The sequence below is a fragment of the Pseudomonas sp. 1912-s genome (assembly GCF_029269205.1).
Taxonomy (GTDB): domain Bacteria; phylum Pseudomonadota; class Gammaproteobacteria; order Pseudomonadales; family Pseudomonadaceae; genus Aquipseudomonas.
Genome location: NZ_JARIXR010000001.1, coordinates 57,672 through 115,342, shown reverse-complemented (window position 1 = coordinate 115,342; position 57,671 = coordinate 57,672). Strand labels below are relative to the sequence as shown.

Genomic DNA, 57,671 nt, shown 5'->3' with positions numbered 1-57,671 from the left:
GACTGGCCGGTGACCGTGGAAGTGATGAGCCGCTTCAAGTCGGCCAAGGAAGTGAACGCGGCGATTGCCGACCTGGCAGAAGGCAAGATCGACATCGTGATCGGCACCCACAAGCTGCTGTCGGACGATGTGAAGATCAAGAACCTTGGCCTGGTGATCATCGACGAAGAGCACCGCTTCGGTGTCCGTCAGAAGGAACAACTCAAGGCCCTGCGCAGTGAAGTCGACATCCTGACCCTCACCGCCACGCCGATTCCGCGCACGCTGAACATGGCGGTGTCGGGCATGCGCGACCTGTCGATCATCGCCACGCCACCGGCGCGCCGGTTGTCGGTGCGCACCTTCGTGATGGAGCAGAACAAAAGCACGGTCAAGGAAGCCCTGCTGCGTGAGTTGCTGCGCGGCGGCCAGGTTTACTACCTGCACAACGATGTAAAAACCATCGAGAAATGCGCCGCCGACCTGGCCGAACTGGTGCCGGAAGCCCGGATCGCCATCGGCCACGGGCAGATGCGCGAGCGCGAACTCGAACAGGTGATGAGCGACTTCTACCACAAGCGCTTCAACGTGCTGATCGCCTCGACCATCATCGAGACCGGCATCGACGTGCCAAGCGCCAACACCATCATCATCGAGCGGGCCGACAAGTTCGGCCTGGCGCAGTTGCACCAGTTGCGCGGCCGGGTCGGGCGCAGTCACCACCAGGCGTACGCCTATTTGCTGACGCCGCCGCGCCAGCAGATCACGTCCGACGCCGAGAAGCGCCTGGAAGCCATCGCCAATACCCAGGACCTCGGTGCCGGCTTTGTGCTGGCCACCAACGACCTGGAAATCCGTGGCGCCGGCGAACTGCTGGGCGACGGCCAAAGCGGGCAGATCCAGGCCGTGGGGTTCACCCTGTATATGGAGATGCTCGAGCGCGCGGTGAAAGCCATCCGCAAGGGCGAACAACCGAACCTCGACCAACCGCTGGGTGGCGGCCCGGAAATCAACCTGCGTTTGCCCGCGCTGATTCCCGAAGACTACCTGCCGGACGTGCACGCGCGGCTGATCCTGTACAAACGCATCGCCTCGGCCACAGACGAAGACGGCCTCAAGGACCTGCAAGTGGAGATGATCGACCGCTTCGGCCTGTTGCCGGAACCGACCAAGAACCTGGTGCGCCTGACCCTGCTCAAATTGCAGGCCGAGCAACTGGGTATCAAGAAGGTCGACGCCGGGCCGCAAGGCGGGCGTATCGAGTTCGAAGCGCAAACGCCGGTGGACCCGCTGGTGCTGATCAAGCTGATTCAGGGCCAGCCCAATCGCTACAAGTTCGAAGGGGCTACGCTGTTCAAATTCATGGTGCCGATGGAACGCGCCGAAGAACGCTTTAATACACTGGAGGCGCTGTTTGAGCGCCTCATCCCGAAATCTGCTTGAAGGACGCCCCAATGCGCCTGTTCCGCATTTTGAGCTTGTTGTTGGTGGTCGTTGCTCCTTCGGCGTTTGCCGACAGCCCGTACCTGGTGGAGATGATCCTGGTGCGCCAGAACGCCGAGCCGGTGATCAATAGCCGCGCGGCGCCGGAAAACTGGGACGCCGGCGCGCCACGCCTGCCGGCCGACAAAATGAGCCCGCCGCGGCTGGGCAACATCGTCGACAAACTCAGCGCCGACAGTAATTACACTGTGCTACTGCACCGCGCCTGGGACCAGAACCTCGGTGACCAACCCGTGAAACTGGCCATCAGCGACGGTCAGGAACAGTTCGGCCAGTTTCCCATCGAGGGCACACTGAGCCTGCAATTGGGGCGCTTTACCGATATCGACGCAGACTTCTGGATCAACCAGTTCGACGCCAACGGCAGCGTCATCGCCAGCGAGCACCTCAGCCAGCAAGACGTGCGCACCAAGAATAACCAGCTCAACTACCTGGACGGCGGCCACCTCGCCCTGCTGATCAAGATCACTTCGCTGACCGCCAAGCCGCCCAGCGCTCCACCGCCCGACGTCCAGGACTGATCCAGCACCATGCCCCTGACGTCGTCGTTGACCAAACCCCTGGCCCCTTCGTGGGCCAATCGCTTTAAAGAGCAAAGCCTTGAGCGCGGCCGGCGCTACGCCCTGGAAAACCGCGTGCGCATCGTCGAGTCCGGCGACAGCACCATCATTGCCAGCTGTGAAGGCTCGGGCGGCAATGTCTATCGCCAGACCATCTCCCTGCGCGAATCCGCCAAGGGCACGCTGATCCTGGTAGACAGCCGTTGCACCTGCCCCGTGCACACCAACTGCAAACACATCGCCGCGGTGCTGCTCAAGGTCCAGGAAACCCTGGCCTACCCGGCGGCGGCCCAGGATGCCGAGTTGCTGGAGAAGCTCCAGGCGGTGCTGGATAACCGCGTGGTGCTGCCGCAAGTGGTGATGGAGGACGTACAGCCGGTGCCACGCTTGTGGCTGGCCAGTATCGAGTTCAGCGCCTTCGAACCGCGCAACGGCAAGATGCAGCGTTACATCCAGCATCGCGCGGCGTTGTCCTTCAACTATCTGGGCAACTACGTCAGCGGCCAGAAAAACGCCGACATCATCGTGCGCCAGGAACAGCAGAGCCTGCGGATCAAGCGCCACCCCGAGGTGGAGCAGCAGTTTCGCGAACAGCTGCGCCTGCTGGGCTTCAAGATCGCCACACGCCAGAGCAAGGCCCTGCCGGAAAGTGCCGGCGAACTGTTCGAAATGGTCAATGACAGCGCCTGGCTGAACTTCACCCTGAACGCGTCACCGACCCTGCGTGCCCAGGGCTGGGAATTGCAGATCGATGAGGATTTCGGTTTCGACCTGAGCGCCGTCGACGACTGGTACGCCAGCGTCGACGAAATGCCGGAGCGCGACTGGTTCGACCTGGAGCTGGGGATCATCGTCAACGGCGAACGCCTGAGTTTGCTGCCGATCCTGCTGAACCTGATGCGCTCCCACACCGAGATCCTCAACCCGGAAAAACTCGCCCGGCGCCGTGATGACGAACTGATTCTGGTGAACATCCCCGGCCTGCCCAATGGCCACGGCCCGCTGCAAGTGGCGCTGCCTTATGGCCGGCTGAAACCGGTGCTGGCAACCCTTGGCGAGTTCTACCTGCAAGAACCCGGCACCACCGCGCTGCGCCTGGCCAAGGCAGACGCCATTCGCCTGAACCCGCTGGAAGACCTGCCGCTGCAATGGGAAGGCGGCGAAAAGATCCGCAACTTCGCCCAGCGCCTGCGGGACATCAAGGATTTCAGCTGCGAAGCGCCCGAAGGGCTGAATGCGACGTTGCGCCCTTACCAGCTGGAAGGCTTGAGCTGGATGCAGTCGCTGCGCCAGCTCGACGTCGGCGGGATTCTTGCGGATGACATGGGCCTGGGCAAAACCCTGCAAACCCTGGCGCATATTCTCAGCGAGAAAATCGCCGGGCGCCTGGACCGGCCGTGCATGGTGGTGATGCCCACCAGCCTGATCCCGAACTGGCTCGACGAAGCCGCGCACTTCACGCCGCAGCTCAAAGTATTGGCGCTGTATGGCGCCGGGCGTAAGAAACATTTCCCGCAGTTGCAGGACTACGACCTGCTGCTGACCACCTACGCCCTGCTGCCCAAGGACATCGAGCAACTGGCCGCCCTGCCCTTGCACGTGCTGATCCTGGACGAAGCGCAGTACATCAAGAACCCCAACAGCAAGGCCGCCCAGGCGGCCCGTGAACTGAATGCCCGCCAGCGCCTGTGCCTTTCAGGTACGCCGCTGGAAAACCACCTGGGCGAGCTGTGGTCGCTGTTCCACTTCCTGCTGCCGGGTTGGCTGGGGGATGTAAAAAGCTTCAACCGCGATTACCGCGTGCCGATTGAAAAGCGCGGCAGCGACGTGCGATTGCAGCACCTCAATGGTCGGATCAAACCGTTCCTGCTGCGCCGTACCAAGGAGCAGGTGGCGACCGAACTGCCGCCCAAGACCGAGATCATCCACTGGGTCGACCTCAACGAAGCCCAGCGCGACGTATACGAAACCATGCGCCTGGCGATGGACAAGAAAGTCCGCGACGAGATCACCCGCAAAGGCGTGGCCCGCAGCCAGATCATCATCCTGGAAGCGCTGCTCAAGTTGCGGCAGGTGTGCTGTGATCTACGCCTGGTCAATGATGCAACCCTGCCGGCAAAGGGCAGCAGCTCGGGCAAGCTCGACAGCTTGATGGAGATGCTCGAAGAGTTGTTTGCCGAAGGGCGCAGGATCCTGCTGTTTTCCCAGTTCACCTCGATGCTGAGCCTGATCGAAGCCGAGCTGAAGAAGCGTGGCGTGGCCTACGCGCTGCTGACCGGGCAAACCCGGGATCGGCGCACGCCGGTGAAAGACTTCCAGAGCGGCAAGCTGCAGATCTTTCTGATCAGCCTGAAAGCAGGCGGCGTGGGGCTTAACCTGACGGAAGCGGACACGGTGATTCACTACGACCCTTGGTGGAACCCGGCGACGGAAAACCAGGCGACCGACCGCGCGTATCGCATCGGCCAGGAGAAGCCGGTGTTCGTCTACAAGATGATTGCCCGGGGCACGGTGGAAGAGAAAATCCAGCATTTGCAGAAGGAAAAGTCTGATCTGGCGGCGGGTGTTCTGGATGGGCGGACGACGGGGGATTGGAAGCTGGGGAATGAGGACATCGAGGCGTTGTTTGCGCCGTTGCCTCACAAGCAAGAGAAGCGCTGACTTTAAGACCGCTATCGCGGGCAAGCCCGCTCCCACATTTGGAATACATTTCCCTGTGGGAGCTGGCTTGCCTGCGATGGACGCGACACGGTCTTAATCAATCAATTGAGCATCCCGCAGCGCACTCAATGCCGCCAGCCAACGCGGATCCTGCTTGTACTCGGTCGACGCCACCGCCTGCCCACGCATCCGCGCGATACGCGCCGACGGCGTGACTTTCATGCGCTGGGCCGCGCTCAGGGCCAACTCGGCGGCGGCGCGGTCGTTGCACACCAGGCCCATGTCGCAGCCGGCCGTCAGCGCGGCTTCGATACGGCTGGCGGCATCACCGACCACATGCGCACCGGCCATGGACAGGTCGTCACTGAAGATCACCCCGTCGAACTGCAACTCGCCCCGCAGGATGTCCTGCAACCAGCGCCGGGAGAAACCGGCCGGTTGCGCATCCACCTGTGGATAAATCACGTGGGCCGGCATAACGGCCGCCAGTTGCTTGCTCAGCCGTGCGAAAGGCACCAGGTCATTGGCGCGAATCTGTTCCAGGCTGCGTTCATCATTGGGAATCGCGACGTGGGAATCGGCTTCGGCCCAGCCGTGGCCGGGAAAGTGCTTGCCGGTGGCCGCCATGCCGGCGCTGTTCATACCTCGGATAAAGGCACCCGCCAACACGGCGGCGCGCTCCGGGTCGCCTTCGAACGCGCGCGTGCCCACGACGGCGCTGCGCTGGTAATCGAGGTCCAGCACCGGGGCGAAACTCAGGTCCAGGCCAACCGCCAGCACCTCTGTCGCCATGATCCAGCCACACTGCTCGGCCAACTGTTCAGCATTCGGATTGTCAGCCAGGGCGCGCATCGCCGGCAGCCGCACAAACCCCTGGCGCAAACGCTGCACCCGGCCGCCTTCCTGGTCGACCGCCAGCAGCAGGTCCGGGCGCACCGCACGAATCGCGGCACTCAACTCACGCACCTGGCGCGGGTGCTCGATATTGCGCGCAAAAATGATCAGGCCGCCCACCTCGGGCTGACGCAACAAGTGACGATCTTCAGCCGTCAGCCAGGTACCGGCGACGTCCACCATCAAAGAGCCTTGCAGGGCTTGAGTCATAAAGCTTCCTTAAATAACGCACGCAGCCCGGAGCCCTCGCGAGATCGCATCGCCAGGATTAAATCTGGAGACGGACGCTCAGCGAGCGCAACGGGCTGTGGATAAATAGCTGAAATCGGCATGGGCGGCTAGCTTAGCGGATGCAAGCGGCCGCGCACACCCGAAAGGGGTTAAACCTTGGCCGGCGCCGGCACCGACTTGCTGCGCGGGCGCAACTGGGCGGCGGCCATGGCCTGGTCGGTGACACCGGTTTCGGCCCGCATGCCGGCGGCGAGAAACGGCACCATCAGGCGCATCACCTGCTCAATGGAGGTGTTGACGCCAAAGTCGGTCTCGGCAATCGCACGCAGGGCCTTGATCCCGGACATGCTGAACGCGGCAGCGCCGAGCATGAAGTGCACGCGCCAGAACAGCTCGATTGGCGGGATACGCGGTGCGGCCTCATTGACCAGCAACATATAGCGGCGAAACACCTTGCCGTACATGTCTTCCAGGTAACGACGCAGGTGGCCCTGACTCTGGCTGAACGCGAGGCCCAGCAGGCGCATGAAGATCGACAGGTCATTGCCGCTGCGAGGCTGGACCACAAGGGCCTGCTCGACGAGGATTTCCAGCAGGTCTTCCAGGCTTGGCTTGTTTTCAGGCTTGGCCTGGCGACGCTCCAGCTCACGATCGAGGCTGATGCAGAAAGGCCCCAGGAACCGTGAGAACACAGCCTGGATCAGCGCTTTCTTGGAGCCGAAATGATAATTCACTGCCGCCAGGTTGACCCCGGCCTTGCTGGTAATCAGCCGCAATGAGGTTTCAGCAAATCCTTTTTCCGCGAACAACTGCTCGGCAGCATCGAGAATGCGTTCAACGGTTTCCGACTGGGCCATGGCTACTCCGCCTGACAAACACTTGTTTGAAACATACGTTTCAAGCTATGTCTTGTCAAGCCTGCAGGTCCGTTTGCGGCCGGCCGGTCACCGATTTCATGGCCATTTAATCACATTCGCCAAGGTCTGTAGGCAGCGCTGTCTTCAGCCTGTAGGACAGGTGACAAATGACCGTCCAGCGGAGTGACTGAAAACGGTGATTGCCAAGCGCAGTCCACTGTATATAATCCCAGTCACTGTATAAAAAGACAGAGCGATCAACATGCTAAAACTGACGCCACGCCAAGCTGAGATTCTGGCTTTTATCAAGCGCTGCCTCGATGACAACGGCTACCCGCCGACCCGGGCGGAAATTGCGCTGGAACTGGGATTCAAGTCGCCCAACGCTGCTGAAGAACACCTCAAGGCCCTCGCCCGCAAAGGCGCGATCGAGATGACCCCGGGTGCTTCACGCGGCATTCGTATCCCTGGCTTCGAAGCCAAGGCCGACGAGTCGACACTGCCGATCATCGGCCGGGTCGCAGCCGGTGCGCCGATCCTGGCGCAGCAGCACGTCGAGGAATCCTGCAACATCAACCCGACCTTCTTCCATCCCCGTGCCGACTATCTGCTGCGGGTCCATGGCATGAGCATGAAGGACGTGGGCATTTTCGACGGCGACCTGTTGGCCGTCCACACCACACGTGAAGCCCGCAATGGCCAGATCGTCGTCGCCCGTATTGGCGATGAAGTGACGGTCAAACGCTTCAAGCGCGAAGGCAGCAAGGTCTGGCTACTGGCCGAGAACCCTGAGTTCGCGCCGATTGAAGTGAACCTGAAGGATCAGGACCTGGTGATTGAAGGCTTGAGCGTCGGCGTAATTCGCCGCTAACGGAGGCATCATGCAGTTCCTACAGACCCCACAACACACTCAGCTGTCGCTGTTTGAGGCCTTTATGGCCCAGCCCCTTGCGCCCATCCTCAAGGAAACGGTCGAAGCGCCCTGGAGCGCCGAACCCGAGGCGTTCAGTGAACTGTCGTTGCGCGGTGCTGCCGGGAGCTGCCTCAGCCTGCTGGCGCCGATTCTTCGCGAATTGAGCGAGGAGCAGGATGCACGCTGGCTGACGCTGATTGCCCCGCCATCCAGCCTGACCCAGGCCTGGCTGCGGGACGCCGGCCTGAATCGCGAGCGTATCCTGTTGCTGCAACCCCGCGGTGCTCAGAGCGCCCAGCAACTGACCTGCGAAGCCTTGCGCCTGGGCCGTAGCCATACGGTGGTCAGCTGGTTGAACCCGCTGACTACAGCGGCCAGGCAACAACTGGTCAGCGCCGCACGCACGGGCGATGCGCAGAGCTTGAATATTCGGTTGGGATAAAACGATGTGCCACTGGCCAGCCCTGTGGAGGGGCTTGTGGCAGGGATTATTGTGGTGAGCGGGCTTGCCCCGTGCAGGGCTGCGAAGCGGCCCCAAAACAGGCACTGTGGAATACCTGATACATCGCGTTCATTCTATTGAGGGCCGCTTCGCAGCCCAGCGCGGGGCAAGCCCGCTCACCACAATAGGTCCACTCAACACAATCAGTGAAGAATTCGCGGACCGTCTTCCTTCTCAGGCTCGCCTTCAGCCAAGCGCCCCGCCATCTGCACGCCTACGCTCAACATGGCTTTTGCCACTTCCACGTGCTGGCCTTGCAGGAACGCTTTTGCGTCCTCGGAAAAATCCAAAATCACCAGAGAACCCTCGTCCTCAGCCCGGCGCAGCTCGATTCGGCCGTCGGGCAGTTCAACAATTTCCAGAAAGGACGTTGGCATAAAAGTCTGTTCTCCACGAAAGGCCGGCATTATATCAGTGTTGTGACGAGCGGGCTTGCCGACGTTGGGCGGCGCAGCAGCTCCCCGACAGCTGACACTACTGGCCCTGAAAAACCTCGGAGCCGCTTCTCAGCCCAACGGGAGCAAGCTCCCTCGCCACAAAAGCCTGGGCCCTCAACACTCGTTCAACCCATCCCGAAACCGAATGGCCAGCTTCTTCAGCTCCTGCCGCCAGCTTTCCAGCTCTTCCCGGCTCAACGGCTCAGGCCCCTCTTCGTCCAGGCTCACGGCCACGATCAGCGGCTGGGTCACGTCGCCTTTGGGCGTGTGTTTCACCCGTGGCGGCTGGAACATCTCAGCGTGGGCCAGCAGCAAACGCGCCAGCCAGCTGTCCGGGCTCTGTGCCATCTCCACCAGCTCGGCCAACTCCGGGATGGCCATGGCCTCCAGCACCTCACGGTTGATGATCATCTCTGCACGCGGCGAACCGGCCTGAGGCAAGCGATAGAACCCGGCAATCTCATGACACAGGCCGAGCAAGGCGCCGTACAGGTGGAACAGCGCGGCTTCACGCCCGGCCTGTACCAGCGCGATAGCGTTCATCTCCTTTCCTTCCTCGGCACGGCCAAGGGCTTCCAGGGACAAACCCGCGAAGTAAATTTTCTGGTTGGTACGGGTATAGAGTTCGTTGGCCATGAAGGCAGTCTCCACAACGAATAAGGCGTGATGCTGGCTGAACAGTGTCACGGATCAACCAAGTCCACTGCAAGCGCAAAAAAAGGCCGCCCATACAGGCGGCCTTTGTTGATGCGGCTGATCGAATCAAGCGCCCTGGCGCTTGTCCTCGACCTTCCACTTGCCACCGTCATAGAACGCTTTCCAGCCGGTAGGCTTGCCTTCAACCTCGGTCTGCACGTACTGCTCCTTGGTCTTGCGGCTGTAGCGGATCACGGCCGGGCGACCGTCCGGGTCCTTCTTCGGCGCTTCGCAGAGGAAGTGGTACTTCGGATCGATCTCGTCCTTGTGGGGCACAATCTCGAGCACCAGCGGGGCACGGGTCTCGCGGTTTTTCGGGAACTGGCTGGCAGCCAGGAACAGGCCCGAAGCGCCATCACGCAGGATGTAGGTGTCGTTGACCTTCTCGCATTTGAGTTCAGGCATCTTCACCGGGTCCATCTTCGGCGGCGCCGCGTCACCGCTTTTCAGCAGTTTGCGGGTGTTCTTGCAGGTCGGGTTGGTGCAACCGAAGAACTTGCCGAAACGGCCGGTCTTGAGCTGCATCTCGCTGCCACACTTGTCGCACTCCAGGCTCGGACCTTCGTAGCCCTTGATCCGGTAAGTGCCCTCTTCGATCTCGTAGCCGTTGCAATCCGGGTTGTTACCGCAGATGTGCAACTTGTGCTTCTCGTCGAGCAGGTAGGCATCCATCGCCGTGCTGCAGATCGGGCAACGGTGCTTGCCACGCAATACCAGCGACTCGGATTCACCCTCGTCATCGGCAGCGATTTCATCTCCCGGCACCAGGTTGACGGTAGCCTTGCAGCGCTCTTTCGGCGGCAGGCTGTAACCCGAGCAACCCAGGAACACGCCGGTGGACGCGGTACGGATCTGCATCGGGCGGCCGCAAGTGAGGCACGGAATGTCCGTCATCACTGGCTGGTTGGCCCGCATGCCGTTCTCGGCGCTTTCAGCTACTTCGAGTTTCTTCTTGAAGTCGCCGTAGAACTCGTCGAGCACGTTTTTCCAGTCGCGCTCGCCCTGGGCCACGTCATCGAGGTTCTCTTCCATGCCGGCGGTGAAGCCGTAGTCCATCAGGTTGGAGAAGCTCTCGGACAGGCGCTCGGTCACGATGTCGCCCATCTTTTCCGAGTAGAAACGACGGTTGTGCAGCGCAACGTAGCCACGGTCCTGGATGGTGGAAATGATCGCCGCGTAGGTCGAAGGGCGACCGATACCGCGTTTTTCCATCTCCTTGACCAGGCTGGCTTCCGAATAACGCGCCGGCGGCTTGGTGAAGTGCTGGGACGGGTCGAGCTTGATCAGCTTCAACACATCACCCTGGGCCATGTCTGGCAGCACGTCGTCGTCGCCCGGCTTGGCGATTTGCGGCATCACGCGGGTGTAACCGTCGAACTTGAGGATACGGCCCTTGGCGCGCAACTCGAAGTCACCAGCCCCCACGCTGACGGTGGTGGACAGGTATTGGGCCGGCAGCATCTGGCAAGCCAGGAACTGGCGCCAGATCAGCTCGTAGAGGCGCTCAGCGTCGCGCTCCATGCCGCTCAGCTTGCTCGGCTCGGTGTTGGCATCAGACGGACGAATCGCTTCGTGAGCCTCTTGTGCGCCTTCCTTGCTGCTGTAGACGTTCGGCTTCTCCGGCAGGTACTTCTTGCCGAACTCACTTTCAATATAAGTGCGCGCCATCGCCACTGCGTCTTGCGACAGGTTGGTGGAGTCGGTACGCATATACGTGATGTAGCCCGCTTCATACAGACGCTGGGCCATCATCATGGTCTTCTTCACGCCGAAGCCCAGGCGGTTACTCGCGGCCTGCTGCAGGGTGGAGGTGATGAACGGCGCCGACGGCTTGCTGCTGGTCGGCTTGTCTTCACGCTTGACGATGCTGTAGCTGGAAGCCTTGAGCTTCTCCAGCGCGGCCATGGCCTGGGCTTCGTTGAGCGGCTTGAAGGCCTCGCCTTTCTCGCGGGCCACTTCAAAGCGCACGTTGTTACCCTTGGCAGTGCCCAGGTCAGCGTGCACTTCCCAGTATTCTTCGGGGTTGAACGCACGAATCTCGCGCTCACGCTCCACTACCAGTTTCACCGCAACCGATTGCACACGGCCGGCGGACAGGCCACGGGCGATCTTTGCCCACAGCAGCGGCGAGACCATATAACCGACCACGCGGTCGAGGAAGCGACGGGCCTGTTGGGCATTGACGCGGTCAATGTCCAGTTCGCCCGGCTTGGAGAAGGCTTCCTGGATCGCCTTCTTGGTAATTTCGTTGAACACCACGCGCTTGTAGCGGCTGTCGTCACCACCGATGGCTTCCCGCAGGTGCCAGGCAATAGCCTCCCCTTCGCGGTCCAAGTCGGTTGCGAGATAGATGGTGTCAGCATCTTTGGCGAGCCGGCGCAGCTCTTCGATGACCTTTTCCTTGCCCGGGAGGATCTCGTACTTGGCTTTCCAGCCATGATCGGGATCGACACCCATGCGCGAGACCAGCTGCTTGCGCGCTTTCTCTTTAGGCGTGAGCACCGGACCTTCGCCCGCAGCCGCCTTGCCGCGCTTGGCGGCAGGCTCCTTGCTGGCGCTAGCCGAACCGCTGGTGGGCAGGTCTCGGATATGGCCGATACTCGACTTCACCACGTACTCGTTACCCAAGTACTTGTTGATGGTCTTGGCCTTAGCCGGGGATTCCACAATGACCAGCGATTTGCCCATGGATCGGAAAATTCCTGAATTCGAGAAGTGAAAGGCGGTTGGCGCCTGACGCGGCAACGCTATATATAGTGGCAACAAGGTGAGGTCAAGCGCAGCATTCTGCGCGGCCTGCCTTTATTGCGCGGAAAAAAGGCTGGGTTCGACCTGGATCAAAGCAAAGCGCGGGACCTGTTCGCCGTCAACTTCGACGGTCTCCAGGAACATGCTCAAGGGACGCACCCAAAAGCCGTAATCGCCATACAGTGCTTGGTAAAACACCACTTCCTCTTCGGTCTCGGAATGCCGCGCCACATTAAAAACGCGGTACTGGGGACCTTTATAATGCTGGTAGAGCCCTGGTTCGACTTTCATGCTCTGGCCCTCTTACAAAATTTGTTAAAAAAAAATATAAAAAATTCCAAAAAACAAAAACCGGGGCACTGGGCCCCGGCTTCCGTCAACGAAACGTTTAGATACGTTCGAAGACGGTGGAGATGCCTTGGCCGAGACCAATGCACATGGTTGCAACCCCAAGGTTGCCGCCATTTTGCTTCATCACGTTAAGCAACGTGCCGGAGATACGCGCACCGGAGCACCCAAACGGGTGACCCAAGGCAATCGCGCCGCCGTGCAGGTTAACCTTCTCGTTCATCTTGTCGAGCACTTTCAAATCTTTCAGCACTGGCAGGGCCTGTGCGGCGAAAGCTTCGTTGAGCTCGAAGAAGTCGATGTCGGAGATGGTCAGGCCTGCGCGCTTCAATGCTTTTTGTGTGGCCGGTACTGGACCATAGCCCATGATTGCCGGGTCCACACCTGCGACTGCCATCGAACGGATCACCGCCATCGGCTGGATGCCCAGGTCCTGGGCACGCTGGGCCGACATCACGATCATGCACGAAGCACCGTCGGTGATCTGCGACGACGTACCGGCTGTCACGGTGCCGCCCTTTGGATTGAAGGCAGGCTTCAAGGCCGCCAGGCTTTCCAGGGTGGTGTCCGGACGAATGGTTTCGTCGTAGTCGAACAGTTTCAGGAAACCGTTCTCGTCGTAGCCGTTCATCGGGATGATTTCATCCTTGAACTTGCCTTCCAGGGTCGCCTTGTGGGCGAGCTGGTGGGAGCGCAGGCCGAATGCATCCTGGGCTTCGCGGGTAATGCCGTGCATTTTGCCGAGCATTTCTGCGGTCAGGCCCATCATGCCCGAGGCTTTCGCCGCGTACAGGGACATGTGCGGGTTCGGGTCGACACCGTGCATCATGCTGACGTGGCCCATGTGCTCCACGCCGCCGACCACGAACACATCACCGTTACCGGTCATGATCGCTTGGGCAGCGGTGTGCAGCGCGCTCATGGACGAACCACACAGGCGGCTGACGGTCTGGCCGGCAGCGGTGTGAGGGATCTGCGTCATCAGGGAAGCCATGCGGGCGATGTTCCAGCCCTGCTCCAGGGTCTGGTTGACGCAGCCCCAGATCACGTCTTCGACTTCGTTAGGGTCGACCTTGACGTTGCGCTCCAGCAATTTGCTGATCAGGTGCGCCGACATGTCTTCGGCGCGGGTGTTGCGGTGCATGCCGCCCTTGGAGCGGCCCATCGGAGTACGACCGAAGTCGACAATCACGACGTCTCTTGGATTCAAGCTCATAAATATTCTCGCTCTAGTCGTCTGGGCACTTAACCGAAGAAGCTCTGGCCGTTCTTGGCCATCTCGCGCAGCTTCGCAGTCGGGTGGTACAGCGGGCCCAGATCAGCGTATTGATCAGCCAGGGCAACGAACTCGGCCACACCGATGGAATCGATGTAACGCAGCGCACCACCACGGAATGGAGGGAAACCAATACCGTACACCAGGCCCATGTCGGCCTCGGCGGCGGTTTCAACGATGCCGTCTTCCAGGCAACGCACGGTTTCCAGGCACAGGGCGATCATCATCCAGTTGACGATGTCCTCGTCGGACACCTCACGCTGTTCGTAGATGACCGGCGCGAGTACTTCGTGAACCGACGGGTCGGCCACTTTCTTCTGCTTGCCCTTCTTGTCGGCCTCGTAGGCGTAGAAGCCCTTGCCGTTCTTCTGGCCCAGGCGCTTGGCTTCGTAGAGGGCGTCGATCGCCGAACGGCGGTCGTCTTTCATACGGTCCGGGAAGCCTTCAGCCATGACGTCACGACCGTGGTGGCCAGTGTCGATACCGACCACGTCCATCAGGTATGCCGGGCCCATTGGCCAGCCGAATTTTTCCATGACCTTGTCGATGCGCACGAAGTCCACACCGGCGCTGACCAGCTTGGCGAAACCGCCGAAGTACGGGAACAGCACGCGGTTGACCAGGAAGCCCGGGCAGTCGTTAACGACGATCGGGTTCTTGCCCATTTTCTTGGCGTAGGCAACGGTGGTGGCAACCGCCAGCTCGCTGGACTTCTCGCCACGGATCACTTCCACCAGCGGCATCATGTGCACCGGGTTGAAGAAGTGCATGCCGACGAAGTTTTCCGGACGCTTGAGGGCCTTGGCCAGCAAGGTGATGGAAATGGTCGAGGTGTTGGATGCCAGGATGGTGTCTTCTTTAACCTGGGCTTCAACTTCAGCCAGTACCGCCTGCTTGACCTTCGGGTTCTCGACAACCGCTTCGACCACCAGGTCGACGTGGCCGAAATCACCGTAGGACAGCGTAGGACGAATGCCGTTAAGCACTTCAGCCATTTTCGCTGCGGTCATGCGGCCTTTATCAACGCGGCCCACCAGCAGTTTTGCGGCTTCTGCCAGACCCTGCTCGATGCCGTGCTCGTTGATGTCCTTCATCAGGATCGGCGTGCCTTTGGACGCCGACTGATAGGCGATACCGCCGCCCATGATACCGGCGCCGAGTACGGCAGCCTGTTTCACGTCGCGGGCGATTTCGTCGTAGGCCTTGGCCTTTTTCTTCAGTTCCTGATCGTTCAGGAACAGACCGATCAAGCTCTGCGCAGCAGAGGTCTTGGCCAGTTTGACGAAGCCGGCAGCTTCGATTTCCAGGGCTTTGTCGCGACCGAAGTTCGCGGCCTTCTGGATGGTCTTGATCGCTTCAACCGGCGCCGGGTAGTTCGGGCCGGCCTGGCCTGCCACGAAACCTTTGGCGGTTTCGAACGACATCATTTGTTCGATGGCGTTGAGCTTGAGTTTTTCCAGCTTTGGCTGACGCTTGGCCTTGTAGTCGAATTCGCCGCTGATGGCGCCTTTGATCAGGTTCAGTGCGGCTTCTGCCAGCTTGTCGGGAGCAACCACGGCATCCACGGCGCCGACTTTCAGCGCGTCTTCAGCACGGTTTTCCTTGCCGGCGGCAATCCACTCGATGGCGTTGTCGGCACCGATGATGCGCGGCAGGCGCACGGTACCGCCGAAGCCCGGGTAGATGCCCAGCTTGACTTCCGGCAGGCCGATTTTGGCGGTGGCCGACATCACGCGGAAGTCGGCAGCCAGGCACATTTCCAGACCGCCGCCCAGGGCGATGCCATTGATCGCGGCAACGGTCGGCACGTTGAGGTCTTCGAAATCGCTGAAAATCTTGTTGGCTTCGAGGTTGCCAGCCACAAGCTCGGCATCGGGCAGCTTGAAGTTGTCGACGAATTCGGTGATGTCAGCGCCGACGATGAACACGTCCTTGCCGCTGGAGACGATCACGCCCTTGACCGAAGCATCTGCTTTGATGGTGTCTACGGCCTGACGCAATTCATTCAGGGTTAGACGGTTGAACTTGTTGACGGACTCACCCTTGAGGTCGAATTTCAATTCGACGATGCCACTTTCAAGAGCCTTAACCGTGATGGCTTTACCTTCGTAAATCATCAACTGATCTCCACGATATGGAAGCTGAACAGTACACGTCGGACGCAGGATTCAGCGTAGGCACTGACGTTACCGTCGATGCTAACGCCAATTTGCCAGGCACACCCGCCAACGCGATAGTCGGGATTCTGTACGAACGGTCTGAAAGACAAACGCTCAATTCATACGCCCGTTTGATTTGGGTACGTCACCTTCAGCCAAATCCGAAGAATTGTCAATCGCTCGAAAGGCCTGCAAAAACGCGACTTTTCAGTCATTTCAGAACCCGGGGCAGCCGGCATCGCCCCGCCAATGTTTAATCATTCGCGAAATCAATAATAAGAAATTTGATTTAAAGGGCTGTACAGAACCGAATATGCGGCTAGGCTAGCGGCACGTTAAACAAATTACCGGCCTGCCTGGCCAACTCCAGCCCGATGATGCTTTCGGGCTTTTTAATGCCCGCAGTAAACTCAGGCCAGCGCCTTGAGCACCGCATCAATGTCCTGCAACACGCTCAACTCGCCCTTCTCGCCCCAGTACAGGGTGATCATTTGCTTGTCGGCTTCGACTTTGTAGACGTTCGCCGGCAGCGTCGCAAAATGTGGCAACAACTTTTCATCGACGCAGATTTCCTGCCACTGATTGACCCAAACCCCCGGCTCCAACTGCCAATAACTCCAGGTGACCCGTTTGGTGCCACGCCGTGGCCGGTGATATTGCGCACACGGGCTCGGCGGCTCGTGCTTGAGCCAGTGCGGCCAGTCCTGGGGCGTCAGTTGCATGGCCAAACCGATGCGCCGCGCCTCCATGCGCAGGGCCATGCGCCCGCTCGAATGGCGCGAAGGACGCAACCACGCCAGAGGGCTTAAAACCAGCGCAAGGATTGACACCACTATCCAGACCGTCATATGTGTACTCCCGAATTTCTTGATGAGCGGATTTGACCTGACGCAACCCCATCCGCTTGAAACCAGCCATACTGAACTTATCGCTTTCCTTTGGAGGAACTCCTCATGCCCTACGAACATATTCTGGTCGCCGTGGACCTGACCGAAGAATGCGACCCCGTGATCAAGCGGGCCGTAGGCCTTGCAGGCGACTCAGTGAAACTGTCCCTGGTGCATATCGTCGAACCGATGGCCATGGCCTTTGGCGGTGATGTGCCGATGGACCTGTCCCAACTGCAACAGCAGCAGTTCGATCAGGCCAAGGAACGCCTTGAGCGACTTATCAACAAGTACCCCGCCCTGAAAAAAGACCAGAGCCACCTGACCTACGGCCAGCCGCGCCAGGAAATCCACCACCTGGCCAAGGAGCAAGGTTGCGACCTGATCGTGGTCGGCAGCCATGGCCGCCACGGCCTGGCGCTGCTGCTGGGCTCCACCGCCAATGACGTGCTGCACGGCGCTCCTTGCGATGTGCTGGCAGTGAAACTGGTCAAAGAACCGAAGTAAACCGATATGAAAAGCCCGGCGCTCACATCCGTGAGGCCGGGCTTTTTTATTGCTGCGGTGTCACTCAGGCATCCAGCTCGGCCCAGCGCTCAACCAGTGCTTCCAGCTCACTGTTCAACTGCTCGAGGGAGGCAATCACCTTGGCGGTTTCTGCAGCAGGACGCAGATAGAAACCCGCGTCAGCCATTTCAGCTTCAACGGCCGCGATCTGCTGTTCCTTGGCGTCGATATCACCCGGCAGTGCTTCCAGCTCACGCTGCAGCTTGTAGCTGAGTTTCTTCTTCGCAGCAGGCGCTTCCTGGGCTGGCGCCGGAGCGGCAGCCACCGGGGCAACCACGGCTGAAGTCAGGTCAGCCTTGCCGGATTTGCTCTCGGTCACGCCCAGCAGGCGCGGCGAGCCGCCCTGACGCAGCCAGTCCTGGTAACCACCGACGTATTCGCGAACCTTGCCTTCGCCTTCGAAGACCAGGGTGCTGGTGACCACGTTGTCGAGGAATGCCCGGTCGTGGCTGACCATCAACACGGTGCCGTTGAAGGTCAGCAAGACCTCTTCCAGCAGCTCCAGCGTTTCAACGTCGAGGTCGTTGGTCGGTTCGTCGAGCACCAGCAGGTTGGCCGGTTTGCTGAACAGCTTGGCCAGCAGCAGGCGCGCACGCTCACCACCGGACAAGGCCTTGACCGGCGTACGCGCACGTTGCGGGCTGAACAGGAAGTCGCCCAGGTAGCTCAGTACGTGGCGGCTCTGGCCGTCGATGTCGATAAAGTCGCGACCTTCGGCGACGTTGTCGATCACGGTTTTTTCCAGGTCCAACTGGTGGCGCAACTGGTCGAAGTAAGCCACGTCGATGCGCGTGCCCTCTTCCACTTTACCGCTGGTAGGTTGCAGGCCGTTGAGCATCAGCTTGAGCAGGGTGGTCTTGCCGGTGCCGTTGGCGCCCAGCAGGCCGATACGGTCGCCGCGCTGCAGGACCATCGAGAAGTCCTTGATCAGGAACGGGCCGTCCGGGTGATGGAAGCTGACGTTCTCCAGCACCATCACCTGCTTGCCCGACTTGTCGGCGGTATCCAGCTGGATATTGGCCTTGCCGGTGCGTTCGCGACGCTCGCTGCGCTCAACGCGCAGGGCTTTCAGGGCGCGTACGCGGCCTTCGTTACGGGTGCGGCGGGCCTTGATGCCCTGGCGGATCCAGACTTCTTCCTGGGCCAGCTTCTTGTCAAACAATGCGTTGGCGGTTTCTTCGGCGGACAGTGCAGCCTCCTTGTGCACCAGGAAGCTGGCGTAGTCGCCGTTCCAGTCGATCAGGCCACCACGGTCCAGTTCGAGGATGCGGGTTGCCAGGTTCTGCAGGAAGGAACGGTCGTGCGTGATGAACAGCACGGCGCCCTGGAAATCCTTGAGGGCTTCTTCCAGCCAGGCGATTGCGCCGATGTCCAGGTGGTTGGTCGGCTCGTCGAGCAGCAGCAGGTCCGGCTCGGACACCAGGGCCTGGGCCAGCAGGACACGACGACGCCAGCCGCCGGACAATTCGGCGAGGGTCTTGTCGGCCGGCAGTTGCAGGCGGCTCAGGGTGCTGTCGACCAGTTGCTGCAAGCGCCAGCCGTCACGGGCCTCGAGGTCTTGCTGGACGTGCATCAGCTTGTCCAGGTCGGCTTCGGTGACACAGTTCTGCGCCAGGTGATGGTATTCGGCGAGCAGTGCGCCCACGCCGTCGAGGCCTTCGGCAACCACGTCGAACACTGTCCGTCCGTCGGCCACCGGCAATTCTTGCGGCAATTCGCCAATCTTGAGGCCCGGGGCGCGCCAGACAGAGCCGTCATCGGGCTTCTGGTCGCCTTTTACCAGCTTCATCATGCTGGACTTGCCGGTGCCATTGCGGCCGATGATGCACACCCGCTCACCACGGGCGATCTGCCAGGACACCTTGTCCAACAACGGCATAGCGCCGAAAGCAAGGGACACATCGCTGAATTTGAGCAGGGTCATACGCTTCTCCAAAAACTGGGCGCGCATTCTACCTGACTTAGGGCGCGAGGCGGCCGGCATTTTCGCCGCTGACATGTTCTGTTGGACATTTGAGATGAACTTGAACGAAGCGACCGGCAAAGCTTTCACCGGTCGCGACCAAAAGGCTAAGCTAGGGGCAATCAGTGTCGGCGACGTCGGCACTAGTCCAGATTCCTCTGCACGGACGTCTCATGCGCAGTCGCCTTTTCAGCTTTTTATCTTGTCTGCTTCTTTCTGCCACCGCCGTTCAATCCGCCCAGGCCGTGGACCTCACCACCCAACGTCAATATTACGATGAAGCCAAACGAGCCCTCGCCAAAGGCGACAGCGGCCCGTATTTCCAATACAGCCAGGCCCTGGCCGACTACCCGTTGACGCCGTACCTGGCCTACGACGAACTGACCGCACGCCTGAAAACCGCCAGCAATGAGGAAATCGAACAATTCCTCGCCAAGAACGGCGACCTGCCACAGGCCAACTGGATGAAACTGCGTTGGTTGCGCTGGCTGGCCGACCGTGGCGACTGGCAAACCTTTGAAAAGTACTACGACCCAAAACTTAATTTCGTCGAACTGGACTGCCTCCATGGCCAATTCCAGCTGACCCATAACCAAAAAGCCGAAGGCTACAAAACCACCGAGAAGCTGTGGCTGACCGGTAAATCCCAGCCTGCCGCCTGTGATGCAACGTTCGGCCAGTGGGCCGCTGACGGCCAACTGACCGAACAGAAAATCTGGGACCGCGCCAAACTCGCCGCCGAAGCCCGCAATTACCCGCTGGCCAACAGCCTGGTAAAAACCTTGCCGACCCTCGGCGCCCAAGGCCGCCTGATGGTGGACGTGGCACAGAAGCCCGACATGCTCAGCGACCCGTCGCGCTTCCTGCCGGCCAACGAAGCCATGTCCGACGCCGTCGGCCTGGGGCTCCGCCGCCTGGCGCGCCAGGACCCGGACAAGGCCATGGCCCTGCTCGACGGTTATGCCAGCAGCATGCACTTCTCTCGTGACGAAAAAGTGTCGATCGCCCGGGAAATCGGCCTGACCCTGGCGCGCCGCTACGACCCGCGCGCCCTCGACGTGATGACCAAATACGATCCGGAACTGCGGGACAACACCGTTTCCGAATGGCGCCTGCGCCTGCTGCTGCGCCTGGCCCGCTGGGAAGACGCCTACCAGTTGACCCGTAAACTGCCTCAGGACCTGGCCACCACCAACCGCTGGCGCTACTGGCAGGCCCGCAGCCTGGAACTGGCAGAGCCGAAGAACCCGCAAGCCCTGGTGCTGTACAAGGGCCTGGCCAAGGAGCGTGACTTCTACGGTTTCCTGGCGGCGGATCGTTCCCAGTCCCCGTACCAACTGAACAACAAGCCGCTGATGATGAGCCAGGCACTGATGAACAAGGTGCGCAATACACCGGGCGTACGTCGCGCCCTGGAGTTCTACGCCCGTGGCCAGATCGTCGATGGCCGTCGCGAGTGGTACCACGTCAGCCGGCACTTCAACCGTGACGAAATGGTCGCCCAGGCCAAGCTGGCCTATGACATGAAGTGGTACTTCCCGGCGATCCGCACCATCAGCCAGGCGCAGTACTGGGACGACCTGGACATCCGCTTCCCGATGGCCCACCGCGACACCCTGGTGCGTGAAGCCAAGATCCGCGGTGTGCATTCGAGCTGGGTGTTTGCGATCACCCGCCAGGAAAGCGCCTTCATGGACGACGCCCGCTCCGGCGTTGGCGCCACCGGCCTGATGCAACTGATGCCCGGCACCGCCAAGGAGACTGCACGCAAGTTCAGCATTCCTCTGGCCTCGCAACAGCAGGTGCTCGACCCCGACAAGAACATCCAGCTCGGTGCCGCCTACCTGAGCCAGGTCCACGCTCAGTTCAACGGTAACCGCGTGCTCGCTACCGCCGCCTACAACGCCGGCCCCGGCCGTGTGCGCCAATGGCTGCGCGGTGCCGACCACCTGAGCTTCGACGTGTGGGTGGAGAGCATTCCGTTCGACGAAACCCGCCAGTATGTGCAGAACGTGCTGTCGTATTCGGTGATCTACGGGCAAAAGCTCAATGCACCACAGCCGCTGGTGGATTGGCATGAGCGGTATTTTGATGATCAGTAAGTAACGCCCCCCATAAAAATGCCCGCATATGCGGGCTTTTTTATGGGCGGTTATTTAGTGGACGCTGGACTCACCATCACTGAACTGCAACGCCGCCAATCGCGCATACAGCGGATTACTCGCGATCAGTTGCTGATGCGTACCCACCGCCACCAGCTTCCCCTGGTCCATCACGGCAATCCGGTCAGCGTTCTTCACCGTGGCCAGCCGATGGGCAATCACCAGCGTGGTGCGCCCTTCCATCAACTGCGGCAGCGCTTGCTGGATCAAGTGTTCGCTCTGGGCATCCAGGGCGCTGGTGGCTTCGTCCAGCAACAGGATCGGCGCATCCACCAGCAACGCCCTGGCGATGGCCAGGCGTTGCCGCTGGCCGCCGGAGAGCCCCAGGCCACCGTCGCCCAGGTGTGTCTGGTAGCCGTCGGGCATTTGCAGGATGAAATCGTGGGCGTGAGCGATGCGCGCCGCCTCTTCGACCTGGGCGGAGGTGGCCGACGGGTTGCCGTAGCGGATGTTTTCTTCAACGGTGCCGAAAAACAGCGCCGGGCTCTGGGACACCAGGGCGAAACAGCGGCGCAGGTCCAGCGGATCAAGCTCGGTGAGCGGTTGCCCTTCCAGCAGGATGCGACCTTGCTGCGGGTCATAGAAACGCAGCAACAGGTCGAAGAGGGTTGATTTGCCCGCGCCGGAGGGGCCGACCAGGGCCAGTGTTTCGCCGGCATTGATGTTCAAGCTCAAGCCGTCGATGGCAAAACGATCCGGGCGCGAAGGATAGGAGAAGCGCAGGTCCTGGATGTCCAGGCGGCCGCTGACACGCTCCGGCAGCTTGATCACGCCGGCCTCGGGTGCCTTGATCTCATTGCTCGACTGCAACAACTCGCCAATTCGCTCGGCCGCACCAGCCGCGCGCTGCAACTCGCCCAGCACTTCGCTCAACGTGCCGACGGCGCTGCCGACGATCAGGCTGTAGAACACGAACGCCGCCAGTTCACCACTGGAAATACGCCCGTCAATTACGTCCATGCCTCCCACCCAGAGCATCACGCCCACGGCGCCCAGCACCAGCATGATCACCAGGGTAATCAGCCACGAGCGCTGCAGGATACGCTTGCGGGCGGTGGTGAACGCCTCTTCCACCGTCACCGCGAAGCGCTGCTCGTCCTGCACCTGGTGGTTATAGGCTTGTACGGTCTTGATCTGACCCAGGGTCTCGGACACATAGCTACCCACGTCGGCAATACGATCCTGGCTCAGGCGCGACAAGCTCCGCACCCGGCGGCCGAAGATCAAAATTGGCGCCAGCACCAGGGGCAAGGCTACGACGACAATGCTGGTGAGCTTGGGGTTGGTGATGAACAGCAGCACGATCCCGCCGATCACCATCAGGCCGTTACGCAGAAACAGCGACAGCGAGGAGCCGATGACCGATTGCAACAAGGTGCTGTCGGTGGTCAGGCGGGACTGGATTTCCGAGCTGCGGTTGTTTTCGTAGAAGCCCGGATGCAGGTAAATCAAGTGGTTGAACACCTGCCGCCGGATGTCCGCCACCACCCGCTCGCCGATCCACGACACCAGGTAAAACCGCGTAAACGTACCCGCGGCCAGGCCCAGCACCAACATCATGAACAGGCCGATGGACTGATTGAGCAAGTGCGGCGACCGGGTCATGAACCCCTGGTCCACCAGCAGACGGATGCCTTGCCCCATGGACAAGGTGATGCCGGCGGTGACGATCAACGCCAACAAGGCCCCCAGGGCCTGCCAGCGGTAGGGGGCGATGAAGCGGCTGGCGAGGCGAATCGCGCGGCGGTGGCGGGCTGAGAACATGAAGGGTTTCACCTGAGGTGTTGGGGACGGGAACCTGCATAGCTACATGGGGGGAACTTGAGCGAATCACAATGAGTCAGGTTAATTATGCTTACCGAACCTAGCCCCTAGAGGCTATCGGTCTAAGGCCCGGCTGGAAATTCGTATCGGTTTCTGCTGGACTGGGCATTCGATCCGCTGGCCGTGTATGGAGTTGTAACAACGTGGTCACGCGGGGGTTTTAGAGTAGGTACACAACCTGATGAGGAGACGGGCCATGTCCTTGCAAAACAGCAGCGATGCCAAGATTGAAGTGATCCGCCAACCGCAGCAGTTGCCTTGCTCGTACATCGACGCTCAAGGCCGCGAAGTGCAAATCACCGAAGAAATGATCCAGAGCGCATGCGCCGAACTGGAGCAGAAATTGGTCAAGCCTGCCAAGCGAGGCTGATTCGCCCACGCTCTTTTAAACCCGGCCTTGAGGGCCGGGTTTTTTATGCCCTCAGATTGCCTGTGCGCCCAACGCCGAGACAATGTTCGACAGGGCTGCAGACTCGCCGCTGACCCGTACCTTCAGACCATCAATCTCACGCCGCGGCGGGTAGTGCTTGCGCAGTTGGTCAAACGCCTTGCGCTGTTCGTCCACGGTGCCTACCAGGCTGCGGCGGAAATCCGCGTCATCACGGCGCGGGTCGTACACGCCACGGCACAGGGCCGCCAGCGCCCAGGCCGGGTCGGTATTGGCGTTGAGGCTGACCTCGGCCAGCCAGGGTTCCGGCAGCAAGTCGCTGAGTTGAATGGTTGGCTCCTGGCCCAGATACCGGCACAGCGCCTGGTAGATCTGCGCCGTGCCGCGCTGCCGGCCGTCCAGGCTGTAGCCGGCGATATGCGGGGTGGCCAGCACACACAAGTCGGCCAGGTCGACATCCACCTGGGGCTCGCCTTCCCACACATCCAGCACCGCCTGCAGGTCTTCACGGTCCAGCAGCACGTCCTTGAGGGCTGCGTTGTCCACCACAGGGCCACGGCTGGCGTTGATCAGCCAGGCGCCGGGCTTGAGCTGATTGAGACGCTCGCGGTCAAACAGGTGCCAGGTCGAACCGTTGCCGGATTTGTTCAGCGGCGTGTGCAGGTTGATCACATCGCACTGCTCGACAATCTGCTCCAGACTGACGTAATCACCGTCCTCGGCGATCTGCCGGGGCGGGTCGCACACCAGCACGTTCCAGCCCAAAGCCTTGAGCACCTTGACCAGGCGCCCGCCAACTTCACCGGCACCCACCACGCCGTAGGTACGCTGGGCCAGGTCGGCGCCTTCGATCTCGGCCAGGGTCAGCAGGCTGCCCAGCACATAGTCGACCACGCCACGGGCGTTGCAACCCGGGGCACTGGACCACTGGATACCGGCGCGCTGGAAGTAATCGAGGTCGAGGTGGTCGGTGCCGATGGTGCAGGTACCGACAAACCGCACCGGCGTGCCTTCGAGCAACGCCCGGTTGACGTTGGTCACCGAACGCACCAGCAGCACATCGGCCTGCTCAAGGGTTGCGCGGTCGATGGACCGGCCCGGGACCCGGCGAATCTCGCCAAATCCTTCGAAGAATGCATCGAGCAGCGGGATATTTTCGTCGGCAACAATCAGCATGGAAGGCTCCTTTCGCGGATCAGCAGTGTACAGGGATCGGGATTGGAATGAGATTTGCCAAACACCCTGGATTTAATGTGGGAGCCTGCATCGTTTACAAATCCACAACACAGGTTTTTTCCTGACCAACACGTCAGGGCGTAGAATGCGCCGTCCTGCGCTCCGCCTCTCTGGACATCCGTACGTGAACACTGCCGCAACCACCACCGCCCTCTCCCGCCCAGCCCGCGTCAGCCTTGAGGTGCGTAACCTGCTGGCGCTGGCCCTGCCGATCATGATCGGGCAACTGGCGACCACCGCCATGGGTTTTGTCGATGCGGTGATGGCCGGGCGTGTCAGCGCCCGGGACCTGGCGGCGGTCGCCCTGGGCAACTCCATCTGGATCCCGGTATACCTGCTGATGACCGGCACCCTGCTGGCCACCACGCCGAAGGTCGCGCAACGTTTTGGCGCCGGCACTCACGGTGAGATCGGCCCGCTGGTGCGCCAGTCGATGTGGCTGGCACTGGTGGTGGGGATTACCGCGCTGCTGTTGCTGATCAGCGCCGAACCGATCCTGCACCTGATGAAGGTCGATCCGGAGCTGATCAAGCCGTGCATGGGCTACCTGCACGGCATCGCCTCGGGCATGCCGGCGATTGCGCTGTATTACGTGCTGCGCTGCTTCAGCGACGGCCTGGGCCGCACCCGGCCGAGCATGGTCATGGGCCTGTGCGGGCTGGCGCTGAATATTCCGCTGAACTATGTGTTTATCTACGGCCACTTCGGCGTGCCGGCCATGGGCGGCATCGGGTGTGGCTGGGCCACGGCGATCGTGATGTGGGTGATGATGTTCGGCCTCGCCGCCTGGACCCGTTGGGCGCCGGTCTATCAGAGCAGTGAGCTGTTCAAGCGCTTTGACTGGCCGCAGTGGTCGGTGATCAAGCGCGTATTGAGCATTGGCTTGCCGATCGGGATTGCGGTGTTTGCCGAGTCGAGCATCTTCGCGGTGATCGCGCTGCTGATCGGCAGCCTCGGCGCCACAGTGGTGGCCGGGCACCAGATCGCGCTGAATTTCAGCTCGCTGGTGTTCATGATCCCCTACTCGTTGAGCATGGCGGTCACCGTGCGCGTGGGCCAGGCCCTGGGCCGTGGCGAACCCCGTGAAGCGCGCTTCGCTGCCGGTGTGGGGATGGGCACGGCGCTGGTTTACGCCTGCCTGTCCTGCAGCCTGATGCTGCTGTTTCGCGAACACATCGCCACCATTTACACCCAGGACCCGCTGGTGATCCAGGTGGCGGCGATGCTGATTGTGTTTGCGGCGCTGTTTCAGTTCTCGGACGCGATCCAGGTCACGGCCGCCGGTGCGCTGCGCGGTTATCAGGACACGCGGGTGACCATGGTGCTGACGCTGTTTGCGTATTGGGGCGTGGGCTTGCCGGTGGGCTACGCGCTGGGGCTGACCGACTGGCTGGGCCAGGCCCGCGGCCCGAGTGGCTTGTGGCAGGGTCTGATCGTGGGCCTGAGCTGTGCGGCGGCGATGCTGGTGATCCGCCTGATGCGCAGTGCACGCAAGCGGATTCGCCGGGTTTAAGCGGACTTCTTGCGGATCCAGTACAGGTAAGTACCGGCTTGTTCCTGCTGGTCCACCAGTTCATGGTCAAGAAATACGCAGAACTTGGGGATGTCGCGGCGGGTCGACGGATCGGTCGCGATCACCTTGAGCAAGCCACCGGGCGCCAGGTCGCGGATGTGCTGGTGCAACATCATCACCGGTTCAGGGCAGTTGAGGCCGGTGGCGTCGAGAACGGCATCGACGGGTAAATCAGGGGTCAGGCTCATGGTTTACTCCTAAACAGGCCGGCATTTTAACGGTAACGCGGGGCGCCAGGTAGTCAGCGGCGCCCTCAAGGTTTTCGCGAGCGTGCTCGCTCCTACAGGGGGCGGTTTACCGGGCCTTCGGCTTCTTCACATCCAGCCGACGCAAATGGCAGGTCACTTCTTCACGGTCGTGGTACAGCTGCTTGCAACCGATCTCCACCCGAATGCCCCGCTCCTTGAAGCCTTCCGCGATCCGGTCGAGCAGGCGCCTCACCTCCGCATAGCGCTGCTTCATCGGCAACTTCAGGTTGACCACTGCCTCGCGGCAATGTCCCTCGCCAATCCAGGTTTCCAGCAAGGCCGCGTTGCGCGCCGGTTTCTCGACGATGTCGCAGACCATCCAGTCCACCGGCTGCTTGGGCGTGTAGATGAAGCCATCGGCCATCAAGTGCTGCACCAGCCCGGTGTCCATCAGGCTCTCGGCCATCGGGCCGTTGTCGATGGCGGTCACCAGCATGCCACGGTTGACCAGTTGCCAGGTCCAGCCGCCCGGCGCTGCGCCGAGGTCGACGCCGGTCATGTCGCTGTGCAGGCGCTCGTCCCACTGATCACGGGGGATAAAGTGGTGCCAGGCCTCTTCCAGCTTCAAGGTCGAGCGGCTTGGCGCGTCCCGGGGGAATTTCAGGCGGGGAATGCCCATCGGCCACATCGCCGAGTTGTTCGACTCGGCCAGGCCCATGAACACTTCGCGACCGCTCTTGAAGGTCAGCAACAGGCGCGGCTTGGCGGCGTCTTCCACCAGCTTGCCGGCAGCCATCAGCGCCTTGCGCAGGTGCCCTTCGAATTTCTTGCAGAAGTTCGACAGCTCCTTGCCATCGTTGGTGTCGACCATTTCCAGCCACAGGCTGCCACACACCGGGAAATCCCGCAGGTGCGCCAGGATGACGCTGATGCGGTCGGTTTCCGGCAAATCGATGAACACCCCACGCGCCCACTGCCTTGGAAAGATCAGCTCGGCAAAGCGTTGGCCGCGCATCAGGCGCTGGGCGCCGTCTTCTTCGGTGCACACAAATTCAGCGCAGGCGCTGCCGGTCTTGGCCTTGGCGTAGCCCGAAACGTTCAGGCGCGCGGCGTGTTCCGCGATCTCGGAACAGACTTCGCCTTCAAAACCCGGGCGGCAGTGCATAAAAAGGGTGTTCATCAACTCTCCTGGATCACGGGCTTGCTATAGCGCAATGCCTGTCATGAAAACGCGCGCATGATAGCCGAGTTCGGAACCTTGGACTTGTCCATAGAGTCCAGTAATTAGCCAGCTACTTAAAACAGGGCTAATTTGTAAGCTCTGTTCGTCCCGTCAGGTCCGTAGCCGTGCGGACCATAAGGAGTCATGTAATGTCATCCCTTGATAGCCTGAGAACCCTTAAAACCCTACAGATCGACGACAAGACCTATCACTACTTCAGCTTGCCCGAAGCCGCCAAGAGCCTGGGTGATCTGGACAAGCTGCCCATGTCCCTCAAGGTGCTGCTGGAAAACCTGCTGCGCTGGGAAGACGAAAAAACCGTCACCGGCGCCGACCTCAAGGCCATTGCCGCCTGGCTCAAGGAGCGCCGCTCCGACCGCGAGATCCAATACCGCCCGGCCCGGGTGCTGATGCAAGACTTTACCGGCGTTCCCGCCGTGGTCGACCTCGCCGCCATGCGCGCCGCGGTGGCCAAGGCCGGCGGTGACCCGCAGCGCATCAACCCGCTGTCACCGGTAGACCTGGTGATCGACCACTCAGTGATGGTCGACAAATTCGCCACCACCGGCGCCTTCCAGGAAAACGTCGACATCGAAATGCAGCGCAACGGGGAACGCTACGCCTTCCTGCGTTGGGGCCAGAGCGCCTTCGACAACTTCAGCGTGGTACCGCCAGGCACCGGCATCTGCCACCAGGTCAACCTGGAATACCTCGGCCGCACCGTGTGGACCAAAGATGAAGACGGCCGCACCTATGCCTTCCCCGACACGCTTGTAGGCACCGACTCCCATACCACCATGATCAACGGCCTCGGCGTATTGGGCTGGGGCGTGGGCGGGATTGAAGCGGAAGCCGCAATGCTCGGCCAGCCGGTGTCGATGCTGATCCCGGAAGTGATCGGCTTCAAGCTCACCGGCAAGCTGAAAGAAGGCATCACCGCCACCGACCTGGTGCTGACCGTCACCCAGATGCTGCGTAAAAAAGGCGTGGTCGGCAAATTCGTAGAGTTCTATGGTGATGGCCTGGCTGACCTGCCCCTGGCCGACCGTGCCACCATCGCCAACATGGCCCCGGAATACGGCGCAACCTGCGGCTTCTTCCCGGTGGATGAGGTGACACTGGACTACCTGCGCCTGTCGGGCCGTCCTTTAGAAACCGTCAAACTGGTAGAGGCGTACACCAAAGCCCAGGGCCTGTGGCGCAATGCGGGCCAGGAACCGGTGTTCACCGACAGCCTCGCCCTGGACATGGGCAGCGTCGAAGCCAGCCTGGCCGGGCCTAAACGCCCGCAGGACCGCGTCTCGCTGCCGAACGTCGGCCAGGCCTTCAGCGACTTCCTCGACCTGCAATTCAAACCGACCAACAAAGAAGAAGGCCGCCTGGAAAGTGAAGGCGGTGGCGGTGTGGCTGTTGGCAATGCCGACCTGATCGGTGAAGCCGATTACGACTTCGAAGGCCAGACCTATCGCCTGAAAAACGGCGCGGTGGTGATCGCGGCGATCACCTCCTGCACCAACACCTCCAACCCGAGCGTGATGATGGCCGCCGGCCTGGTGGCGAAAAAAGCCGTGGAGAAAGGACTGAAGAGCAAGCCGTGGGTGAAAACCTCCCTGGCGCCCGGCTCGAAAGTAGTCACCGATTACTATAAAGCGGCGGGCTTGACCCAGTACCTCGACAAGCTGGGCTTCGACCTGGTGGGTTATGGCTGCACCACCTGCATCGGCAACTCCGGGCCGCTGCCCGAGCCGATCGAGAAAGCCATCCAGAAAGCCGACCTGGCCGTGGCCTCGGTACTCTCGGGCAACCGTAACTTCGAAGGCCGGGTGCACCCACTGGTGAAAACCAACTGGCTGGCCTCCCCGCCTCTCGTCGTGGCCTACGCCCTGGCCGGCACCGTGCGCATGGACATCAGCAGCGAACCCCTGGGCACCGGCTCCGACGGAAAACCGGTGTACCTGCGGGACATCTGGCCCAGCAGCAAGGAAATTGCCGACGCCGTCGCGCAAGTCAGCACCCAGATGTTCCACAAGGAATACGCCGAAGTGTTTGCTGGCGACGAACAGTGGCAAGCCATTGAAGTGCCACAGGCCGCTACCTACGTCTGGCAAAAGGATTCGACCTACATCCAGCATCCACCGTTCTTCGACGACATTGGCGGGCCACTGCCGGTGATCGAAGACGTCAAAGGCGCCAACGTGCTGGCACTGCTGGGAGACTCGGTGACCACCGACCACATCTCCCCCGCCGGTAACATCAAGACCGACAGCCCGGCCGGCAAATACCTGCGCGAGCAGGGCGTCGAACCGCGGGACTTCAACTCCTACGGCTCGCGTCGCGGCAACCACGAAGTGATGATGCGCGGCACCTTCGCCAACATCCGCATCCGCAACGAAATGCTCGGTGGTGAAGAAGGCGGCAACACGATCTACATCCCTACCGGCGAGAAAATGCCGATCTACGACGCCGCCATGAAATACCAGGCGTCGGGCACCCCTCTGGTGGTGATCGCCGGCCAGGAATACGGCACCGGCTCAAGCCGCGACTGGGCCGCCAAGGGCACCAACCTGCTGGGGGTCAAGGCGGTGATCGCCGAGAGCTTCGAGCGGATTCACCGCTCCAACCTGGTGGGCATGGGCGTATTGCCATTGCAGTTCAAGCTGGACCAGAACCGCAAGGCCCTCAAGCTGACCGGCAAGGAGAAGATCGACATCCTGGGCCTGACCCATGCCGAGATCGAACCGCGCATGAACCTGACACTGGTGATCACCCGTGAAGACGGCAGCAGCGAGAAAGTCGAGGTGCTGTGCCGCATCGACACCCTGAATGAAGTCGAGTACTTCAAGGCGGGCGGGATCCTGCACTACGTGTTGCGGCAGTTGATTGCCTCGTAACTGACACCCGCGACACAAAACACCGCCTACAAAGGCGGTGTTTTCATTTTTGCGGCGCAAGACGGTCGTTATACTGCCGGCCTCAGATTTTGACTGTCACAAGGATTTCCCATGCTCGCGATGCCATGGCTGTACCTGGCGCTTCTTTCCATCGGCTATGTACTTGCCTTGAGCTACGGGCAACTGGGTTTAATGGCGGGGTTGTCCGTCGCTATGTTGCTGTTGGCCGGGTTTGCCGTACGCCAACAGCGAAACCCTTGGGTGCGATATTTGGGCCATGGCTTGTTTATCGTATTGGCGCTGGGGTTGGCGATGCATTGGCTGCCGGGGTTTTACAACGGCCGCGGAATCGCGCCACAGCGCTTTACTGATGATGCCGTACCGTTCTCGATGTATTTGAACCAGGACAAGCCGCTGATTGGCTTCTGGCTGCTGCTGGCCTGCCCGTGGATTGTTGCGCGGCGCTCGTTGCGCCTGTCGATCTATGCCACCGCCCTGGCGTTGACCTTGACGGCGATTGCCGCACTGGGCGGCGCGGTGTTGCTGGGGATTATCAGTTGGGCGCCAAAATGGCCGGAACAGGCCTGGCTGTGGGTGTTGAATAATTTGTTGCTGGTGACGCTGGTGGAGGAAGCGTTGTTTCGGGGGTATATCCAGGGTGGGTTGAGCCGGCGGTTCAGCCAGTTGCCCTATGGGGAGAATTTGGCGCTGTTGTCGGCGGCGTTGCTGTTCGGGCTGGTGCACTTGGGTGCGGGTTGGCAGTGGACGTTGCTGGCGACTATTGCTGGCGTCGGCTATGGGCTGGCGTATCGGTTTGGCGGGTTGGGGGCGGCGGTTGTTACGCATTTTGGGCTGAATTTGCTGCATTTTGCGTTGTTTACTTATCCGATGCTCGGGTGAGGCTGAAAAGGCCATTCGGACTGCGCACGTCTTAAATCCACACCAAACACTTCAGACCGTCTGCATCTATGGATTTTATCGCGAAGATCAGCTGTCCACTTACATAACCCCTTCGCACAATGTCGGCCACCGTGCAGATAGATCCACAAGCCCCTTGAAAACAGCACCGTCCGTTTAACGGCACTCAGTCATCGGACGGGGGGGTTATGGTTCTACGCGTAATATAGACTGTCCTCGCACTCAGACTGAATGCCCTATAGAGATAGCCTCTAACCTGACGTTTTTCTTCAGCGTCCCAACAGGTCAGCGTAGACCTTTATATAAGCCTCCCCCATCAATCTAGACGTAAACACGTTTAAGTAGCGCTCTCGTGCAGCTGCTCCATAATCCGCCGCCAATGCAGGAGAGTTCCAGAGCTTTGCCATCGCATCCCGCATAGCAAGCGCGTCTTCTGGAGGCACAACAAAGCCAGAGACTTCATCTTTGTTAATAAAGCTCGTCCCAGTCCCTATTTCACTGCACACCATCGGCTTTCCAAACATTGCGGCCTCAAGCAGGCTTATCCCAAACGCCTCTGAACGCAGATGTGAAGGAAAAATCACGGCATAACACGCCGCAAACAAGTTAACCTTTTCCTGTTCGGTAACTTGCCCGATAAAATGCACATTTTTCAGTTTCCGGCTGGCCGCCATCTGCATTAATTCTTGCTCTAACGGTCCCGCGCCGACAATCAGCAATGGCCAGTCCATCCCCTGCATGGCCTGCAATAAATACTCTAACCCCTTGTAGTAACGGAGCACGCCAACAAACAGAAAAAATCGACCATGCCGAGCTTGAAGTTCAGCCACTTTTTCAGGCTCGAACGCCGGATACATGGATTGCTCCAGACCGATCGGAATCGCCCCAGACTTGTCGCGATAATTCGCCAGAACTGGTGAACTTTCGAGATAGTTTGGACTTGTCGCAATAATCCTATCAACACTATTCAGGAACATATTTTGCAAGGGACTGTAGAGAAGCTTTAAAAGCCTCTGACGAACGATATCAGAATGATAAGTCACTACGGTTGGCTTCTTGACCCGGGATGCGAAATGGACCAAATCCATAAAAGGCCACGGGAAGTGATAGTGAATAATATCAGCTGACTCTGCCAGTTTGGCAAAAAGCTTAAATGATGAGAAGGATATGCCTGTCGAAGCAAGATTGAAATCTTCCTTCGCCTGGATTAACTCATAGTCGGCCTCTTGAACGGAAGGCACCGCCTCTTTCGCCAACGACAGCACCACATTTTCACACCCTTGCAAGTGTGTAGCATGGGTCAAATGGCGAATAAACATCTCCACCCCCCCATGCTGGTCTGCGGCAAAGGTTTTATAAAAATGTAGTATCTTCAATTAACACCTATTTTAAAAACAGTGAATCGTGCCCAAACAAGATATAAAAAACAGATATTTTTGACAGTGACCGCCGACGTGAATGCGCTCGCCGATACGACGTCCAAACTGGTACGGGCCGAGCTGTATTGCGCAAAAAACACGTGTTCTGGCATTCCAGCATTACACGCATTCAGTACCACGACGCCCCCTATCGCCAGTGCCAATTTACCTAACCGTCGTACAGAGCGCCTCCATTCAGGACCTCAACCAGCTCCCGGGCGACCTTGGCAACGCACCTTGACGCCCTGGATAGCTGCACTTGGCTAACCTGTTTAGACACAGAACTGATTCAACAGTTCTGTGTAGTAATCATCTCGGAGCAACGGTTCGTTCAGTAATCAATTCGCAACGACGTAAACCCAATGCCCAATTTTCGCCCATCACCACTTACACCGAGCTCTTGAGGAGAAACAGGGTTGGGTGGCAGGAACGAAATGCGATCAGCGGTATGACCGCCCAGGTCGACCTGCAAGTGGACCTCAGTGCTATCAGCGTTAAGGGTCACCTCGTACTTGTGGTCGCCCACCAGTACCTTGATGGGCTGATTTGCATTAGAGGCAAATGCACGGGCCACCAAAACCAACGTGAACTTATCAGGCAGGGGCGCCCTGAAATCCAACCGCAAACTGTCGGACACATTCTTGTCAGACCAACGCCCCCACGGTTCATTACCGGAAAATCCTTTGGCGTTTCGCACAAACTCAGGCCAGCCCTCACGAGCGAAGTCTATCCCTTCATGCAAGCTGGCCGTGTACCGCGTCCCCAACTTATCGGCATAGTAACCCGACTTTTCCATTATCTGCGCAGGACTCAATCCAACCAGATCATCGCTTACCGAAGACTTCAAATCAAAGAACACAATATTCCCGTCAGCACTTGATATAGACGGGCCGGCACCCAATAGAGCAGTAAACTCCTGAATCAAAGCCTGTCCATTATCCTCGTAACCACGACGATCCAGGTAGATGCCGTTGAACCCCAGACGCTGGATGACACCCAGTTGCTTTTCTGCAGACTCTTTGGAAAGAGAGCGGTAAAACAAGTCACCGTCCCGCCCTTTCATTCCTCCAAAACTCCAGTGGAGAGCCTTGGATTGCAGTACACCTGCAGCCAACTGATAGCCATTAAGATGATACAACGGCGGCGTTTCTGGAAACCCTATGTACGGAAGTTGGTAAACGGCAGCACCGGCAGGAAGCCTCGACTCAATCGCTTGAACAAAATCTCTATCACTCTGGTATGCACTTTTCACATCAGCTGTACAAGAAGCGCAGGCCGGTACTGTCTGATCATAAAGCCCGACGATCAGCAATAACACAGCGGCCGCAGCCGGATAGGACTTGACCTTGGAAAGGTGTTTTTTCATCAAGATTTGAAGCGCAATAAAAAAAATCAATATCGCGCCAAATCCGACAAATACGCTGATCCGGTTCCAGGCCCTGATTGACGAAGAAATAAAGGTAGAAAAAATAGCTCCCAGACCACCCACCGTACCCAGCATAAACAGCACAAAGACAATGGCAACCAAAAAACTCAGCCGGCGGTCTATCTCTTTACCCGCGAGGGACAATAACAACACACAGAACGCAACCAATAAACCAACGGCCCCAATGACACCCAGGGTGGACGTCGTATTTTCATTTATCAATGGAAAGGATGAATTATACGACTTGGTAACGTTGCCTAACCGTGACACCCGGTGATCGGCTCGCGGCAATACCAGCTGCATAAGTTTGAACCCATAGAGCTCAGACTCCGCCGATGAGCGCTGCGCCACCTCAGGATTGACGCCAGCGTGCCGCGTGTAAATCAGATTGGGGGCAATATTAATAAATACGCCAGCAACCAATACCGAAACAATCAGTAGCGCACGCGCAACGATACTCATCCGCCCAGTCCGGGCCCATCCAAGTATGCCGCCCAGCAAGACTACAACTACGCCGAATAAAGCGTAGTACACGCCAAAAGACGCCAACATCAGCAGGCCAACGACCAATGCTCCCGTCTTTAGCCTAAAAAAATCTTTAGCCGGTTTCTTTTTGGTATCTACTGAAGCGCTAAACAGCATGAAAGAAATATAGAAAAAAATCGGAACCACGAAATACCATGTGTAAAAAAGATGATTAATCCTCAACATATGAAATGGCAAAAATATAAACAACAGGGCGCCGACAAAGGAAAACGAACGAAACAATCCGAACGCCCGCCCCACAACATATGACGCGATAAATCCGGCGGGAAAGCTTAACAAAAAGAACAAACTCGCCGCTTTAAAACTACTGCCAGAAAAGATTGCCAATATTTTAAGCAATAAGTGATTCGCAAAATCCGAACCAGGATAATCCAGGAAATTCGACCCAAACGGATAACCACTTCGAGCACCTTCAAAAACCCATCCCTCATAGTCGCGCTGCGCCATCCATGCGTGAGAAAGGCTATCACCTGAATACCGGTAAGGAGCCGACAAATCAGGCCACCAGCCGCCGGAAAAGCCACTCGTCAAAATACTTGCCAAAAAGAACGCGAATAACGAGCCGGCCAATATTAACGCCCAATCATCTCTCACTATTTTACGCAACGATATAAGCGGCTGCCCCGAATCAAATACAGGCTTCTGTTGGAGGATGGTGCTTGAGGTCACTGTTTAATGTTCCTTACCGGACTAATCATAATTAATGTGCGCCTAAGTACAAACCCTCTAGCCGCTGCACACACTTACCACTGCATCATTGTCAACGTGCATCTATCACGGGTCCACCTTATGGTTGAATCTCTGCATACACCCGTACGGTTTCTCGCGCGCAGCGAGCCCATGAGAAATGGCGAGCACGGACCATGCCAAGCCCAGCCATATGTGCACTCAACTTCGAGTCCTCAACCAATTCCGAAATAGCCAATGCCAGTGCTTCGCTATCCTCGACCTCAAAGAGCTTGCACGCCCCTTCAGCGAATTCAGCCATAGAGGTACCAGTACCACAGATCACCGGGACGCCACTGGCCATGGCCTCAAGCACCGGCAAACCAAACCCCTCGTAGACGGAGGGGTAGACAAACGTCGCGGCTCCCGCATAAATGAAGGGTAGGTCCTGGGCACTTACGAACTGCAGAAACTTCACTTCGCCCTTGGCCCGTAATGCCTCGATGCGCCCCATCAGCTCAGCATTACGCCAACCAGGTGCCCCAGCGATCACCAAAGGCCATGCGCGGCGAATGGCCGGCGTCAATTGTTCCCAGGCGTCCAGCAGTACGGAAATCCCCTTCCGGGGTTCGATGGTACCGACAAACGCAAGGTAACTGCCATGGACCAAACCATACTTGACCAACACTGCTTTGGTGGCTTCTGCCGAACGCGGTATAAATCGAGCGTCCGCTCCCAAATAAATGGCCCTGACCTTATCACTGGGCAGGCTGAACTGTTCAATCAGTTCGGTGCGTACCACTTCTGAGTCCGTGATCACAAAGTCCGCTCTCTCCAGGGTCCGAGGCAATTGGCGACTTAGCCACGCTACCCGTTCCGCGGGGTGAAACTGCGGGTGGTGAACGAACGAAAGATCATGCACCGTCGTCACGCTAGGTCCGTCATGAGGCTTCAGGATGAAATTGGGTTCGTGATAAACGAAATCCTGGCGAGATCGACTTCCTTGCTTGAATCGCACATCCGACCAAGCCGACCTCATGCGGTAAGCCATTGGCATAGCCCGTATGACCTTACGCAACTGCACATTCAATTGGCTGCCCGAGCGCCCATGGGAAGACGACGCCGACGGACGATCTCCCCCTGCAAGAACATCCCTTATCGGTGAAAATCTGTTCCCGTCAAAACAATCAACGGCATCAACGTCGGGCAATGCCTGGAACTCACGCAACAGGTTGAGGGTGTAATTACCAATGCCGGTCAACGGGGGACGTAACGACTCAGTTCCCATCAACACCCTCACTGTTCGGCTACCACGCGCACGCGCCAGTCTGCCAACAATGAAGCCAGCGTTTCTTTCAACGAAATCTTCGGCTGCCAGTTCAGGACATCACGGATACGATCACAGTTACCGACAGCAAACGGTATGTCCGAAGGTCGCAAACGTTGCGGGTCGAGCTCAACGGTAATACTGGCACTGCTCTGGCTAATCAGCTCATCAAGAATGCTGCGAATCTTGCGTGCATTACCGGAAGCGATATTAAAAAGCCGTGGATGGTCTTGTGTCTCGCTCAACGCCAATAATTGCAAGTAGGCTGCACACACATCGCGTACGTCGAGGAAATCCCGGCACGCTTCAAGATTGCCCACTTGCATGATCGGCGCCTGCTTTCCGCTCTCGATCAACGCGATTTGCCTGGCAAAAGACGCTGTGACGAAATCGGGAGATTGACCGAGCCCGATGTGGTTGAACGGGCGAGCGATTACGCCACGGATGCCTTGCTTGAAATACTGCTCAAACGCCAATTCCGCAGCCAATTTACTCGCCGCATAGGGATTCATAGGCAAACAAGGGCTGTCTTCATCCAGCGCAACACCCGCCTTGAAGGCTTCACCGTAGACTTCCGAAGAACTGGCGAATACAACGAAAGCATCAGGTGCTTGCTGTTTGATTGCTTCCAGCAGATTCAAACTGCCCAGGACGTTGGTATTCCACGTCAGCAAAGGGTCGCGAAAGCTGGTCGGCACATGTGAAATAGCTGCCAGATGAACGATGTGGCTTGGCTTGATGCGCCCGAGGGTCTCGGCGCACGCGTCAGCATCCCGAATATCCAACAGAACCTGTTCCACGCCTGTACGCGGTGACAGATTGGGGGACGTGCAAGCACAGCTCACCCGATAACCAGCCGCAAGTAATTGTTCCTGCAGCACCTTACCGACAAAGCCATTGGCTCCGGTCAATAGAACATGTTTCACGGCTATTCACCTTTGGCCTGAACAACATGAGTAGGACGAGCGGGCCGATAAACTGGCCCGCCCGCTCGGGGCGCCAAAAAGCGCCCTGTCGGCCTTAGAACGAAAAGCCTTTTTCATTGCGGCGCAAGTCCGCCTCAACCATCATCCGGCACAGCTCTTCCAGATTGGTTTTAGGCTCCCAGCCCAGCACTTTCTTGGCTTTTGCAGGATCGCCAATCAACAGCTCCACTTCGGCTGGGCGGTAGAACTTCGGATTGACCTGCACAACGGTCTTGCCGCTGGCTGCATCGATCGCGTGCTCCTGGTCGCCCTGGCCTTTCCAGTCGAGGTTGATATCTACTGCCTTGAATGCAAGCGATACGAAGTCGCGTACGGTTTCAGTACGGTTGGTAGCCAGCACGAAGGTATCCGGCTCATCGGCCTGCAGCATGCGCCACATACCTTCAACGTACTCCTTGGCAAAACCCCAATCGCGCTTGGCATCCATGTTGCCCAGCTCCAGGACGTCCAGCTTGCCCTGGGTAATCTTGGCCACCGAGTCGGTAATCTTGCGGGTCACAAACTCACGGCCACGCAGCGGGGACTCATGATTGAACAGGATGCCGCTCGCACCGAAGATACCGTAAGACTCGCGGTAGTTGATGGTCATCCAGTGTGCATACAGTTTGGCCACACCATACGGGCTGCGCGGGTAGAAAGAGGTCGTTTCGATCTGGGGGATCGCTTGTACCTTGCCAAACATTTCTGAGGTAGATGCCTGGTAGAAACGGACCTTCGGGTTAACGATACGGATCGCTTCCAACAGGTTGACTGCGCCCAGGCCGGTGATCTCAGCGGTGGTCACCGGCTGATCGAAGGACACACCGACAAAGCTCTGCGCGGCCAGGTTGTAGACCTCAGTCGCCTCAGTGGTTTGCAGCAAGCGAATACTGGAGGACAGGTCGGTCAGGTCATATTCGACCAGGTGCAGGTTAGGGTGCTGGGTGACACCCAACTCGTCCATACGCCAGAAATTGACCGAGCTGGTACGGCGATAGGTGCCATAGACCACGTAGCCTTTTTCCAGCAACAGCTGAGCAAGGTAGGCACCGTCCTGGCCGGTAATGCCGGTAATAATTGCTTTTTTCACGTGTAACTCCCTGAGCAAGCTGTCTTTAATCTAGATTTTTTTTGACCATCATAAGGTCGCTGGGTTATTCATGCAGAGCGGTTAGCGGGACCGTTAAAATATGGCTCGCTTCAGTTGCTGAGCGCTTTGCTGCCAAGTCAACCAAGGCATTTTCACCGATTGCGGATGCTCTTCCACATTGAACAATCGAAGCCACTGCCTTACTGAAGTGGCCAGATCTTGAGGCGCTAATCCGCTGAAATAAAATGCGCAATTTCCCGCAACTTCACGAAAAACAGGAATATCACGAATAATCATGGGTAAATGATACTGCGCAGCTTCGATTAACGGCAGGCCGAACCCTTCTCCCTCAGACGCAGCGATCAGGCATGTAGATGAAGCGTAAACTTTTTCCAAATACTCATCACTAATCCCTTCCAGCCAAAAAAGCCTGACATTACGCGCAGGATGTCGCTCAAGCGCCTCGATAAGTCTATCAACCAGCCATCCTCTCTTGCCCACGATAACGAGGTTAACGTCCACACCCTCTGCCCACAGCAACTCAAAAGCAGCAAGCGCCTGGGCGTGACCTTTACGCGGTTCTATTGTGCTTACCATTAAAAAACTGGGGCGCTCTTGCAACTTGGCGAGAACATCTCGTGCACTGGAAGGCAGACCAACAGACGGCAAGCTACTTTGTATATCGGCTCCCAGGTGGAAGCTTTTTATCTGCGGGCCGCCATCAGCACGAATCAAGGAAGCAGTAGCCACCCACTCTTCAAGTTCATTAGCAACTGCCCCCGATATACATACCAGACCGCTGGCAACCATTACTATTTTAGAAAGCCAATTCTTGAAAAGCTCAGGATTTGGCGCATGCCAACATTCGGGCCGCTGCACAAGAAGTAAATCATAGACGATAAAATTCAGTTCAACTCCGAGTCGCTTCATCTCGACATGAACAGGATAGAGTTCATCCGCCAGATGCATATTTAGATCCAGCGACAGATAAATATCGCCTTGCGCATAATCAATTAACGCATCGACACTATTTTCAGCACCCGAAAACATCCTGGCAACAAAATCGTCCGCGTAATAATAACTTCCACCGTCAAAGTAAACAGGCCTAACGCTTACCAAGTCTGGAGGCGAGGCCAATAGCTCCTGGAGCAAGCTACGAACCACCCGTTGTATACCCGACTTGGCGTCGCTATGGACAATACTGGAAACATCCAACAATAACTGACGATTTTCTTTGCCCAAGAAATTGAAAGCAATACTCTTTGAAACTCTGACAAGCTCTTCATCAGTAGGGTTACATTCCGCTACACGCATCAGGTCATTAAATAGCTTCGCCTGCGAATATTCGTACGGCGTAAATTCACTCTTATTTTGCATGGTTTCAATAGCTGCAATTGCCTTGCGAGCAGAGTCGTCCCAAGAGAATTTAGCGCACTGAGTCGACGCTTGAGCTACCAGCCGGGCCCGGAATTTTTCATCCTCCAGGGCCTCGGTCATTTTCTGAGATATCGCGGCCACTGAGAATGGATCGAACAGGGCCTCCTCTAGGCCAATCACTTCAGGTACGCTGCTGCAATTCGACCCGATGACCGGTGCTCCACATGCCATCGCCTCCAAAACAGGAAGGCCAAAACCCTCATGTGTAGACGGAAAAACAAACAGAGTCGTAAGAGAATAGAGAGCAATCAGATCTTCGTCTTCGACATAACCGGTCAACACTAATTCGTTAGCTTTAAAACCAAACCTTCTCTCCAGATCATGCAACTCCAGCCGCTGCTGATCATGCAATTTACTTGCAATTACAATTTGATACTGTTCACGAAGCTCAGGTTTGAGTTTGCTATAGGCTTCGAGCAGACGAGAAAAATTCTTCCTTGGATCGAACCCCCCTGGCGCGAATAAAATAAAACGCTTCTCTATTCCTAATCGGAGAAGCAAGTCAGTATCGCGTCCTTGAGAAAAAATCCGAGGGCAAAACTGACTGCCAATAGCCGCCGAAATATTAGCCACATTATTCGGCGAAAACTCCAGATGTTCGACGGCCTCTTCACGGGACGAGTTGGAGATCGCCAGGAGAACATCAGACTTCTTCAACCAATTAACTTTTCGAAAATAGTAATCTTGAAGCGCCTGCGTTGGCAGGTAGACATCCTTATTAAGTAACGGAATCAAGTCATACAAAACAACAGCAGTTTTATATCGCTTCTCAATTGCCCCAATTGATGTGACTGCGCCAGCCCACGGCCCCTCAAAAATGCTACTGATCAAAACAACATCAGGCTCCAAAGAAGAAAGAAACTCCTCCCTTATCATCTCGGATGCACGCGCCATCCAGGGGGACGGATTCAAGTCACAAGGCACATCAAACACGCGAATTCGATCATTCGATACCAAACCAAAGAACGCCGCGCGGATATCCAAAATGCTGTCCGGCATCCTCGAATTCAAAGCAATCCAAATCTCATGGGTGCCTGCATTTTTGGCAATAGCTAATGCCAGAGAAAGAGAATATCGACCAATACCTCGAAAACGGCTCTCGGACTGCGCACCTTGAAGATCAATAACTATACGCATCAGTTGGTACCCTTAAACTCAAAAGCTTCTTTCAAATCAGAGTACACACGAGATGCCCTTGGACTTAAAACAACAGCGCCTGCCTGATCATAATTTATAGATGAAACTGGAGCATCTTCAAAAGCCGGCCCTGACTCATTCGCCTGACCAACCGTTAAAAGTCCACGATGTATCGCGAACTGTTTAAGACGGGCCAAAATACGCGGGGACGAACTGATCGTCCGTTTCAGGCGCGTGTAAAGCGCTGGACGGCGCAATACAAAACGCAACGCCCCCATTAATATGGGACGCACCGCGGCCTTTAACGCACGGACAGGCAACATGACTAACCACGCCGCCGCGCGCGCGCACAGCCGTAGAGGCCCGGTTATTTTCCATGAGGTGCTTTTCAGCAATGCAGTCGCCTGTTCCTCATGCGCTGCTGCCTTCAACCACCAGTGATGTGTGTGAGCCAGCGCCGCATCCAAACGCTGCGTAACATCGTGGAGTTGTGCCTCCAATTCCTGCACACGTGCGACATTCAAACCCAGCTCATCACTTAACGTTCGACTGTGATTTTCAGCAACCACAAGTTGCTCGGTCAACGCCGCAATTTGCGCCCCCAAATGCTTGGGATGACCTTCAAGGTACTCTACTTGCGCATGGGCGCCGATAGCATCTGCCTGCAGTAAGCTACGGTCAGTTTCCAGCTTGCGAGCGCGCTGCTCAAGCCCTTGTACTTCACTTTCCAGCTCGATTCGACGCCGCTGTTCAATTTCGAATTGAAGATTGGTTTGTTGGTGCCCCTTATAGAGCTCCAACAACTCACTGGTCGCTTGCCTGGCCTGATCGCGCAATACGTCATTCAGTGACTCTGCCGCTACACGCTTGAGCTCTGCCTGGGTCGCGCGATTGATGCTTTCACGTAAGGCGACCTCAGTCTCATGGCTACGGCGCTCAGCTGACTGAATTCTAAACCCGGCTTCCTGAATCTGTAGACGCAGTTGCTCGGCCACGGCCTCACTGTAAACCGCACGCCGCTCAAAACCATTCATACCGCCCTGTGCATCAAGCGCGATACCGGCTACTTGCTCCAAGCGGTTTCGCACGCTATCAAGTTGCGCTTCCATTTCGTAACTATTCCCTGAAAATTTTCCATCCAAATTTCGTATGTAACCGCTGTGCTGCTCTATCGCCTCTTCAATCGCCTGCATCCAGAGGTCTTCTGTTCGCTCTGCACCACCATCAACCGGGTCTTCACCCAGCTCGTTAAGGTGATCAAGCATCAGCCTGAAGCTCCATTGCTGAACCGGTAAGGCCCACAACCCGGATGCCCAGCTACGGAAAGGCTGCGGCAAGTTAAATGGCGCAATGGTAATTTGTCGGATGGGGGACGGATCGGTCACGTGTCCCGTGGCCAACTCATGGGCGAACACCATAAAGGCGAGGTAGATGTTATTCGGCCATACACAGTCCTTAAAGTCCTGTGAAATGGCGCCATAATCGATAACCCGCGCCCCCGAGTCCGGCGTAACGATGACATTCCACGATCTGAAGTCACTATGATACAAGCCAAACGACTCCAGCTTGGCCAGCTGCTCCAACACGTCTCGAAGAATTGCTTTTCGATCAAGCAAGGGTTCTTTCAACACGTCCAACAACAAATCGCCGTGAAACCTGTGCATCACAACCCAAGCGTCAGTTTCACTTTCTGAAATAGCAACAGGTTCGGCAAGCGGATAATCAGGTGGGGCGCTGGTCAAAAATACCTTTTCACGATGAAACTCCATGCGGTTGTGGTCCGCACGAGAGCCGACAAATCGGTAATGCTTGATGACTTCTTGCGGGCCGAAAAAGTAACGCCGTGTTCCCTCGTGCGTATTCTTCGCCAACGCATGGGAATCGCTGCGCCATGCATCGAAGGTGCCGGCCTTATCTGCGACAACCCAGTATCCGTTGCTCGCAAAATACAGGGGCCGCTGCACCTCGGTGAGGTGCGTCTGGCAACGAGCCATCTCACGCACAAAGCTAACCGACTCCAGCAGGACCATGGGATCTTCCGGCTGCGACGCAGCCCAATAGAGATTCCCTTCCTGCAGCGCGATTTCCAGAATCATGGCACCGCACATGCCGGCAGTACGCTGAAAAAGGCGTTTGACTTCATCAATGCCGCGTTCGTGAATCACATGATGAAAAACACTCAGCCCCAACACCAAGTCATACTGCCCAGGCTCCAACCGGTCAATAAAGTCTTCGACACGACCGACTTCAAATACCGCGTCCAGTTGTGGATTTTCTTCCGAAAGCGCAGTACACAACGCGACGTTCTTATCAAGAAAGTCGACCCCACGAACCTTCGCACCACGACTGGCAAGATTCAGGCTGAAATACCCTTGGGCGCACCCCAAATCCAGCACGTTAAGCGGGCGACCGAGAAGCGCCTGAAGCGCGTCATGGATGCCCACGATAACGTCAAGGCGATCAGCACACGGACGCGAAGCATGATCTGAAAAATCAGAATGGCCAAAGATGGGTTGGTATACCTCTGGCAAGTCCGCTACCAATTGCTCAATCATGCGCTACGACCTCGGCTTCCGAAGGGTCCTGATACTCGATATTGAAGGTGGCCTGCATATCCGAGAGCCCCCAGAACTGGACGACCCTGCTTATTTTCAGCATGACCGAATCATAACGCCGGTCTAATGGCAGCAAATCCCCCATCAACGGGTTGCCCGACGAAATACCAAATGAGACCAAATGATCTCCAGCGTTCAAATTCAACGGGAGTGAGAACCTGAACATTCTGATATCGCCGGCCCTCACCGAGATAGCAGATTGACCGCGACTTGAAACAAAGGAGTTCGTGCCATACAGGAAGACACCATCCAGCGTTTTTATCAAAAAGCCAGGCACGACACTTTCAAAATCGGCATCGAACCTGACCTTGAAGTAAAAATCACCATTTGAGTTACTCTCGATCCGTGAGGGGAAGCGCTCACCATCGACAATGACCAGATAATCCAGAATCGCAGCGCCACCGTGGCCCCACCGATATTCAGCGGGGTTGTAACCTGCGCGAGTGGCAAAAACATCGTTGGTGTTCAAGAAGTCTTCTGAAACAAGGCCCGGACTTGCGACTTCCGTTTCATGACCTGCACCTTTCTTCTTGCCAAAAAGCTCATCGAGATAGCGATTGGTAACCTCCCGGGAAGGGCCATCGAACGCAACACGACCGTTCTTGAGCAGAATGGCCCTTTCGCAATGCCGAACAATATCATCAGCACTATGGGACACCAGAATCAGGGTCATCCCCTCTTCCCGATATTGCTTGATTCGCTTGAAGCACTTGGCTTGAAAATAGCTATCGCCGACCGAAAGGGCCTCATCGACGATTAACAAATCAGGTCGAAACGCGGTGGACACCGCAAAAGCGACCCGCATTTGCATACCGCTGGAATAGGTTCGCACAGGCTCATCAAAGTACTCGCCGATCTCGGCGAAGGCCTCGATTTCCGGCATCGCCTCAGCGATCTGGGCAACGCTGAAGCCCATCAAGCCGGCAGAGTGAAAGACATTCTGGCGGCCAGTCAACTCAGGAGTGAAACCCATCCCCAACTCCAGGATGGCGGCAATGCGACCATTCACCTGCACGCTGCCTTCGCTGGGCTGCAGAGTACCCGTAATCATTTTAAGCAACGTCGACTTGCCGGCACCATTTTGGCCCACAATCCCGATCGACTCGCCGGGACGGATCGAAAAACTTACATCTTTCATTACCCAATGTTCTTCACTGGGTTTTATCGGCAAGCCAAACCAGCGACCGATACGTTGAAACTCCGAGGCGTAGACTCTGTAGGCTTTGCCCAGATGACTGACACTTAACAGGTTCATAGCACATCCACCATTTCTGGCGCTGCACGCCTGAACATAATCAAGCCTAACAACATGAGTACAATCGCAATAACCGCCGGCACCAACAGCCCATCGAGATTCGGCGTTCGCGCATGCACCAACGCATCATGATAAGCAGTCACAATCGGGTACATCGGATTGAAACCCATCAGGCCCTTGAATTCCTCGGGGATGATATTGTCGGGATAAACAATCGGCGTAAACCAGAACCAGGCTTGCAGGACTATCGGTACGACCTGGCCGGTATCGCGAACAAATACATTCAACACCCCTAACACCAGGCCAATGCCCACTGCCAGCGCCGTAATAACAACAGTCAGCGGCACAATCCAGAGAATCTGCAAGCTGACAGACTGACCAAGCAGCGCAAAAACCACCAGCAACGCAACAAATAGCAACCCGTAATTAAGCAAACACGACCCCACCGCAATTACCGGCAAGGTAATTCGCGGAAAGCGCATTTTCTTCATCAAGTTACCCTGATCGATAAACAGCGTCAGGCACCGTCCGATGATTTCAGCGAACAAGCTCCACGCCAGAATGCCCGCCATCAGGTAGAGGGCATACGCATACTTATTATCAATGCCCGGCAACTTCGCAGCCAACACGTTGGACAGCACCAGGGCATAAATCGCAACTTGCGCCAGCGGGTTAATAATCATCCAAAGCCCACCCAGACGACTACGGGCGAAACGGGCTACGAATTCATTGCGAATAGACGACCAGACGAAGCCCCGATAATCCCAAAGACTTCTAAACAACCCCAACATCGCTGACTCCTGAAAAAAAGTCAGGCTGATGCCTGACTTATTGCAACACCTACTGTCACGCTCAATCCCTTCTTGCACAAGGAACCGAAGCGCAAGAAGCGGACCATCGATCAGTTTTGAGACAAGTCTCAGTTAGCGACCCTGCCATAGATATCTTCAAAACGAACAATGTCGTCTTCACCCAGGTAGTCACCGCTTTGTACTTCGATCAACACCAAGTCGATCACACCGGGATTTTCCAGGCGGTGGGTATGCCCTGCAGGAATAAACGTCGACTCGTTGGTATTCAGCAAGAACTCACGGTCATTATTCACCACGCGCGCCATCCCACTGACCACAATCCAGTGCTCACTGCGATGGTGATGCATCTGCAGCGACAACGAACCCTGAGGTTTGACCACAATGCGCTTTATCTTGAAGCGCGTCCCCTCTTCCAGGGTGGTGTAAGCCCCCCACGGACGCTGCACGGTGGTGTGATCAAGGTGGGAGCAATGGCCGTTTTTCTTCAACTGTGCAGTGATCACCTTGATGTCTTGCGCATGGTCCTTGTGGGCAACCAGCAAAGCATCCGGCGTATCGACAATGATCAGGTTTTCAACCCCGACCAACGCGGCCAGGCGACGCTGGCTGCGCACGTAGTTGTTGGTGGAGGCATGAAGGATGGCTTCGCCTTCGATACGGTTGCCTTGCTCGTCCGCTGGCGAGAGTTCACTCATGGCATTCCAGGAGCCAATGTCACTCCAGCCAATATCGCAAGGTATGGTCGCCACTTTGCTGGAGCGTTCCATCAGTGCGAAATCGATGGAAATGTCCGGGACTTTGGCAAAGCTTTCCGGCTCCAGATGCAGGCTGCGATGGCTGTTGCCTTGCATCACACCGGAGCCAGCGAGGCACAGATCTACGGCACTGGCGACGTCCGGTGCACAGAGCGCCATTTCTTCAATAAGCGTGCCCGCCCGGAAACAGAACATCCCGGAGTTCCAGTAATACTCACCGGACGCCAGGTAGTCTTTCGCGGTATCCAAATCTGGTTTTTCGACGAATCGCTTGACCTTGAAGCCCTTGCCTAATGACGCGCCGGTATCTTTTTGAATGTAGCCGTAGCCCGTTTCCGGGTATTCGGGCTTCACACCAAACGTCACCAACCAGCCGTCCCGGGCCAGCTGCGATGCGGACTCGACTGCGGCAGTGAACGCCGCCTGATTGTCGATCAGGTGGTCCGCCGGCAGCACCAGCATGATCGCGTCGGGGCCGTGAGTTCGGGCCACTTCCTGCGCCGCCAATGCAACGGCGGCGGCGGTGTTGCGGCCAAAAGGCTCGAGGACGAAACCCAGGTTGGTGAAATTCGGAGCCGTGGCGCCGTATTCATCCAGGGTTTTGAAATAGAGATCACGGTTTGTGATCGTCAATACTTCAGTTACGTCATTTAACGCCAAGGCACGACTGTATGTTTTTCGAATCAAATTGCCACCATCGGGCAATTCGATAAACGGCTTGGGATGAGCAGTACGTGAAACAGGCCATAGACGGCTGCCAGAACCGCCACAAATAATGACTGGAACGAGTGTCACGCTGTACTCCTTTACTAAATATCACATCATTTATCAGGCCAAAAACTCACCAACACAAATGTCGCGGGCTCGAAGGAGCCGACATAGAGCCTTCCTGGCCCTAGACAAACCACACCGGGAAAATGCTGGACATGTATAAAAGTAAGTCACTTTTCTTACAGAAATACGGGTGCATTCTTCACTGGATGGTAATTTTTGTCTAGGAAAAGCCGGATCTATACCCGCGCAGCTACCCGCATTCAGATAGGTAAAAACTGGCCTGCCATTCACAACGGTTCACTTCTTGTGAACTCAGACATACAGCTTTACAAATCGTGCGATGGTTCTTTATGACTTTTCGCTCGTATTTCGCGCGGGCCGGAATATTACGACGCACAAAAGGCTTGCACACTGTCGCCGGACATTTAGAGAAATTTCCTTCAACAATTCCGGAAACCTGCCGACAACCCATCAAAGCCTTGCGGATTGAAAACTCATGCGTAATAACCAACCCGTTACCCAGCGCGAACGTACCTTCCCCGCTCAGCAACGGTTGATCTCCACCACGGATGCCAAAGGCGTGATCACCTACTGCAACGACGCTTTCGTCGAGATCAGTGGGTTTTCCCATGACGAACTGCTGCGTGCTCCGCACAACCTGGTTCGTCATCCGGATGTTCCGGCGGCAGTGTTCGCACACATGTGGTCCACGCTCAAACAAGGCTTGCCATGGATGGGCATCGTCAAGAACCGCTGCAAGAGCGGTGATCACTATTGGGTCAACGCCTATGTGACACCGGTCTTCGACGGCAACCAGGTGATCGGCTACGAGTCGGTGCGGGTCAAGCCCACCGCCGAGCAGATCCGCCGTGCCGAAGCGCTTTACCAGCGCATCAACCAGGGCAAGCCGGCCATTCCGCGCCGCGACAAGTGGCTGCCGGTGTTGCAGGATTGGCTACCGTTTATCCTGGTCAGCCAGTTGAGCTTTCTGATTGGCGTCTGGCTCAATTCCCACTGGGGGTTTGCCCTGGCCGCCGCGCTCTCGGTGCCGCTCGGCCTGCTGGGCCTCAGCTGGCAACAGCGCGGACTCAAGCGTTTGCTGCGCCTGGCCGAGCAGACCACGTCCGACCCGTTGATCGCACAGATGTACACCGACAGCCGCGGCGCCCAGGCGCGCCTGGAGATGTCGATCCTCAGCCAGGAGGCGCGCCTGAAGACGTGTCTGACCCGCTTGCAGGACACCGCCGAGCACCTCAACGACCAGGCAGCGCAGTCCAACACCCTGGCGCACAACAGTTCCAGCGGTCTTGAGCGCCAGCGCGTGGAGACTGAACAGGTAGCCACGGCCGTCAACCAGATGGCCGCGACGACCCAGGAAGTCGCCAGCCATGTACAGCGCACCGCCGATGCCACCCAGGAAGCCAATCGCCTGACCGGGCGTGGCCGTGATATCGCCGGTGAAACCCGCGAGGCGATTCAACGCCTGTCGGTTGCCGTCGGCGAAACCGGCGTGACCGTGACCCAACTGGCCAAGGACAGCGACGAGATCGGCGGCGTGGTGGATGTGATCAAGGGCATCGCCGACCAGACCAACCTGTTGGCACTGAACGCGGCCATCGAAGCAGCCCGAGCCGGTGAGATGGGCCGGGGCTTTGCGGTGGTGGCGGACGAAGTGCGGCAATTGGCCCAGCGTACCAGCGAGTCCACCGGACAGATTCATGCGCTGATCGCCAAGCTGCAGCAGACGGCCAATGCCGCCGTACAGACCATGGATGCCGGGCATCGCCAGGCGGAGGAAGGTGTGGCGCGGGTGATGGAAGCGGACCAGGCACTGATTGGGATCAGTGAAGCGGTGGCGCACATTACCGACATGACGGCGCAGATTGCTGCAGCGACTGAAGAGCAAAGCTCGGTGGCTGAGGAGATCAGCCGCAACATCAGTACCATTGCGTTGCTGGCGGATCAGACATCGGAACAGGCGTTGAACTCGGCACAGTTGAGTGAAGAGCTGACCCATACGGCGAATACCCAGTATTCGCTGGTAGAGCGCTTTAACCGGTAATAGATTCAATTGTGGCGAGGGAGCTTGCTCCCGCTGGGCTGCGTAGCGGCCCCAAAACAGGAGCGCTGCGCACTCCAGCGGGAGCAAGCTCCCTCGCCACAGTTTCACTCAAGACCCGCGAGAAACCCGGCCACCTTCACCGCCGCAGCTTCCAGATGCTGCTCATGACTAAACCCCGACGCCTTCAACGGCTTCAAATCATGATCCCCCGCCACCAGCCACATCACCTCGATGCCCGGCGACAACACATACCCCTCCACCGCCGCCCGATTGCCCAGTGCATCCCGCTCGCCCTGCACAATCAACGTCGGCGTCTTCAGCCCGGCCAGATGCTCGGTTCGTGGCTTCTCCGGCTTGCCCACCGCATAGAACGGATAACCCAGGCACACCAGCGCATCTGCGCCCAATTCATCCGCCAATAGACTGGCCATCCGCCCGCCCATCGACTTGCCGCCAACCGCCAGTTTCCCAGCGACATGACGTCGCACCTCGGCATACACCTCGCGCCAGCATTCCAGCAATTTCGGGGCCGGATTGGGCGGACGTTTGCCGCCGTCCACACGACGCTGGGCCATGTAGGGAAATTCGAAGCGCAACACGTTCACGCCATGCCCGGCAAGGCGTGCAGCCATGTCATTCATAAAGCCCGAGTCCATCGGCGCACCTGCACCGTGGGCCAGGATCAGCGTCACCGGCGCGCGCGCGATAGACCCTGTCGCGGCATCCCACAACCAGCCACGTTCCCGCACACACTGCGCCCATTGATCCCCGTCAATACTGGCCTTGTGCTCTTTGCCCATGCTTGCCTCGCTTTTTAGTCTGCCTATAACTCCAGCCCAAGTGCCGCATTTGCTTGGGTTGAACCGTGGATGGGGAACCATGAACACTACTTTAAGTACCGCCTATAACTACAAGGTGGTCCGCCAATTCGCCATTATGACGGTGGTGTGGGGCATCGTCGGCATGGGGCTCGGGGTTTTTCTCGCCGCCCAGTTGGTATGGCCCGAACTCAACTTCAATTTGCCCTGGACCAGTTTCGGCCGCTTGCGCCCGCTGCACACCAACGCGGTAATCTTCGCCTTTGGCGGTTGCGCGCTGTTTGCCAGCTCCTTCTACTCGGTGCAACGCACCTGCCAAACGCAACTGTTTGCGCCAAAGATCGCCCAGTTCTGCTTCTGGGGCTGGCAGTTGGTCATTGTGCTGGCCGCGATCACCTTGCCGCTGGGCTACACCAGCTCCAAGGAATACGCCGAGCTGGAATGGCCGATCGATATCCTGATCACCATCGTCTGGGTGGCCTACGCCATCGTGTTCTTCGGCACGGTGATGAAGCGCAACACCAAGCACATCTACGTCGGTAACTGGTTCTTCGGTGCGTTCATCATCACTGTGGCCATCCTGCATATCGTCAACAACCTGGAAATCCCGGTCAGCCTGACCAAGTCCTACTCGCTGTACGGCGGTGCGACGGATGCCATGGTGCAGTGGTGGTACGGGCACAACGCGGTAGGCTTTTTCCTTACCGCCGGCTTCCTGGGGATGATGTACTACTTCGTGCCAAAACAGGCCGAGCGTCCGGTGTATTCCTATCGCCTGTCCATCGTGCACTTCTGGGCACTGATCACCCTGTACATCTGGGCAGGCCCGCACCACTTGCACTACACCGCGCTGCCGGACTGGGCACAGTCCCTGGGCATGGTGATGTCCCTGGTGCTGCTGGCACCGAGCTGGGGCGGGATGATCAACGGCATGATGACGCTCTCGGGCGCCTGGCATAAGTTGCGCAGCGACCCGATCCTGCGCTTCCTGGTGGTGTCCCTGGCGTTCTACGGCATGTCGACGTTTGAAGGGCCGATGATGGCCATCAAGACGGTCAACGCCCTCTCCCACTACACCGACTGGACCATCGGCCACGTACATGCCGGCGCCCTCGGCTGGGTGGCGATGATTTCCATCGGCGCGCTGTATCACATGATCCCGAAAATCTTCGGTCGCGAGCAGATGTACAGCCTCGGCCTGATCAACGCGCACTTCTGGCTGGCCACCATCGGCACCGTACTCTACATCGCCTCGATGTGGGTCAACGGCATCGCCCAGGGCCTGATGTGGCGTGCGGTCAACGAAGACGGCACCTTGACCTACTCCTTCGTCGAAACCCTGGTGGCCAGCCACCCGGGCTTCATCGTGCGGCTGGTGGGCGGGGCAATCTTCCTCAGCGGCATGTTCCTGATGGCTTACAACACTTGGCGCACCGTGCGTTCGGCACAGCCTGCCGAAGTCGCCAACGCCGCGCAGATGGCCTGAGGAGTCGATGATGAAACACGAAACCATTGAAAAGAACGTCGGCCTGCTGATGCTGCTGATGGTGCTCGCCGTGAGCATCGGCGGCCTGACCCAGATCGTGCCGCTGTTCTTCCAGGACGTGACCAACAAGCCGGTGGAAGGCATGAAGCCCTACACCGCGCTGCAACTGGAAGGCCGTGACATCTACATCCGCGAAGGCTGCGTGCAGTGCCACTCGCAGATGATCCGCCCGTTCCGCGCCGAAACCGAGCGCTACGGCCACTACTCGGTCGCCGGTGAAAGCGTGTGGGATCACCCGTTCCTGTGGGGCTCCAAGCGCACCGGGCCAGACCTGGCCCGCGTCGGCGCGCGCTACTCGGACGACTGGCACCGCGCGCACTTGTACAACCCGCGCAACGTGGTGCCGGAATCGAAGATGCCGGCGTATCCATGGCTGGTCACCGCCCCGGTCGACAGCAGCCACACTGAGACCAAGCTCAAAGTGATGCGCACCCTGGGCGTGCCGTACACCGACGACGACATCGCCGGCGCCGTGGCCACCCTCAAGGGCAAGACCGAGATGGACGCGCTGGTTTCCTACCTGCAAGTGCTCGGCACTGCCATCAAGAGCAAGAGGTGAGCCATGGGATTTGAATTCGATGCAGGAACCATCCGCGGCCTCGGCACGCTGGTCGTGGCCATCGCCTTCATCGGCCTGTCGCTGTGGGTGTTCAACTCGCGGCGCAACGCGGAGTTCGCAGAAGCCTGCCTGCTGCCGTTTGCCGATGAACCCCTACCGCCAACCCCCGACGCTCAAGAAGAGCCTGCAACAAGGAGCAACCGGCCATGACTACCTTCTGGAGTACATGGATCTGTGTACTGACCCTCGGCAGCCTGATCGGCCTGACCTGGCTGTTGATCGGCACCCGCAAGGGCGAGACCAAGGGCAGCGTGGACCAGACCATGGGCCACGCCTTCGATGGGATCGAGGAGTACGACAACCCGCTGCCGCAATGGTGGTTCATGCTGTTCGCCGGCACCCTGGTGTTTGCCGTCGGCTACCTGATCCTCTACCCGGGCCTGGGCAACTGGAAAGGCGTGTTGCCGGGCTATGAAGACGGCTGGACCCAGACCAAGGAATGGGACAAGGAAATGGCCAAGGCCGACGCCAGATTCGGGCCGATCTTCGCCAAATTTGCAGCCATGCCCGTGGAGGAAGTCGCCAAGGACCCGCAAGCGCTGAAAATGGGCGGCCGCCTGTTCGCCTCCAACTGCGCGGTGTGCCACGGCTCGGACGCCAAGGGCGCCTACGGCTTCCCGAACCTGGCAGACAACATCTGGCGCTGGGGCGGTTCGGCGGATGCAATCAAGATGACCATCATGAATGGCCGTCACGCCGCGATGCCGGCCTGGGGTGAAGTACTGGGTGAAGACGGTGTGAAAAACGTCGCCGCCTATGTGCGCCACGAATTGGCGGGCCTGCCGTTGCCGGCCGACAGCACTGCGGATGTCGCCGCAGGCCAGGTCGCGTTCAGCACCACTTGCGTGGCGTGCCACGGCCCGCAAGGCCATGGCGTGGAAGCCATGGGCGCACCGAACCTGACGCAGCCAAGCGGCTTTATCTACGGCACCAGCCTGGCACAGTTGCAGCAAACCATTCGCCACGGCCGCCAGGGCCAGATGCCGGCGCAGGAAGTGCTGCAAGGCAATGACAAGGTGCACCTGCTGGCCGCCTACGTTTACAGCCTGTCCCACAATGCCGATGGCGCAACGCCTGACAGCCAACCCAAGTAATCCAGCACTACCCAAAAGCCGCGCCTGATTCAGGTGCGGCTTTTTTGCGACCCATTGTCGCACCCTTCCGATCGCTGACTTTCCCCTCCTGCCATTCGGGTCTACGCTTGTTTGCACAGTGGACCGGCATTGGCCGGTCGATGGCCGACTTGCACTCGATGGGTTGAAACATTTCTGCTCGATGACAGGCGCAAAGGCTGGTACTTACCGGCTGTCGTGCCACTGACCATTCGTCACCCGGGCCGCTTGTTTACACACACCTAGTTACAAGTACCTTCGACCCCTCTAAAATCCTGTCCAAGTCGTCAGCTTTTAACCCTGAATTTTGTCCTTACGCCAAACATGGAAAGGGCGCAGAATCTGGTTTGGAACGCATTGACGCAGGTCACCTTGCGTTGCAATGGAATCTTGCTTTCTCCATACTTGCGACCGATTTTTACCCTATAAAAAAACCTAAACCGTGGAACCTTAGAATGAGCACAGCAATCAGTCCGACTGCTTATAACTATAAGGTAGTCCGCCAGTTCGCCATCATGACGGTGGTCTGGGGGATCCTTGGCATGGGGCTCGGCGTTTTCATTGCCTCGCAACTGGTTTGGCCAGAGTTGAATTTTGGCCTGCCATGGACGACGTTTGGACGCCTGCGCCCGTTGCACACCAACCTGGTGATTTTCGCCTTCGGCGGATGTGCACTGTTTGCCACTTCTTACTACGTCGTGCAGCGAACCTGCCAAACGCGACTGATTTCCGATGCATTGGCTGCCTTTACCTTCTGGGGCTGGCAAGCGGTCATCGTTGGCGCGATCGTCACCCTGCCGCTGGGCTACACCACCACCAAGGAATACGCCGAGCTGGAATGGCCGATCGCCATTTTGCTGGCCATCGTCTGGGTGACCTACGCAGTGGTGTTCTTCGGCACCATCGTCAAGCGCAAGACCAAGCATATCTACGTCGGCAACTGGTTCTACGGGGCGTTTATCCTGGTGACGGCGATGCTGCACATCGTCAACCACGCGTCCTTGCCGGTGAGTTTCTTCAAGTCCTACTCGGCCTACGCCGGGGCGACCGACGCGATGATCCAGTGGTGGTACGGCCACAACGCCGTAGGCTTCTTCCTCACCACCGGCTTCCTGGGGATGATGTACTACTTCGTGCCGAAACAGGCCGAGCGTCCGATCTACTCCTATCGCCTGTCCATCGTGCACTTCTGGGCACTGATCACCCTGTACATCTGGGCCGGTCCGCACCACTTGCACTACACCGCACTGCCGGACTGGGCCCAGTCCCTGGGCATGGCGATGTCGATCATCCTGCTGGCCCCGAGCTGGGGCGGCATGATCAACGGCATGATGACCCTGTCGGGCGCCTGGCATAAATTGCGCACCGACCCGATCCTGCGGTTCCTCGTGGTGTCCCTGGCGTTCTACGGCATGTCGACCTTCGAAGGCCCGATGATGGCCATCAAGACCGTCAACTCGCTGTCCCACTACACCGACTGGACCATCGGCCACGTACACGCCGGCGCACTCGGCTGGGTAGCGATGATCTCCATCGGCGCGCTGTACCACATGATCCCGAAATTGTTCGGCCGTGCGCAGATGCACAGCGTCAGCCTGATCAACACGCACTTCTGGCTGGCCACCATCGGTACCGTGCTCTACATCGCCTCGATGTGGGTCAACGGCATCACCCAGGGCCTGATGTGGCGTGCAATCAACGATGACGGCACCCTCACCTACTCCTTCGTCGAAGGGCTGCAAGCCAGCCATCCGGGTTACATCGTGCGCGCCCTGGGCGGTGCGATCTTTGCCAGCGGCATGCTGTTCATGGCCTACAACGTGTGGCGCACCGTGCGTGCCTCCGACCCTGTAGAAGCCGAAGCCGCTACCAAGATCGCCGTTGTGGGAGCTCACTGATGAAGCATGAAGTAGTCGAGAAGAATATCGGCCTGCTGGCCTTCTTCATGGTCATCGCCGTGAGTATCGGCGGCCTGACCCAGATCGTTCCGCTGTTTTTCCAGGACGTGACCAACAAGCCGGTGGAAGGCATGAAGCCGCGCACCGCCCTTGAACTGGAAGGCCGCGACGTCTACATCGCCAACGGTTGTGTCGGCTGCCACTCGCAGATGATCCGTCCGTTCCGCGCCGAAACCGAACGCTACGGTCACTACTCGGTGGCCGGTGAAAGCGTATGGGACCACCCGTTCCTGTGGGGTTCCAAGCGTACCGGCCCGGACCTGGCCCGTGTCGGCGGTCGTTACTCCGATGACTGGCAGCGTGCGCACTTGTACAACCCGCGCAACGTGGTGCCCGAGTCGAAAATGCCGGCGTACCCGTTCCTGGTCGAAAACAAACTCGACGGCAAGGACACCGCCAAGAAGATGGAAGTCTTGCGCACCCTGGGCGTGCCTTACACCGACGAAGACATCGCCGGCGCGGCCGCTGCCGTGAAGGGCAAGACCGAAATGGACGCACTGGTGGCCTACTTGCAAGGCCTTGGCACCATCATCAAAAGCAAACGGTGATCTGGATGGATATCGGGATGATTCGAGGCCTGGGCACCGTTGTCGTGATGGTGGCCTTTATCGGCCTGGCCTTGTGGGTGTTCAGCCCCAAGCGCAAGTCGGAGTTTGAAGACGCGACGTTGCTGCCCTTCGCGGATGATCCCGAAGCCATCAAGCACGTCGTAGAAGCGTCTAGGAGTAACAAAGAATGACTACGTTCTGGAGTCTGTACGTCACAGTCCTCAGTCTGGGTACCATTTTCGCCCTGACCTGGCTGCTGCTGTCGACCCGCAAGGGCCAGCGCGCCGAGCAAACCGATGAAACCGTTGGCCACTCGTTCGACGGCATCGAGGAGTACGACAACCCGCTGCCCAAATGGTGGTTCATGCTGTTCGTCGGCACCATCATCTTCGCCCTCGGCTACCTGGCGCTGTACCCCGGCCTGGGCAACTGGAAAGGCCTGCTGCCGGGCTACGCCTACCTCGACAACGACAAGCAAACCCCGTTTGCCAACGGCCAGACCGGCTGGACCGGCGTGCACGAATGGGAAAAGGAAATGGCCAAGTCGGACGCCAGGTTCGGACCGATCTTCGCCAAATTCGCAGCGATGCCGATCGAAGAAGTGGCCAAGGACCCGCAAGCCTTGAAGATGGGCGGCCGTTTGTTCGCCTCCAACTGCTCGGTGTGCCACGGTTCCGACGCCAAGGGCGCCTACGGCTTCCCCAACCTGACCGACGCCGACTGGCGCTGGGGCGGTGAGCCGGCGACCATCAAGGAAACCATCATGAAAGGCCGCCACGCGGTGATGCCGGCCTGGGCCGAAGTCATTGGCGAGCAAGGCGTGGCCGACGTGGCTGGTTTTGTGGTGACCAACCTCGACGGGCGCAAACTGCCGGAAGGCGCCAAGGCCGACGTGGCCAACGGTGCGAAACTGTTCGCCGCCAACTGCGTGGCCTGCCACGGTCCGCAGGGCAAGGGTACGCCAGCCATGGGCGCACCTGACCTGACGCATCCGGGCGCGTTCATCTACGGTTCGAGCTTCGCACAACTGCAGCAGACCATCCGTTATGGCCGTCAGGGCCAGATGCCTGCGCAGGAGCAGTTGCAGGGGAATGACAAGGTGCACTTGCTGGCGGCATACGTTTACAGCCTGTCCCATGGGGATAAGGCGGCTGAGGCCGAGTAAGGCAAAAAGGCAATAAAAAACGGCCCCGCCAGTGAAG

At 58.3% G+C, this 57,671-nt stretch carries 45 protein-coding genes (1 of these 45 only partly in view); 20 read left to right on the top strand and 25 right to left on the bottom strand.

Annotation, left to right across the window (positions count from 1 at the left end; genetic code table 11):
• The 3 genes in view from mfd to P3C29_RS00460 are tightly spaced (at most 11 nt apart) and all read left to right on the top strand, a layout consistent with a single transcriptional unit that may run on beyond the window.
• On the top strand, positions 1-1,422 hold the 3' end of the coding sequence (gene mfd / locus P3C29_RS00470; RefSeq protein ID WP_010176349.1) for a transcription-repair coupling factor. It extends 2,028 nt beyond the left edge of the window; only the last 1,422 of its 3,450 coding nucleotides appear in the window; the start codon falls outside the window, past its left edge; its stop codon occupies positions 1,420-1,422.
• Between the two features lie 11 nt (positions 1,423-1,433).
• Positions 1,434-2,003 carry a CsiV family protein gene (locus tag P3C29_RS00465; protein WP_010176350.1) on the top strand — a complete coding sequence of 190 codons (570 nt, stop codon included), beginning with the start codon at positions 1,434-1,436 and terminating at the stop codon, positions 2,001-2,003.
• Positions 2,004-2,012: 9 nt separating this feature from the next.
• Positions 2,013-4,703 (top strand): DEAD/DEAH box helicase, encoded by a 2,691-nt coding sequence (locus tag P3C29_RS00460; RefSeq protein WP_177075715.1) that lies wholly within the window; start codon positions 2,013-2,015, stop codon positions 4,701-4,703.
• 93 nt (positions 4,704-4,796) lie between these two features.
• Here P3C29_RS00460 and nagZ read toward each other — a convergent pair whose 3' ends face one another.
• Positions 4,797-5,807 carry a beta-N-acetylhexosaminidase gene (nagZ, locus tag P3C29_RS00455; protein WP_010176353.1) on the bottom strand — a complete coding sequence of 337 codons (1,011 nt, stop codon included), beginning with the start codon at positions 5,805-5,807 and terminating at the stop codon, positions 4,797-4,799.
• Positions 5,808-5,977: 170 nt separating this feature from the next.
• Positions 5,978-6,685 carry a TetR/AcrR family transcriptional regulator gene (locus P3C29_RS00450; RefSeq protein ID WP_010176354.1) on the bottom strand — a complete coding sequence of 236 codons (708 nt, stop codon included), beginning with the start codon at positions 6,683-6,685 and terminating at the stop codon, positions 5,978-5,980.
• Between the two features lie 262 nt (positions 6,686-6,947).
• Here P3C29_RS00450 and lexA point away from each other — a divergent pair, with 262 nt between their 5' ends.
• The gene (gene lexA / locus P3C29_RS00445) at positions 6,948-7,556 is read left to right on the top strand and encodes a transcriptional repressor LexA (protein WP_003172575.1); all 609 of its coding nucleotides are present in this window, start codon (positions 6,948-6,950) and stop codon (positions 7,554-7,556) included.
• Between the two features lie 10 nt (positions 7,557-7,566).
• On the top strand, positions 7,567-8,040 hold the full coding sequence (gene sulA, locus P3C29_RS00440; RefSeq protein ID WP_010176355.1) for an SOS-induced cell division inhibitor SulA: 474 nt from the start codon (positions 7,567-7,569) through the stop codon (positions 8,038-8,040).
• 203 nt (positions 8,041-8,243) lie between these two features.
• Here sulA and P3C29_RS00435 read toward each other — a convergent pair whose 3' ends face one another.
• From P3C29_RS00435 to P3C29_RS00405, 7 genes are all read right to left on the bottom strand, one after another.
• A complete protein-coding gene (locus tag P3C29_RS00435; protein WP_003218969.1) occupies positions 8,244-8,477 on the bottom strand; it encodes a hypothetical protein in 234 nt (77 codons plus the stop codon).
• A 174-nt stretch (positions 8,478-8,651) separates the two neighbouring features.
• Complete coding sequence (locus P3C29_RS00430) at positions 8,652-9,173, bottom strand: DUF6586 family protein (protein ID WP_275963682.1); 522 nt, start codon at positions 9,171-9,173, stop codon at positions 8,652-8,654.
• A 126-nt stretch (positions 9,174-9,299) separates the two neighbouring features.
• The gene (gene topA / locus P3C29_RS00425; RefSeq protein ID WP_010176358.1) at positions 9,300-11,921 is read right to left on the bottom strand and encodes a type I DNA topoisomerase; all 2,622 of its coding nucleotides are present in this window, start codon (positions 11,919-11,921) and stop codon (positions 9,300-9,302) included.
• A 114-nt stretch (positions 11,922-12,035) separates the two neighbouring features.
• On the bottom strand, positions 12,036-12,272 hold the full coding sequence (locus P3C29_RS00420) for a DUF1653 domain-containing protein (RefSeq protein ID WP_010176359.1): 237 nt from the start codon (positions 12,270-12,272) through the stop codon (positions 12,036-12,038).
• Positions 12,273-12,369: 97 nt separating this feature from the next.
• A complete protein-coding gene (gene fadA, locus P3C29_RS00415; RefSeq protein ID WP_010176360.1) occupies positions 12,370-13,545 on the bottom strand; it encodes an acetyl-CoA C-acyltransferase FadA in 1,176 nt (391 codons plus the stop codon).
• 29 nt (positions 13,546-13,574) lie between these two features.
• Positions 13,575-15,722 carry a fatty acid oxidation complex subunit alpha FadB gene (gene fadB / locus P3C29_RS00410; protein ID WP_010176361.1) on the bottom strand — a complete coding sequence of 716 codons (2,148 nt, stop codon included), beginning with the start codon at positions 15,720-15,722 and terminating at the stop codon, positions 13,575-13,577.
• A gap of 452 nt (positions 15,723-16,174) precedes the next feature.
• Complete coding sequence (locus tag P3C29_RS00405) at positions 16,175-16,612, bottom strand: hypothetical protein (RefSeq protein WP_275963681.1); 438 nt, start codon at positions 16,610-16,612, stop codon at positions 16,175-16,177.
• Between the two features lie 105 nt (positions 16,613-16,717).
• Here P3C29_RS00405 and P3C29_RS00400 point away from each other — a divergent pair, with 105 nt between their 5' ends.
• Positions 16,718-17,158, top strand: a complete 441-nt coding sequence (locus P3C29_RS00400; protein WP_010176363.1) for a universal stress protein — start codon at positions 16,718-16,720, stop codon at positions 17,156-17,158.
• Between the two features lie 64 nt (positions 17,159-17,222).
• On the opposite strand, the gene P3C29_RS00395 is transcribed toward P3C29_RS00400, so the two are convergent.
• The gene (locus P3C29_RS00395) at positions 17,223-19,142 is read right to left on the bottom strand and encodes an ATP-binding cassette domain-containing protein (protein WP_169387433.1); all 1,920 of its coding nucleotides are present in this window, start codon (positions 19,140-19,142) and stop codon (positions 17,223-17,225) included.
• Positions 19,143-19,354: 212 nt separating this feature from the next.
• Here P3C29_RS00395 and P3C29_RS00390 point away from each other — a divergent pair, with 212 nt between their 5' ends.
• Positions 19,355-21,283: a transglycosylase SLT domain-containing protein gene (locus P3C29_RS00390; protein WP_010176365.1), complete on the top strand. Its 1,929-nt coding sequence runs from the start codon at positions 19,355-19,357 to the stop codon at positions 21,281-21,283.
• 54 nt (positions 21,284-21,337) lie between these two features.
• Here the strand turns inward: P3C29_RS00390 and P3C29_RS00385 are convergent, their stop codons facing one another.
• Positions 21,338-23,107, bottom strand: coding sequence for an ABC transporter transmembrane domain-containing protein (locus P3C29_RS00385; protein WP_275963680.1), 1,770 nt, complete (start codon positions 23,105-23,107; stop codon positions 21,338-21,340).
• A gap of 256 nt (positions 23,108-23,363) precedes the next feature.
• On the opposite strand from P3C29_RS00385, the gene P3C29_RS00380 reads away from it, so the two are divergent.
• Entirely contained in the window at positions 23,364-23,537 is a 174-nt protein-coding gene (locus P3C29_RS00380; RefSeq protein ID WP_201122301.1) for a PA1571 family protein, read from the top strand.
• Positions 23,538-23,588: 51 nt separating this feature from the next.
• Here the strand turns inward: P3C29_RS00380 and pdxB are convergent, their stop codons facing one another.
• Complete coding sequence (gene pdxB, locus P3C29_RS00375; RefSeq protein ID WP_275963679.1) at positions 23,589-24,731, bottom strand: 4-phosphoerythronate dehydrogenase PdxB; 1,143 nt, start codon at positions 24,729-24,731, stop codon at positions 23,589-23,591.
• A 184-nt stretch (positions 24,732-24,915) separates the two neighbouring features.
• On the opposite strand from pdxB, the gene P3C29_RS00370 reads away from it, so the two are divergent.
• A complete protein-coding gene (locus tag P3C29_RS00370) occupies positions 24,916-26,304 on the top strand; it encodes an MATE family efflux transporter (protein ID WP_275963678.1) in 1,389 nt (462 codons plus the stop codon).
• Here P3C29_RS00370 and tusA read toward each other — a convergent pair.
• Positions 26,301-26,552 (bottom strand): sulfurtransferase TusA, encoded by a 252-nt coding sequence (tusA, locus tag P3C29_RS00365; RefSeq protein ID WP_003218998.1) that lies wholly within the window; start codon positions 26,550-26,552, stop codon positions 26,301-26,303. The two genes, P3C29_RS00370 and tusA, sit on opposite strands and share 4 nt — an antisense overlap.
• A 106-nt stretch (positions 26,553-26,658) precedes the next feature.
• On the bottom strand, positions 26,659-27,732 hold the full coding sequence (gene rlmM, locus P3C29_RS00360; RefSeq protein ID WP_201122295.1) for a 23S rRNA (cytidine(2498)-2'-O)-methyltransferase RlmM: 1,074 nt from the start codon (positions 27,730-27,732) through the stop codon (positions 26,659-26,661).
• 191 nt (positions 27,733-27,923) lie between these two features.
• Between rlmM and acnA the strand changes: the two genes are divergently transcribed.
• Positions 27,924-30,665 carry an aconitate hydratase AcnA gene (gene acnA / locus P3C29_RS00355; RefSeq protein WP_275963677.1) on the top strand — a complete coding sequence of 914 codons (2,742 nt, stop codon included), beginning with the start codon at positions 27,924-27,926 and terminating at the stop codon, positions 30,663-30,665.
• A 111-nt stretch (positions 30,666-30,776) separates the two neighbouring features.
• Positions 30,777-31,565, top strand: a complete 789-nt coding sequence (locus P3C29_RS00350) for a CPBP family intramembrane glutamic endopeptidase (protein WP_275963676.1) — start codon at positions 30,777-30,779, stop codon at positions 31,563-31,565.
• Between the two features lie 287 nt (positions 31,566-31,852).
• Here P3C29_RS00350 and P3C29_RS00345 read toward each other — a convergent pair whose 3' ends face one another.
• The 10 genes from P3C29_RS00345 to P3C29_RS00300 all read right to left on the bottom strand — a co-directional run bounded on the left by P3C29_RS00345 (position 31,853) and on the right by P3C29_RS00300 (position 47,827).
• Positions 31,853-32,959 (bottom strand): glycosyltransferase, encoded by a 1,107-nt coding sequence (locus P3C29_RS00345; protein WP_275963675.1) that lies wholly within the window; start codon positions 32,957-32,959, stop codon positions 31,853-31,855.
• A 373-nt stretch (positions 32,960-33,332) separates the two neighbouring features.
• Positions 33,333-35,642, bottom strand: coding sequence for a sugar translocase (locus P3C29_RS00340; RefSeq protein ID WP_275963674.1), 2,310 nt, complete (start codon positions 35,640-35,642; stop codon positions 33,333-33,335).
• A gap of 118 nt (positions 35,643-35,760) precedes the next feature.
• Positions 35,761-36,927: a glycosyltransferase family 1 protein gene (locus tag P3C29_RS00335; RefSeq protein ID WP_275963673.1), complete on the bottom strand. Its 1,167-nt coding sequence runs from the start codon at positions 36,925-36,927 to the stop codon at positions 35,761-35,763.
• Between the two features lie 8 nt (positions 36,928-36,935).
• Entirely contained in the window at positions 36,936-37,892 is a 957-nt protein-coding gene (locus P3C29_RS00330) for a GDP-mannose 4,6-dehydratase (RefSeq protein ID WP_275963672.1), read from the bottom strand.
• 94 nt (positions 37,893-37,986) lie between these two features.
• A complete protein-coding gene (gmd, locus tag P3C29_RS00325; RefSeq protein ID WP_201122272.1) occupies positions 37,987-39,021 on the bottom strand; it encodes a GDP-mannose 4,6-dehydratase in 1,035 nt (344 codons plus the stop codon).
• A 93-nt stretch (positions 39,022-39,114) separates the two neighbouring features.
• Positions 39,115-41,595, bottom strand: coding sequence for a glycosyltransferase family 1 protein (locus P3C29_RS00320; RefSeq protein ID WP_275963671.1), 2,481 nt, complete (start codon positions 41,593-41,595; stop codon positions 39,115-39,117).
• The gene (locus tag P3C29_RS00315) at positions 41,595-44,150 is read right to left on the bottom strand and encodes a methyltransferase domain-containing protein (protein WP_275963670.1); all 2,556 of its coding nucleotides are present in this window, start codon (positions 44,148-44,150) and stop codon (positions 41,595-41,597) included. Before P3C29_RS00315 ends, P3C29_RS00320 begins: the two co-directional genes overlap by 1 nt.
• The gene (locus P3C29_RS00310) at positions 44,143-45,465 is read right to left on the bottom strand and encodes an ABC transporter ATP-binding protein (protein WP_275963669.1); all 1,323 of its coding nucleotides are present in this window, start codon (positions 45,463-45,465) and stop codon (positions 44,143-44,145) included. Before P3C29_RS00310 ends, P3C29_RS00315 begins: the two co-directional genes overlap by 8 nt.
• The gene (locus P3C29_RS00305; protein ID WP_201122262.1) at positions 45,462-46,256 is read right to left on the bottom strand and encodes an ABC transporter permease; all 795 of its coding nucleotides are present in this window, start codon (positions 46,254-46,256) and stop codon (positions 45,462-45,464) included. The genes P3C29_RS00310 and P3C29_RS00305 overlap by 4 nt, the downstream gene beginning before the upstream one ends.
• Before the next feature lie 128 nt (positions 46,257-46,384).
• Positions 46,385-47,827 carry a mannose-1-phosphate guanylyltransferase/mannose-6-phosphate isomerase gene (locus P3C29_RS00300; RefSeq protein WP_275963668.1) on the bottom strand — a complete coding sequence of 481 codons (1,443 nt, stop codon included), beginning with the start codon at positions 47,825-47,827 and terminating at the stop codon, positions 46,385-46,387.
• A 475-nt stretch (positions 47,828-48,302) separates the two neighbouring features.
• Between P3C29_RS00300 and P3C29_RS00295 the strand changes: the two genes are divergently transcribed.
• On the top strand, positions 48,303-49,868 hold the full coding sequence (locus P3C29_RS00295; RefSeq protein ID WP_201122232.1) for a PAS domain-containing methyl-accepting chemotaxis protein: 1,566 nt from the start codon (positions 48,303-48,305) through the stop codon (positions 49,866-49,868).
• A gap of 104 nt (positions 49,869-49,972) precedes the next feature.
• Here P3C29_RS00295 and P3C29_RS00290 read toward each other — a convergent pair whose 3' ends face one another.
• Entirely contained in the window at positions 49,973-50,668 is a 696-nt protein-coding gene (locus tag P3C29_RS00290; RefSeq protein ID WP_201122229.1) for an alpha/beta family hydrolase, read from the bottom strand.
• Positions 50,669-50,747: 79 nt separating this feature from the next.
• Here P3C29_RS00290 and ccoN (P3C29_RS00285) point away from each other — a divergent pair, with 79 nt between their 5' ends.
• From ccoN (P3C29_RS00285) to ccoP (P3C29_RS00250), 8 genes are all read left to right on the top strand, one after another.
• Positions 50,748-52,172, top strand: a complete 1,425-nt coding sequence (ccoN, locus tag P3C29_RS00285) for a cytochrome-c oxidase, cbb3-type subunit I (RefSeq protein ID WP_010176374.1) — start codon at positions 50,748-50,750, stop codon at positions 52,170-52,172.
• A gap of 10 nt (positions 52,173-52,182) precedes the next feature.
• Positions 52,183-52,791, top strand: coding sequence for a cytochrome-c oxidase, cbb3-type subunit II (ccoO, locus tag P3C29_RS00280; RefSeq protein WP_010176375.1), 609 nt, complete (start codon positions 52,183-52,185; stop codon positions 52,789-52,791).
• Positions 52,792-52,794: 3 nt separating this feature from the next.
• On the top strand, positions 52,795-53,001 hold the full coding sequence (locus P3C29_RS00275; protein WP_003219012.1) for a cbb3-type cytochrome c oxidase subunit 3: 207 nt from the start codon (positions 52,795-52,797) through the stop codon (positions 52,999-53,001).
• Positions 52,998-53,945, top strand: a complete 948-nt coding sequence (gene ccoP, locus P3C29_RS00270; protein WP_275963667.1) for a cytochrome-c oxidase, cbb3-type subunit III — start codon at positions 52,998-53,000, stop codon at positions 53,943-53,945. The genes P3C29_RS00275 and ccoP (P3C29_RS00270) overlap by 4 nt, the downstream gene beginning before the upstream one ends.
• Positions 53,946-54,418: 473 nt before the next feature.
• A complete protein-coding gene (gene ccoN / locus P3C29_RS00265; protein WP_003219015.1) occupies positions 54,419-55,861 on the top strand; it encodes a cytochrome-c oxidase, cbb3-type subunit I in 1,443 nt (480 codons plus the stop codon).
• Positions 55,861-56,469 carry a cytochrome-c oxidase, cbb3-type subunit II gene (ccoO, locus tag P3C29_RS00260; protein WP_003193167.1) on the top strand — a complete coding sequence of 203 codons (609 nt, stop codon included), beginning with the start codon at positions 55,861-55,863 and terminating at the stop codon, positions 56,467-56,469. Before ccoN (P3C29_RS00265) ends, ccoO (P3C29_RS00260) begins: the two co-directional genes overlap by 1 nt.
• 5 nt (positions 56,470-56,474) lie before the next feature.
• Positions 56,475-56,660, top strand: a complete 186-nt coding sequence (locus P3C29_RS00255; protein ID WP_008437575.1) for a CcoQ/FixQ family Cbb3-type cytochrome c oxidase assembly chaperone — start codon at positions 56,475-56,477, stop codon at positions 56,658-56,660.
• Complete coding sequence (gene ccoP / locus P3C29_RS00250) at positions 56,657-57,634, top strand: cytochrome-c oxidase, cbb3-type subunit III (RefSeq protein ID WP_201122227.1); 978 nt, start codon at positions 56,657-56,659, stop codon at positions 57,632-57,634. Before P3C29_RS00255 ends, ccoP (P3C29_RS00250) begins: the two co-directional genes overlap by 4 nt.
• The last annotated feature ends 37 nt before the right edge of the window (positions 57,635-57,671 follow it).

Excerpts from the sequence above, each read along its gene's own strand:
- P3C29_RS00385 (WP_275963680.1), bottom strand. The coding sequence starts at position 23,107 with ATGTTCTCAGCCCGCCACCGCCGCGCGATTCGCCTCGCCAGCCGCTTC.
- ccoN (WP_010176374.1), top strand. The coding sequence starts at position 50,748 with ATGAACACTACTTTAAGTACCGCCTATAACTACAAGGTGGTCCGCCAA.
- ccoP (WP_275963667.1), top strand. The coding sequence starts at position 52,998 with ATGACTACCTTCTGGAGTACATGGATCTGTGTACTGACCCTCGGCAGC.
- P3C29_RS00400 (WP_010176363.1), top strand. The coding sequence starts at position 16,718 with ATGCCCTACGAACATATTCTGGTCGCCGTGGACCTGACCGAAGAATGC.
- P3C29_RS00420 (WP_010176359.1), bottom strand. The coding sequence starts at position 12,272 with ATGAAAGTCGAACCAGGGCTCTACCAGCATTATAAAGGTCCCCAGTAC.
- P3C29_RS00450 (WP_010176354.1), bottom strand. The coding sequence starts at position 6,685 with ATGGCCCAGTCGGAAACCGTTGAACGCATTCTCGATGCTGCCGAGCAG.
- fadB (WP_010176361.1), bottom strand. The coding sequence starts at position 15,722 with ATGATTTACGAAGGTAAAGCCATCACGGTTAAGGCTCTTGAAAGTGGC.
- ccoP (WP_201122227.1), top strand. The coding sequence starts at position 56,657 with ATGACTACGTTCTGGAGTCTGTACGTCACAGTCCTCAGTCTGGGTACC.
- ccoO (WP_003193167.1), top strand. The coding sequence starts at position 55,861 with ATGAAGCATGAAGTAGTCGAGAAGAATATCGGCCTGCTGGCCTTCTTC.
- fadA (WP_010176360.1), bottom strand. The coding sequence starts at position 13,545 with ATGAGCTTGAATCCAAGAGACGTCGTGATTGTCGACTTCGGTCGTACT.
- P3C29_RS00395 (WP_169387433.1), bottom strand. The coding sequence starts at position 19,142 with ATGACCCTGCTCAAATTCAGCGATGTGTCCCTTGCTTTCGGCGCTATG.
- rlmM (WP_201122295.1), bottom strand. The coding sequence starts at position 27,732 with ATGAACACCCTTTTTATGCACTGCCGCCCGGGTTTTGAAGGCGAAGTC.
- P3C29_RS00435 (WP_003218969.1), bottom strand. The coding sequence starts at position 8,477 with ATGCCAACGTCCTTTCTGGAAATTGTTGAACTGCCCGACGGCCGAATC.
- P3C29_RS00295 (WP_201122232.1), top strand. The coding sequence starts at position 48,303 with ATGCGTAATAACCAACCCGTTACCCAGCGCGAACGTACCTTCCCCGCT.
- P3C29_RS00430 (WP_275963682.1), bottom strand. The coding sequence starts at position 9,173 with ATGGCCAACGAACTCTATACCCGTACCAACCAGAAAATTTACTTCGCG.
- P3C29_RS00390 (WP_010176365.1), top strand. The coding sequence starts at position 19,355 with ATGCGCAGTCGCCTTTTCAGCTTTTTATCTTGTCTGCTTCTTTCTGCC.
- P3C29_RS00460 (WP_177075715.1), top strand. The coding sequence starts at position 2,013 with ATGCCCCTGACGTCGTCGTTGACCAAACCCCTGGCCCCTTCGTGGGCC.
- P3C29_RS00305 (WP_201122262.1), bottom strand. The coding sequence starts at position 46,256 with ATGTTGGGGTTGTTTAGAAGTCTTTGGGATTATCGGGGCTTCGTCTGG.
- P3C29_RS00335 (WP_275963673.1), bottom strand. The coding sequence starts at position 36,927 with ATGGGAACTGAGTCGTTACGTCCCCCGTTGACCGGCATTGGTAATTAC.
- ccoN (WP_003219015.1), top strand. The coding sequence starts at position 54,419 with ATGAGCACAGCAATCAGTCCGACTGCTTATAACTATAAGGTAGTCCGC.
- P3C29_RS00320 (WP_275963671.1), bottom strand. The coding sequence starts at position 41,595 with ATGCGTATAGTTATTGATCTTCAAGGTGCGCAGTCCGAGAGCCGTTTT.
- P3C29_RS00380 (WP_201122301.1), top strand. The coding sequence starts at position 23,364 with ATGTCCTTGCAAAACAGCAGCGATGCCAAGATTGAAGTGATCCGCCAA.
- P3C29_RS00350 (WP_275963676.1), top strand. The coding sequence starts at position 30,777 with ATGCTCGCGATGCCATGGCTGTACCTGGCGCTTCTTTCCATCGGCTAT.
- lexA (WP_003172575.1), top strand. The coding sequence starts at position 6,948 with ATGCTAAAACTGACGCCACGCCAAGCTGAGATTCTGGCTTTTATCAAG.
- P3C29_RS00315 (WP_275963670.1), bottom strand. The coding sequence starts at position 44,150 with ATGATTGAGCAATTGGTAGCGGACTTGCCAGAGGTATACCAACCCATC.
- pdxB (WP_275963679.1), bottom strand. The coding sequence starts at position 24,731 with ATGCTGATTGTTGCCGACGAAAATATCCCGCTGCTCGATGCATTCTTC.
- tusA (WP_003218998.1), bottom strand. The coding sequence starts at position 26,552 with ATGAGCCTGACCCCTGATTTACCCGTCGATGCCGTTCTCGACGCCACC.
- P3C29_RS00290 (WP_201122229.1), bottom strand. The coding sequence starts at position 50,668 with ATGGGCAAAGAGCACAAGGCCAGTATTGACGGGGATCAATGGGCGCAG.
- P3C29_RS00465 (WP_010176350.1), top strand. The coding sequence starts at position 1,434 with ATGCGCCTGTTCCGCATTTTGAGCTTGTTGTTGGTGGTCGTTGCTCCT.
- P3C29_RS00310 (WP_275963669.1), bottom strand. The coding sequence starts at position 45,465 with ATGAACCTGTTAAGTGTCAGTCATCTGGGCAAAGCCTACAGAGTCTAC.
- acnA (WP_275963677.1), top strand. The coding sequence starts at position 27,924 with ATGTCATCCCTTGATAGCCTGAGAACCCTTAAAACCCTACAGATCGAC.
- nagZ (WP_010176353.1), bottom strand. The coding sequence starts at position 5,807 with ATGACTCAAGCCCTGCAAGGCTCTTTGATGGTGGACGTCGCCGGTACC.
- P3C29_RS00275 (WP_003219012.1), top strand. The coding sequence starts at position 52,795 with ATGGGATTTGAATTCGATGCAGGAACCATCCGCGGCCTCGGCACGCTG.
- ccoO (WP_010176375.1), top strand. The coding sequence starts at position 52,183 with ATGAAACACGAAACCATTGAAAAGAACGTCGGCCTGCTGATGCTGCTG.
- topA (WP_010176358.1), bottom strand. The coding sequence starts at position 11,921 with ATGGGCAAATCGCTGGTCATTGTGGAATCCCCGGCTAAGGCCAAGACC.
- sulA (WP_010176355.1), top strand. The coding sequence starts at position 7,567 with ATGCAGTTCCTACAGACCCCACAACACACTCAGCTGTCGCTGTTTGAG.
- P3C29_RS00255 (WP_008437575.1), top strand. The coding sequence starts at position 56,475 with ATGGATATCGGGATGATTCGAGGCCTGGGCACCGTTGTCGTGATGGTG.
- P3C29_RS00405 (WP_275963681.1), bottom strand. The coding sequence starts at position 16,612 with ATGACGGTCTGGATAGTGGTGTCAATCCTTGCGCTGGTTTTAAGCCCT.